This is a genomic window from Bacteroides galacturonicus (assembly GCF_003096855.1).
Lineage (GTDB): Bacteria > Bacillota > Clostridia > Lachnospirales > Lachnospiraceae > Lachnospira > Lachnospira rogosae.
This window is the reverse complement of record NZ_QEOA01000005.1, coordinates 288,358-344,515: the sequence shown is the minus strand read 5'-3', so window position 1 is coordinate 344,515 and position 56,158 is coordinate 288,358. Positions and strand designations below refer to the sequence as shown.

Here is a 56,158-nt window from a genome sequence, read left to right as displayed (position 1 = left end):
TTATCTGTTCAATAATTATATTATTCAGATGAATTAATATATGTGATTAAATCTGTGAAAAATGTTAAAAAAGCTAATTATTTAGTTGGCTAAATATATTAAATATGTTAAAATAAACTATAAAAAAAGTAGCAATGAATGGAGGTCGTTTTGTTATGTTTGGAAAAAATAGAACAGCACAAGACACATTAGGCAATGACAGAGAATTATTATTGCAGGCTATGGATAAGATTATAGCCGGCGATTTCAGTGAGGTCTCTGCTGAAGGTTTTAGAGATCCTATATATGCAGAAAAGCTTAACCAGATGATTGGCGCATATAAGAAAGCTAATAATAATTATATTATGAGACTTAATGAGGCAATGCAGTCTATAGGAGATAATTCATATGTTAAGAATATGCTTGATCAGGTGTATACACAACAGCAGTCTATAACAGATATGAATTCTTCAAGCCAGATACTTAAGGAGTCAATTGGTAATATTTCAGACGCAATGGGTGAGATTCGTGATAATACCCACGATATGTTACAGGTGTCACAGAGTAGTGCTGCTAATATGAACGACAGTATAACAGTCGTTAATGAATCATCACAGAAGATAGCAGATATTAATAACCAGGTTAATGCATTCCACGAGAAGATTAATAAGATCGGCGAGATTGTTGATATCGTTAAGAAGGTAGCAAGCCAGAGTAATCTTCTTGCACTTAATGCTTCAATTGAGGCTGCAAGAGCAGGTGAAGCAGGAAAGGGCTTTGCAGTAGTTGCTGATCAGGTAAGACAACTTTCAAGCAATACATCTGAGTCGGCAGAAGATATTGTTAAATATGTCAATGAACTTAAGCAGGATATTGAAGTGCTTGCTAATTCAATGAATGAGACAACGGTCAAGTTATCAGAAGGTAATGAAAAGGTAGAGATATCATTAAGAGATATTGAGCGAATGAATGAACAGATGGTAGCAATCAATGCTTCTGTAGAAAGCATTTTCAATGACATTGACAGACAGTCAGAGACAACAACAGAATTTACTAATCAGGTACAGACAATAGCAGATTCTTACGGAATGCTGACTAAGGAATGTACAGAGACTGGTACCCATATATTCAAGATAGGAAGATACATAGATACCTGCCGAAGCGATATGTTCAGGGAAGCTGGTAAAGTAACAACTCAGGATATGTTAAAAATATTCGAGATTGACCACTTTATTGTTATGTGGAGAGTGTATAACAATGTCGCAGATTTCGAGAGATTAAAGATAACACAGCTTAACAATCAAGACAGTTGTAAGCTTGGTAAGTGGATGCATGCACAGACAGATCCTAAGATTACAGGAAGTCAGGAATTCAAGAAGCTTGATTCTGCACACAGACTTGTTCACAAGTATGCTTGTGATTCTTGGATGGCTAAGGATAAGGGAGATGCTGCTGCAGCTATTGCGGCATTTGAAAAGTGCCGTGAAGCTTATGGAGAATTCAAGAAGGCTATCGGTGAGATGAGGAGCTATATGAGAACAATTGGATATACAGATGAGACTAAGATAGTTATCTTCAGGAATTAGTTAAATATAATCACAGATTATAAGATAAGCTGGAATTTACATAGCTGTCTTTAATGCAGGATATGCCTTAAGGATATAAGCTTGTAGAATTCCAGCTTTTTTTATTTATAAAATTTAATTATTTATATACTATTTATATATGGGATTTAATTAACAAAATTTAACCACATATATAATGGATTTTAATAATAAAACTCAATCATCTATATACTGGACTTTTTAATAATAAGAGTTCATAATATAAGTTATGAATAAATAATGATATATTCGTGATTACTATGACAAGCAGGTATGCATTAAGACTGCCTGTTGTCCCTTCGCAATACAGCAATGTTGTATTAAATTGCGTAAGAATGGAGATTGTTATGAGAGAGGTATATGTAATAGGACATAAGAACCCGGATACAGATTCGGTGTGCTCAGCAATATGCTATTCCAGACTGAAAAATCTGATTACTGGAAGTGAGGATTATATTCCTAAAAGAGCAGGACATCTTAACGAAGAAACTCAGTATGTTCTTGAAAAATGTGGTGTAAAACCTCCTGCATATATTAAAGATGTTAGACCTCAGGTAAGAGATATTGATGTCAGGAAGATAAGTGGAATATCGGAAGATCTTTCAGTAAGAAATGCGTGGAAATTAATGAAAGAAAGAGGTGTTGAGACACTTCCTATCATTGAAGATGATAAGCTGAAAGGACTTGTTACAATCAGTGATGTTGCTAAGTCATATTTTGAAATGTATGACAGTGATATATTATCTGTTTCAGGCACAAGTCTCAGTAATATCGTGGATACCCTTAAGGGCGAAGTTATAACTGGTGATATAGATAAGCATTTTAATAAGGGGAAGATGATTATTGCTGCCGCCAATCCTGATATGATGGAAAATATGATTGAAGAGGGTGATTTTGTAATTCTTGGCAATAGATATGAGTCACAATTATGTGCTATTGAGATGGAGGCGGGATGTCTTATAATATGTGAGGGTGCAAAGGTATCAAGCACAATAACCAAGATAGCTGCACAGCATAATTGTGTTATAATATCGACAGCGTATGATACATATACAGTTGCAAGACTTATTAATCAGGCCATTCCTGTAAGTTTCTTTATGAAGCAGGAAGCACTTATTAAGTTCAAGCTAAACGATTTTATTGAAGATATACAGGATATAATGGCTAAGAAGCGTTACAGGGATTTCCCAATTGAGGACGATACAGGCAGATATGTCGGTATGATTTCAAGAAGAAATATTATTAAGACCGATAAGAAGAAGATAATTCTTGTAGACCATAATGAAAAAAATCAGGCTGTATTTGGTATTGAGGATACTGATATATTAGAGATAATAGATCATCACAGACTTGGCTGCATACAGACGATAACACCTGTATTTTTCAGAAATCAGCCGCTTGGCTGTACTGCAACAATAATATATCAGATGTACTGTGAGCATAATATAGATATTGATAAGACGACAGCCGCACTGTTATGTTCGGCAATAATATCAGATACGCTTATATTAAAATCACCAACCTGCACACACTATGATGTTGATGCCTGTCAGGTATTAGCTGATATAGCTGGTATTGATATAGAAGAATACGGCAGGGAAATGTTCAGGGCAGGAAGTAATCTTTCCGACAAATCAGAAGAAGAGATATTCTATAGGGATTACAAGAAGTTCTCAATTGGAGAGATAACTGTAGGTGTTGGACAAGTAAATTGTATGAGTCAGGAAGAGATAGAGGGGCTTATTAAGAAAGAAGCTTCTTATATCACAAGTGTTACGGATAAGTCAGATGAGATAAATATTGCATATCTTCTTCTGACAGATGTAATGAAAGAGACATCTTATGTTATGTTATCAGGTAAGAATGCTGAACAGGTGCTTATGCAGGCATTTAACCTTGATGAGATAACCAACAATTATGTAATACTTCCTGGTGTTGTTTCGCGTAAAAAGCAGTTCCTGCCAGCTATAGTTGAGGTATTACAGCAATAATGTGAAGGTGAGGATATATAGCAGTAATTAGTAATTTGCAGGTATAGTTGATGTAGATATATAGTGGTAATGCACAGGTATAGCTGATGTAAATATATAGCAGTAATTAGTAATTTGCAGGTATAGCTGATGCAGATATAATGTGGTATTGCATATGTATAACAGTATTATAAATTGGTATTGTATATATAGTAATATTACAGATTATAAAGTGTATATATGCACAGAAATGAGGAGTAACAACAATGAAGAAGTTAATGAGAAATGACCCTTGCTGGTGTGGCAGTAAAAAGCCTTATTGTGAATGCCATATGGATTTTGATAAGAAAATTGAAATGTACAGAAAGAAATTCCACAAAGTTCCGCCAAGAAGCATTATAAAGAATGAAGAACAGCTTCAGGGTATGAGAGAGAGCAGTAAGATTAATATTGCTGTACTTGATTATGTAGCTGAGAACATTAAAGTGGGTATGACAACACAGGAAATTGATGAGATGGTGTATGAAAAGACAACAGCTATGGGTGGAATTCCGGCACCTCTTAATTATGAAGGATTTCCAAAGAGTGTGTGTACATCTATTAACAATGAAGTATGTCACGGTATTCCATCATCTAATATAGTATTAGCAGATGGTGATATCGTAAATGTTGACTGCTCAACAATTCTTAATGGCTATTTTTCAGATTCTTCAAGAATGTTCTGTTTAGGAAATGTTGCACCAGAGCATAAGAAGCTTGTAGATGTTGCAAAGGAATGTGTGGAGCTTGGACTTGCACAGGTTAAGCCATGGGGACATCTGGGGGATGTTGCAGATGCAATAAGCAAGCACGCCAAGGAAAATGGATATTCAGTGGTTCGTGAAGTGGGCGGACACGGAATTGGTCTTGAATTCCACGAAACACCATTTGTCAGTTATGTTATTAAGAAGGGAACAGGTATGGTAATGGCACCCGGTATGGTATTCACTATTGAGCCAATGATTAATGCCGGTTACCCGGATGTATATGTTGATGATGACAATGGCTGGACAATATACACAGAAGATGATTCATATTCAGCACAGTGGGAAATAATGGTTCACGTTACTGATGATGGATATGAGGTTATGACATACTAATTAAGAATATATAATTATTATTTGATACAAATTATTATTGGATATAGAAGCTATCTGATGTGGAAGAATTCGTATGGTTCACACGCAGCTTGTATAGACAGGAAATATAAGGAAGATACAGGAGAGCGTACACCTGCCAGACAGCTTTATATATTAATAAAGGGGCTGCCGCACTAAGAAATGTATATATTATATAGATTGATAGTTAAGTCGGTATATCTATATAGTTATATTTTCTTATTGCGACAGCCCAATTTTATGCTATAGACTATGATTTCATATTGGCATAATTATTTCTTGATACAGTTGCAGTTTTTATCAAATTCAGGATTGTATAGATAGTAATTATTACAGTCAAGCTTGCTCTGTATTATAGATAAGGCTTCACCAAAACGTTGGAAGTGGACGATTTCACGCTCTCTTAAGAATTTAAGCGGGTCGAGAACATCGGGGTCATCTTTGGCAAGCCTTATAAGGTTATCGTAAGTTGTTCGTGCCTTTTGTTCTGCTGCAATCATATAAGAACAACATTTTAGGTTGATTGGTTCGTTTCAGTCCCATTTCAGGACAGTTATCAGAAATTCCAGTGAATTTCGATGGGAACATCCTTTGTTCCAGGAATCCTCTTGCCTATCACGATGTAGTCAATCAGGATTTCAACGATCTCCCGTGTCAGGTGTTCCAGATTGGTGTACTGTTCGATCAGTTCACGACGATTATCACCAACAGCAATCCGTTCTTCGATTTCTGCAAGCTGCTTCTGGCCGTCGATCATCACACGCTCTAAGCGTTCTTTTTCCGTGGTAAAGTCCTTCGACAATTCCACAAAATCGCTCTCGGATATGAGGCCCTTGACTTTATCCATATACAGCTCACGGATTCCTTTGCTGTACTCGGCAATCTTCTTTTCATAGGCCGACATATCGGCAAGCAGCCGCTTTTTCTGTCCCTGTAAGTTGTCGCAAAACTCAATATTCTGTTCCAGCTCGTCTTTGTCCAGATACTCCGCAGCCAGCCGATTCAGTTCGGCAATCACCATCTGTTCCAATTTATCCACGGAGATAAAGGAGCCAATGCAGGCGTCCTTGGCTACATGGCGGTTGGAACATTGAAGATAATGTTTGCCCCGGTTTTTGGAGGAACGCATTGTATAGCCGCAGTTGGCACAGCGGGCTTTTCTGGCAAACAGGCCAATGGTGCCGGTATCAAAGGGTTTCGCACGTTCTGCAATCATGGCCTGCACCTTATCCCAAAGCTCCCGATCAATAATCGGCTCATGGGTTCCCTCGACGACATACCATTCGCTTTTCGGGCGTGGTTTGTTCTGCTTCGTCTTATAAGAAACGCTGCCGTATTTGCCTTGCACCATGTTTCCGATATAGATTTCATTTATCAGCATATCGGAGATAGCAAAGTATTTCCAGAGCGTGCTGTTCTTCCTCTTGGGCTGCTGGTAACGCAGACCGTGAAGCCTTTTGTACTCCGTGGGATTTGGGATGCCTCTGTCGTTCAGCATCCGCGCAATAGCGGTTTTGCCATAGCCCTGCGAAAAGAGGGTGAACACTTCCCGGACGATAGCAGCGGCTTCTTCATCAATGATAAGATGCCCTTTTTGTTCAGGGTCTTTCTTGTACCCATAAAGAGCAAAAGCACCGATGTGAAAACCGTTCTGTCGGCGGTTGGTGAGAACACTTCGGATATTATCAGACATATCCTCTAAGTACCACTCGTTCACAAGGCCGTTAATCTGACGGGACTTTTTGTTTCCCTTATTGGCAGTATCGGCATTGTCTACGATGCTGACAAATCGGATGCCCCAAATCGGGAAAAGGCCGTGTATGTATTTTTCAACCAGTTCCAATTCACGGGTAAAACGGGATTGCGTTTTGCAGAGGACAATGTTAAATCGGCGGGCCTCCGCGTCTGCTAACAGACGGTTAAATTCCGGCCGTCTGCGGTCGGAACCTGTGTAATCATCGTCACTGTAAATGTTATATACTTCCCACCCCTGTTCCATAGCATATTGCAGCAGCATGGCTTTCTGGTTCTGGATGCTGTTGCTGTCGTCGGTTTCAAATTGCTTGTTCCGATCTTCTTCGGATAAGCGGCAATAAATAGCTACTTTCATATTCACATCTCCGTAGAGATAGAAACAAGCTATTCACATACATGAATTATACCATGTAAGTCAATAGCTTGTCATTACCGATTTTCGGCGGCTATCCTTTTATTTTTTTCAAGCTGGTTAATCAGTTCAATCCACTTGCGCGTGAATTGATTTTTGGTCGTTGTGCTTTCGCCGCTTTTGAAAACACTTTGACACGTCTGCTGAACCGGTTGTGTAGAATTCTGTTCTTGCATCGACATCGCCCCTTTCAAAACAGCGTATGCGATACTGCTTGTTCAATATTATTACAGAATAGGGGAGATGGGCATAAAACGGACGGCTGATGGCATCAGCTCCACAGGAATTTCACCTCGGCCCATGCTTGTGGGTGCGCCGCGCAATGCTGTGTGGGCGTTCAACGCGGGAGTATCGTTAGCGTATGTGCCGCTGCTTACGAGCTGCCAACTCTCGGTGTAGATGGTTCTCGCTCACTCAAAGGATATGAGATCATGGCGCATCCACCGACGCGGAACATACAGAATGTGTCCGTTGCCCTATACTGCGCCGTTGGCCTCCCAACGGGCTTTCTTTTTCAAGGTGCTGCCAGTGGCCCGCCGCAGAGGGAAGAAACAGGGAAAGGGTTAAGCTGTTTCAGCCTCCGGGGGGCCGGTTCGTCACGGTATCGTGACGATGGAAGAAATGAGCTTGATTTCCAGACGGCGCTTCATGTACTCGTCCACGCACACATGAGGCTGGCCGTATTCGTCGTAAAGCGTCCGGGTACACAACTTGTTGATGTAACCCTCGTAGTACCGCAATACTCGTTCCACGGCCTCGGCATCACCGGCGCGGGCGGCCTCGATCACCGAAAGGGGCAAAAGCTCAATGCCTTTGTAGTTGGGATTTTTCATCCGCGTCTAACCTCCCTCCGGCATCAACGCCATCAATTTTGTTCGCAGCTCTTTCAGCGTTTTAGTCCTGTGCCGCTGGACGGCACTTCTGGACATTCCCATGAGTGCGCCGATCTCGCCGTCTGCCAGTTCCAGAACACAGTGCAAAACCAAAATGCTCTGCGCCTGCTGGGGCAGTTCGGCAAATGCGGCGGCTACAAGCTCGTTGTCGATATGTAAATCATAGCCGTGGGACGAAAACACAAAGTCGTCGCTGGGGTAATGATCTACGGTGTAGAGCTTGTCCAATTCTGCCTGCGGGAGAACGCTGAACGACGTTTCACGGTCGCGCTGGCGTTTCATATCCCGGTGGTAGTTTCGGGCCTCATTTCGCAGTACGGTTTTGCAGAAAGCATCAAACCGGCACTGAGCGCCATAGTCGCGGGGGATAGCTTCCATCTTCTCACCCCCTTTCTGTGGGGGATGTGGTGGTTCTGTCCCTTTCCGCCAACATGACACCAGACAGGCCCTTTGCTACCCGCTAAACGTCTCCTTTTTGATAATTCTTGAAAATATTTTTTCGGGCATGGCCGGGTTACAATACTCGACAAAAATCGCCCGGCAGGTCGTAAACCTACTGGGCGAAGAAATGATATATTTAAATAATCGCTTACATAGTATAGTTCATATTTGCCACCGTACTTATCCTGCGGAGGGGCAATGCTTTTTTTAGCTGATGAAGCTCATGGGAATTATGCAAAAATAATATTGACACGGCGGCATCCTCCTATGGGCCGCCGTGCCTCTGAACGTCTGGATGCAGACGAAGCGGCGGCCTTGATTTCTCAAAAGCCGCCGCTTCATGAGCGCGTGAAAATGCTTCTGCTGTACGACGGCTTTTTTTCTTTTGCCGTCGTCCGGCAGATAATTTCAATATTCGGTTGGAGTATCGTTATTCGGCGTTAAGTTCTACTAATACAACCTCTGGCCGATTATTAAAGCGGAATGGAATAATACTATTTCCAAGGCCACGGCTAACAACCATATTTGTTATTCCGTCTGTATAAAGACCAGAGTCGTATTTAGGAAACAGTCCTTGATCGGGCGCAATCAGGCCACCGATAAACGGCAGACGAAATTGCCCACCATGGGCATGGCCACTTAATACCAAATCAACACCACAGGCTACATACGTTTCAAACAACTCCGGCCTATGTGATAGCAGAACAGAATACACAGTATCGTATTCGAGCATACTCTTTAGTTTCGTATTGACCATTGCCGGGACTTCATCGAACAAATCCCCTTTGATGGTGAAATTCGGATCATCTATTCCGAGAAGCGCTATGACTTCTCCGTCTTGCTCTAAATATACAATTTCGTCCTCTAATAGGGTAACTCCCGTATCTTTAAGTTCTGTTTTCAAAGTGTCATATTGAGAACTGCTTGCCTCATGATTGCCGGTCACATAGTAGGTCGGTGCAATTTGGACGGCTTTTTGTGCGAAGCAAATTGCGACTTCTACATCCGTGTGCTGGGCGTCTATAAGATCGCCGGTTATAACAATAATATCCGGCTGACACTCGGACAGCATTTGCAATAAGGTGGCATTTTCCTCTCCAAACTGTGTATTGTGTAAATCGGATATATGAGCAATGCGATAGCCGGAAAAGGAAGATGGTAAATTGTCACTGGAAATTGAAATCTCACTCACCATCAGCGCCTTATTACTCCAAATAGTCCAGATAGCAAGGAAAATACCAATAAGTCCAATACACAGCAGAATAATATATTTTCTCTTGTGTCTGCTCATTTTCATAGACAAAATCCTCCAAGCGCTTTCTGTGTGTTTAAGTACATTCTATCTATTGTAACTTACAATCAGGTGAATTTAACCTTACGATTCTGTAAGGTCAAAAACAGGCAGGCGGTTTCAAAATCGAAACCGCCTGCCCCAAATTTATTGTGCGCTGAGCGTATCAACAATGGACATATTGCGTATTCTCTTGATTGGCCCATGCACAGCCAGAATAACAGAGATTACAACGATCAACAGAATAATGGCTAATTCCGAAAATGGAATAGTCCAAGTATCCCCCCATTTATAGCCGATCAGCATTTCAAACAACAGCTTATTACAAAGCATCCCCAACACCGTGCCAACTACACCGCCGATTATGGTATAGGTGAAGGCTTCTGCAACGATTATTTTACTTAGCTGTCCCACACTTACTCCAATGGCACGGAAAGCGCCATATTGTTTTAGCCTTGCGGACACACTCATGGCAATACTGTTGATTATATTAAAAACTGTAATCAATGCAATTAGGACGAGGAACCCATAGATGAACAGCCAGAAACAATAGTAGGTTCCCATGGTACTGCTGTTGCCCATACGTTCATCTGCGAAAGTAAATGAGGAATCTACCGTTTGACGGATCTCATAAACATCTTCGTCTGTTGCGCCTTTGGCTAACTGTACATCAATAATCGTATATTTTGATTCGCCAGTAATTTGTTCAAACGTATCCTCTGAACAGATAATGGTTCCAACACCGGCAGCACTGTAAAACGGACAGTCGGACAACATTCCCACGATTTGGATTTCTTTACTTCGTCCGTTTATATTCAGCGATACAGTATCGCCTATTTGTATTGTGTTCTGCGGATCATAAACGATTAAGCCTGTCCATACATCAGTTTGCACAGATTTAAGAGAACCCTCTAACAAATAGTGCTTTGCCCAATCAAATTGATACTGCTCATAAGAGATCAAATCCATCTTTTTTTCAATGCCGTTTGTGACAGAAGAAACCTCGTATGCAAACTTTCTTCCATACGCTAAATCCACAACAGGATTTTCCTTTAGATCATCAAGTAATGCTTTGTCAATAGCGCAGGAGTTATCAGGGCTTATGATAGATAGATCTGCTGTCCATGGTTGAAGCGGTGTTAAGGTATGCTGCATGAACTCAACTGTCACAGAGAATGAAAGGAAAAGGATAATACTAAGAGCAAATGAGCTTGTCATCAAAATCAGATTTTTTCGATTTGCTTTTGCGTAATAAATCCCAAGTGCTGTATCAATCTTAAACAGTCGAGTATTAGCGGCATTTCTTGTAGGTTCTAAGGCGTTTGCATTACCGGAAACTGCTGCCAACGGAGATACTTTTGCTGCCTTTTTTGCCGGAGAGTAGGCAGCAAACAAAACTGTCACTAAGCCCACAACGATTCCAGAAAAAATACTTGGTAGGCTAAATCCAAATGCAGGCATCGCCTCGAAATATTCTGGACTTAGGAAACGTAAAACCGCACATAAGGCCCAAATAACAATTACACCGATGGAAATACCCACAGGGATCGCCAAACGGCACCAACTAAGTGCCTCTTTCCGTACCAAGCGCATAACCTGTTTTGGCGTTGCACCGATACAGCGCATAAGGCCGAAAAATTCTGTCCGCTGGGCTACATTGCTATTCAGGCTGCTTGCAATCATCATAATACCAGCTAACATTACCAGTATAAACAATACAGCCGCAGCTAGGTAAACCTGTAACAAAAATGGAACGCGGCTTTGTCCAAGTAAGCCAAGCAGATTATTGTTGGAAGATATTTGTTCATCCGATAATTTGCATTGCTCTTTTAAATCTGCAATTTTCCCCTGTATATTTCTTGTGTTTGCAAATTGAGCAAAAAACAGGAGGCCGTAATCATTCGGTTCTCCATCGGGTACGTTCGGATAAATTGTGCAGTAATCTTCTGTGCTTAAAATAATGCCGTAAGAATCACCACTCATTATCGAGGCTGAATTTTTCATAAATCCAGATATGGTAAAAATCAGATTATCGCCATCTGAAGTTTCGACGGTGATGGAATCACCAACCGTAACTCCCATTATCTGCTTTACATTTTCAGTCACCAACGCTTCATTACTTGCCTGTGGAAAAACACCTTCTTCAAGTTGACCAGCCCAAATTTCGGTTATATAGCTTTCATCACATCCACATATCGCTACATTTTTTCCTCCTAAAGTGTAGCCTAAATCTCCACGATAATTGAGTACACCATACGGCGAAAATGCTTCAATATCAGGACGTGAAGCGATAATTGCCGCTTCTTCATTGCTGATATTTTCGATGGCGATATGCCAGTTTCCATATTCCTGCTGGGCCTGCAAAATCTGGCTGCGGACGAACATATCTGCCATGCCAAAAATGGTTGTTACCAAAAATACTGCCAGAACGATACAGAAAATGGACATCCGGTTTTGTTTCCTGTGGACTTTTGCGGATATGGGAACAAGGTCAAGATAACGCTTCATTTGTTTTTCCTCCCAAATCCGCCAAAACACCATCTGATACCCGGAACACCCGATCAACGGATGCCGTCAAATTTTTGTTGTGGGTAATCATCAGGATCGTTTGTTGATAACGGCGGGATGCCTGTGTAAGCAGAGCAATGACATCTTGACTGTTCTTGCTGTCCAGATTGCCAGTGGGTTCATCCGCCAGAATCAACTTAGGCTTAGTGATTAACGCCCGGCCAATAGCAACGCGCTGCTGCTGTCCGCCGGATAGCTGGTTCGGCAGATGGTGACGTCGTTCTGTAAGGCCCAAGAGTTCCAAAATTTCTTCTACCGCTGCCGGGTCGGGCTTACGATAGTCCAAAAGAAGAGGAAACATGATATTCTGCTCCACATTCAGCTCGGAAACCAACTGAAAGGATTGGAAAATAAAGCCGATATTACGACGGCGAAAAATCGTGCGCTGTTCCTCTTTCATGGAAAACAGGTCTTGCCCGTCAACCCAAATATCGCCGGAAGATGGAGCATCCAAAGCGCCGATGCAGTTCAACAGAGTACTCTTGCCAGACCCAGATTCCCCCACGACAGCGGCAAACTCTCCTTTGTCCAGCGAAAAGGATACTTTTTTCAGGGCGTCTACCTTTGCTTCGCCCTTACCATAAGTTTTGCATAAGTTGTGTACTTTCAAAATTTCCATAGTGTCAATGCCTCCTTTCTCAAAAGGATAGCAAAAGCAGCTTACAAACAGATGAATTTGACCTTACAATTCCGTAAGGAAAGAGAGCGTAAAGTTTGTTCCTGCGCCTAATTCACTTTGCACAGAGATAACGCCGTTTTGTCCTTCGATAATAGATTTAGCAAGTGAAAGCCCCAGCCCAATCCCCTGTGTGTCAAGAGAATGTTTGCTGCGATAAAAGCGTTTGAAGATATGGTGAATATCCTCCGGGGCTATGCCGCTTCCATTATCAGAAATAAAAATCTGAAACATAGCAGGAGTGCGATCCCATGTAATACGGACAACGCCGCCAGCTTGTGTGTGATCCAGCGCATTTTTTACGATGTTTCCAATCGCTTCACCTGTCCATTCCATATCACAAATAAGCTGCTGCTCACCATCGCCATCGATCTGAATTTGTTTATTTTCGTTTTTAGCCCGTGTAGTTAATTCATTGACCGAATGTGTAATCAGCTCGGACAAACGGCAGCTTTTTTTCTCAAAAACAATGCTCCCCGTATCCAGTCGGGTTATTTTCAGCATGGATAAGATTAGCTGCTCCATACGCTTTAGAGAAATCCCCATCTTAGCTGCAAATTGCTTTACCGTTTCCGCATTTTCCGGCTCACTCTCAATAATCTCCTGATACATGGCGAGGGCCGACAGAGGTGTTTTAAGCTGGTGGGATATGTCGGATATGGTGTCTTTCAAAAACTCCTTTGCTTTATGTTCTGTTTCATTTTTTGATTGGAGCATGGTTGCAAGCTGCTCTATCGAGGAAAATATTTGGAAAATGGCTCCCTCATAATTCTGCGGTAAATGACAAGAGTAATCCCCGTTGATGTAATTCGTCAATACTTTGTCCGCCTGTTGGTATAATCGCTTCCTTTTCCAGAAAAAAACGAACATTCCTATGGAAAGCACAAGGAGCAAAAACATCACGGCACAGAGCGTAATGCAGAAAGTAGATTGCTGAAATTGATTTAGAAAGGGCCGTATATTGATTCCTGTCTGTTTTCCCAAACCCGCAGCCGCTAATAATGACCTGCCATCTTCACTAATTTCTGTGTTCGTTAGGGCGGTTACAATCGCTTCTTTGGAAACACCCTGTTCCAAAAGCGAGGATACAACCGCTTCATCGTGAGTGAGCCACAGAACTTCCACATCGTTCACCTGATAGATGGCTAAGACGGTTTCTGTACCTACAAGCAGTAAGGCAAAGGAGATCAAAAATAGCAAGAAGCCTTTAATCTGTTTATCGCGGCATAGGTTCATACAGACACCTCTTTCCATTGGTAGCCAAATCCACGGATTGTTATAAGGTGTTCGGGGCGCGACGGATCAGATTCCACTTTCTCACGAAGCCGCCGCACATAGACCGACAGGGTGTTATCATCAACAAAATTTCCTGTATCATCCCACAGCTCATTTAGAATGATGTCCCTTGTCACAACACGATTGGCGTTTCTTACCAGCAGACAAAGCAAACGATATTCGGCACTTGTCAAATCCAATGCTTTTCCCTTTAAGGCTGCACGGCTACCTAATAGGTCAATGGAAATGTCGCCACATTCAATAGAAGTGGTCTTTTCGCTTTGGGAAACCCCAGCCCGGCGCAGCAGCGCCCGGATACGGGAACACAATTCCCCCAGCTTGAAAGGCTTGGTGATATAATCGTCCCCGCCGCTATCCAATCCACGGATTACGCTGACTTCTTCATCCGATGCGGTCAGGAATATAATCGGTATCTGATGATTTTCTTTTCTTACTTTTTCGCATACGTTAAATCCTGTTCCATCAGGCAGGGTGACATCCAAAATCAACAAATCGTATCTGTCGAGTGCGGACAAGTATTGTTTTGCCTCACACACAGTACGGGCAACGTCAACATCAAATTCATTCTTTTTCAAAGAGTAGACCAAGCCATCTACCAGACTTACATCATCCTCCAATAGCAATATTCTATTCATGTTTTAATTCCTTTCCTTGTTTTGTCCTCATATCCACAGGCTTCTGTGCGTTTTTGGGAATTAGCCACACTGTTCCCATCTTCACAGCGCCGGGGATGCGGCCCGCAGCACAGTAATAATTTATCCAGCGCGGCGTCACGCCCCATTTTTCACTTGCTTCTTTCAACGTCATGTAGTTCATATACATTCCCTCCACTGCTATATTATAATTCGTTTTCTCGAAGAATACAACAAACAAAGTATGAATTATAAAGTTTAAGCTATCCGCATATAGCAACATTCCATGAGCAGACTATGAAATATAGAATGTAAATGGGTGATGCAATATGGCAAAAATTGAAGATTGCCCCGGTTTTGAAACTTTCGGCGCAGACGTAAAGGCGGCGCGGAAAGCAAAGCATCTCACACGAAAAGACTTAGCGGAAAAGGTAAACATCGAATCCCGGTATCTTGCCAATATCGAGAATGAGGGGACAATCCCCAGTCTGCCCGTCGTGATACAGCTTATCAAAATTTGCGGCTTGCCCGTGGAACACTACTTCAATCCAGAAGTCATGCGGGAGGAAAGCGAAGATCGGAAACGTGTCAACCACAAGCTGAAACTTTGCCCAGAGCAGTATCTACCAATCGTGGAGGGTGCCATTGACGGGGCCTTGAAAATCAAACAGCCAAACGAAGAAACGGAGGGTGAGTAAACACATCCTCTGTTTTCTTTTTATGGGGACGCGCAAGCGCCCTCTATTTTTTTCACTTTTTTCTTTCCAAGGGGCTATTTTGCGGGTAGTTTTGGGGTTTGGGAACGTCTTGTTAGCGGAGAAACAGTAACGTAGCAAGCATAGGGAGTGTAGCCACACTCCCGAACAAAACGGCCCGTCCCGTCCCTGCCGGGCCTCGTCCGTTTTGCTTGTTGGGGAAGTCCCCAAACCCCTTGAATGGAAAGGACGGTGAAGCATGGTAAACAGAACCAGAAAGATTGTGCTGCGCGTTCCCGTGACGCCGGAGGAACGAAAACTGATTGAACAGAAAATGTCACTGCTGCATACGAAAAACTTTTCAGCTTATGCCCGGAAGATGCTCATTGACGGCTATATCGTCAACATGGATACTACCGACATCCGGGCGCAGACCGCCGAGATACAGAAAATCGGCGTCAACGTCAATCAGATTGCAAAGCGGCTGAACAGCATGGGGCCGGTGTACGCACAGGACATCGAAGATATAAAGGGGGCGTTGGCGCAGATATGGCAGTTACAAAGATACATCCTATCAAGTCAACGCTGAAAAAAGCCCTGGACTACATCGAAAACCCTGACAAGACCGACGACAAGCTGCTGGTGTCTTCCTTTGCCTGTTCCTATGAAACAGCAGACATTGAATTTGAAATGCTGCTGGCGCAGGCGTACCAAAAGGGCAACAATCTGGCCCACCATCTGATACAGTCCTTTGCTCCCGGCGAGGCCACAGCGGAACAGGCCCATGAGATCGGGAAGCAGCTTGCCGATGAAGTGCTGCAAGGAAAATACCCCTATGTGCTGACAACCCATATTGATAAGGGCCACGTCCACAATCACATCCTGTTTTGTGCCGTGGATATGGTCAATCAGCTCAAGTACGTTTCCAACAAACAGAGCTATGCCTACATCCGGCGCACCAGCGACCGGCTGTGTAAAGAACACGGATTGTCCGTGGTGAAGCCCGGCCAGAGTAAGGGCAAGAGCTACGCCGAGTGGGACGCCCAGCGGAAAGGGACAAGCTGGAAAGCAAAGCTCAAAGTTGCTATTGATGCTGCCATCCCGCAGGCCAAAGACTTTGACGATTTTCTGCGGCTCATGCAGGCGCAGGGTTATGAGATCAAACCGGGCAAATTCATTTCATTCCGCGCTCCCGGCCAGGAACGCTTCACCCGCTGCAAGACGCTGGGGGAAGCCTACACCGAAGAAGCGATCAAAGAGCGTATCAAAAGCCGCGTCATCGCAAGGAGGCCAAAAGAACGCAAGGGAATTTCCTTGCGGATTGATCTGGAAAACAGCATCAAGGCACAACAGTCGGCGGGTTATGAGAAGTGGGCGAAGCTCCACAACTTGAAGCAGGCCGCAATGACACTGAACTTCCTGACAGAACATGGGATAGACACTTACCCGGATTTGGAAATCAAAGTAGCCGAGATCACCGCCGCCAACGACGAGGCCGCCGCTGCCCTGAAAGCCGCGGAACATCGGCTTGCAGATATGGCGGTGCTGATAAAGAACGTCACCACCTACAAGCAGCTCCGGCCCGTGGCGCTGGAATATCGCAAGGCAGCGGACAAGGCTAAATTTCGACGTGAGCATGAAAACACCTTGATTTTGTATGAAGCTGCGGCAAAGGCCCTAAAGGAACAGGGCATGAAAAAGCTCCCTGATCTGTATGCCCTGAAAGCCGAGTACAAGCGGCTGGCCGAGGAAAAAGAGCGGCTGTATGAACAGTACGGCGAAGCAAAAAAGCAGATGCAGGAATACGGTATCATCAAGCAGAATGTGGACGGCATTTTGCGGGTGACACCGGGAAAGGAATGGTCGCAAGAGTTATGAGCTTACCGAGAATGAATTACCCGCAATATCGCAAGGCCCGGAAGCTGGTGCGGGAGTGCTGCAATTACTGTGACGGGAACTGTCTGCTGCTGGACGATGGCAAAGAATGTGTTTGTATTCAAAGCATTTCCTATTCGCTGCTATGCCGGTGGTTCCGAGCTGCTGTCCTCCCGCTGGATGCGGCCCTGTGTGCCGAGATCACCAAAGACCGGGATGAGGTGAAACGCTGCTCCGAGTGTGACGCTGTATTTATGCCAAAGTCCAACCGGGCCAAATACTGCCCAGCCTGCGCCAAACGGATGCGCCGCCGCAAAGAGGCAGAACGACAGCGGAAAAGATACTGGCAATCTACGCATTTAGGGCCTTAAAAAGCCCGCTATTCCGGGACTTTTCCGGCATGGTTACATGTGTGGTGGAATGATTTATCCGATCCCCGCCGAAACGCTGTTCTAAATGCGTAGAAATGGGTAAAAAAAGAAAGCCACCAGACACAACAAACGTTTTGGTATTTGTGTCTGGTGGCTTCATAATAGACTTTACACTTTATTTCTGCTATAATTTAAGCGAATAAATACAATGTTTAGCGTGGGAGGTACAGTCATGGAGAAGAACAATTTTTCTTTGCTCCGATCTAAAGAAATTATAGCCATTTTAGATGGTGATAAAGACTTCGGTGAACTGACCTTTGAAGATAAATATGGAAACCAAACAAAAATAAAAATAGCGATGCCGTATTTAAGCGGGCCAGCTATTTGCGAGCTTTCGTCTTTCTTTGGGTTGCCAGCAACCTACTCATGGTCTGGCGGAGCGTTGAGCCGCTGGCAATACTTTGACAATATTATGGCTTTTTGCATTAAGCAAAATCGGATGTCTGATTTTCTTTCTTATCTTTTTTCAAAAGATAAATTTGTAGATGTGCTAAGAGATTTATCTGTAAAGGACATACAGAGCGCACACGAAGCTATTTTACAAAAAGTTTTGGAACAGATTAACAGCATTTTATACTTTGGCGGTCACGAATTACGCGTTATAGGCAAGGTATATCAGGTTTGTAATGTGGGGGAGGTTGTCGCTGTTGCTGCGCCAGCAGTAAAAATCATTGACCGCGCCTATATAAAAGATTTGGCTGGCAGAGCCAATAAGGACATTGATGAGGGAAATTTCGATAGCGCCATTACCAAGGCCCGCACCATACTCGAAGAAACCTTTTGCTATGTTATTGAGAAAAAAGGAGAAGTTCCCTCGGACAGCGGTGATATTGGCAAACTTTACGGTCAGGTCAAGACTTTATATAATATGCACGCAGACAAGAATTTGGACAAGCGCATAAACACGCTTCTCTCAGGTTTGGAAAAGATAATCTCTGCAATCGCTGAAATGAGAAATAAGGAAAGTGATTCTCACGGCGTTGGTAGTAAGCGCATTGGCATAGCTGATTATCATACCCGTCTCTTTGTTAATTCCGCAATCGCTATGGCAGACTTCATATTATCGGTGTATCAAAATGCAGATCGAGAGGCAAAACATGGGACAAACTTATAGAATTGATCGACTGAACCTTATCACACGCAAGCGTCGGCCTCAAAAAGTTGTTAATGAGGCACGTTGCCGTTACTTGGCCAAAAGTCAATTAGTCAAGTGTAATGCCCAAAATAAGCATTTTGATTATTTGAATTTTCGCGGTTCTCACTTCAAAAAAGTTGATTTTTCTTTTGCAAAAATTTCTGGATGTGATTTTTGGGGTACGAGTTTCAACAAATGTAATTTTTCCAATGCCTATATCACTGACTGTGTGTTTATGGGATGCAAATTCATCGACTGCAAATTTGATACTGCCCATATAGAATATACTACCATCGTCAATACGAATATATCTGGATGCAGGAACATTGTTTTGGGTAAATTTGTAGAGGTCTTATCCCAATATCCAGATTTCCAACACGCATCCGATTTAGAAGAAGTGCTGGAAGCATTGAAAGACAATACTAATATTCGCAAATACAAACTACTGCATCTTCCGGGAAACAAGTATAACAGATTAAATATTTATTTGTTACAGAAGAAGTTTTCACCAGAAGAATTACCTAAACTTTTGTGGCGCATCAGTGGAAAGTCGAACAAAAACTTAACCACATACAAAAAATTAGAACTGGAGTTGAAAGCTGAAAAAAGAGTGGTATAATATATATGTCCCGCCCCACACAATCGAGAGGTTGTGTTGCTAATGAGGCTTGGTAACAAGAGATCGGGGACTGTAACATGATAGCTAACATTCGAGGAGGGATGTCTATGATTTCTAATATGAGTACTATCGTCGGATTTCTTTGTCTGGTTGTTGGAAAAATGTTAAATCTTGTAGCCCCTCTCGATTGTTTGGGGTAAATAAGAAAATATGCGCCGGACGCAAGCAGCCACATGGCCGCCGCGCCCGGCGTTTGCTGTTATTTATTCGTTCTCGTATGTGAAATTGAACTTCTGGTTGTCATAGTCGGCATCCGTCATGCGTTCCAGCTTGGAAAGGGTTTGCTGGGCCAGTGCCCGCATATCCCCGTCCATATCTGGCAGGGCGGCGGTAATCTTGCCCATCGTCCTGCGCCGGTCTGCATTGTGATACATACAGATCAAGTTTTCTTCCTCCACAGTAAAGTGCATTTGGTTATACCTCCAATTCGTTTTTCTTGGTTCTGGCTGCCGCCTTTTTCGGGCTGGCGGCCTGTCTGCTGTCGGTGAGCTGCTTGCGGATAGAGGGCCGGGGCCTGCGTATTGACACATCCCGGCGCTCGTCCTTGCCAATCATGGCATACACGCCGTGCCGGTCTTTTATGCCGGTAAAGCATAGAGATTTATAGGGCAGCATGGCAAAGAGCCGGTCATTGTCTTTGGTGGAGGCCAGCGCGTCAAAGTGCGGTGAGATCTCCACCATGAAATGCGTCTTGTTGGGGCTGTTGGGTGCAGACAGATATTTCAGCTTATCCACGATGCGCTGGGCCTCGGTTTCAATCCGGCTGTCATGCAAAGCGGTGATGTGGGCTTTGAAATCTCCCGGTCTTGCCTGCTTCCGTCCGTGCTGCTCCTGCTGTAACGCCTCCTGCAGCACAGCCGGGTCGCGGGGCTGGGCCTCATACCGCAGGAAATCTCCCAGCACACGGTCTGGGCTTCCGTCAAAAAATTGTTCCGCCGGAGTGTCACGGCTTCCATGCTCATAAAAGAGCCGGTTCACACTCACCGGCAAGGCAGCATCAATGACGTGCTGAAAATACTGCTGGTAGTCCAGCTCATAGAGATTGCCCCGGATAATATCATCCTTGGTGCCGGTCAGCTCCACAGCGTAGGCCAGTATCTTGTCGCGGGTCTGCTCCCCGTAGAAACGCCATATATTGTGCTGCCGGGTATCTTTCAGGAACACATCACGTTCCCGGAAGCAGTACGTCCCGGAGGGCCGGGACATCCACAGCAGGGTCTTATCCACGGCCTGATCGCTGGCGGCGGCCCGCTTTATGATTTCTTTGTCAATGTCAAAGTCATTCCGATAAAACGCGGTGTTCTGCCGCATGATCTCGCCCAGCGCGGCCAGAACGTCCACATTTTCAAACTTCTGCATCCCTTACACCTCCAATTCCTGTGATTTTTCCCGTGCCGGTTTCTTTTTTGCCTGTTCCTCCTGTGCGGCTTTGAGCTGCGCCCGAATGGATGGCTTTTTCTGCTGGGTCTTGCGGGACTGTTTGGCCTTGGGCTTCTTGGACTCAGCTTTGGCAGCATCGGCAAGATCGGTAAGGGAAATCTGTTCCCCGGCTTTTACCTTGGCCTCCAACTCGCCCATGGACGGGGTGTTATTGATAACGCCGTCAATCATGTTTTCGTTCTGTTCCGTGGACAGCTCGGCGGTACGCAAGGGATTTTCCCGTAAAAACTCCGGCACCTGCTGAAAACCAAAGCTGTCACAGTAATGGGCCGTATCTTTGCCTCCCTGATGCAGCACCACCACGTCGGACACAGAAAGGGAATGTCCCTTGAAATTTGCCGGATGGTCGATGTTGAATGTGCGGTAGATGTCCTCCAACGTGGTCTTGCCATCCAGCGGCGCGGTGTAAACAAGGTCATAGTTGGCCCTGTCCACAGAGCGGCCCGTGGCTTGCAAGCGATCATAGGGTTCAAACCGATAGTCCCGCGTTTCATCACCACTCTTGATCTGATAGATAGAAAAGCTGTCCTGCTCTGGCGATTCATAGCCAGCCGCCGCATATTCCTCCACGGTCATACCGGCTGCGGCGGCCTCCTGTGCAATCTCGACCTGCACCTGTTCCTTATAGTCCTGCAAGGTCTGGTCAAAGTCGGACAGCTTAGGCGGCTCCGGCAACTGATACTGGCCCTGATTGAGAAGCGGGCGGCACTCCTGCACATATTCAAGAACGGCATGGAAATAGGCTTCCTGCTCCGGCGTCAATTCCTCCCCGGAAAGCAGGGGCCGTCTGGCTTCCTGTTCCATGTGGGAGAGATTACAATGCAGCTTCATATAAGGAACAAACTCACCCAGCAGCATATCCCGTTCCGCTTTGTCCTGCTCCCAGCCCTCTAAGCCGGTTTCCACAATCACATGATTTTTCCAGCTTTCATCCTGGGCGTAGTATTCATGATAGCTCTGGATGTGCTGTATCAGGGAACCGTCCCCATCGCCAAAATCCTGCCGCCCCTCGTAATTGTCCGGCTGTCCCCGGAAAGTAAAGTCAATGCGGAACTTGGTCTTGTCATAGCCCATGCCTGCCGGATATTCTGCATCCAGCTTGGCAAACAGGGCGTCGGCCTCATGCAGCGGCATGGTCTGGCCCTCTTTCAGATGTGGGCTTTCACTCCAAAGCACCGTAACAACCGGCTCCGCTGTCGGGTCAAGGGACGGAGCCTCGGTCTGGTCTGGCGTTTGCTGTTCCTGCGGCTGTTCGGCCTCCTGTTTTGCCTCGCGCTCCTGCTGAATCTGGGTCAGATGGTCGTCAATATCGGTTATCAGCTCATTGGCTGCTTTACGGATGGTTTCAAGGGAGGCTTTCAGCTCGGACAGCTCCCGCCCGGAACTCCAACCGGCCACATAGCCAAAGGAATAGTCCGACGTGTCCAGCCCGTAGTGCTGGCAGACAGCATACGCCACGCTTTCAGCCTGCACCTCACGGGTGCGGCGGTCAAGCCGGTCAGCCTGCTCGGTGGCTGGGGCGTCCTTGTCGATGGCGTGGAGCTTGGCATGGGCGATCTCATGGATGGCCGTTTTCAGGGTTTGCAATTCACTCATGCCCTCGTTAATGGCAATCCGCTTTTCTTCCAGATGGTAGTAGCCGTGTGCGCCGCCCTCGATGTTCTCAAAGGCAATCGGCACCGGCGACGCCTTTTCCAGCGCGGTGAAAAAATCCTGATACTGTTCCACGCTGCCGGTCAGCTCGGACACGGCAATGTCCGGGATTTCCTTGCCCTCGGTCTGGCTCACGTCAAAGACTGTGACGACGCGAAAGGCTGGGATTTCAATTTCCCGTTCCTCGGTGACGGGCTTGCCGTCTGCGCCGATTACCGGCTTTTGAGTAACCGGGTCAATTTTCTCCATCTGCTTTTTCACTTTGTAGGGGGACGGGGCCAGTATCTTGATGCCTTTTTCGCCTTTTTTTACATGGCGCTCAAAGTCGTCCCGCCACTTGCCAAAACCGGCAACCAGAGAGGCGTCCGGCTTCTGCATGGCAATCAGCAGCGTATTGTTGAAGCTGTAATTATGGAACTTGGACATCGCCGTGAGATAGGCTTTGTACTGTTCACTTTCAAAAAGGGCCTGTATTCCAGCTTCCAGACGGTCAGTGATCTCTTTCATGCGTTCGGCATTGTTCTTTCCGTTCAAGTCGATGGGGATAACCGGCTGGGGCTGCGGGGCCTCGGCACTCATTACCGCTGACTGCCGGGTCTTGATCTCATCCCGCATAACCTCCGGCCGGGGAAAGGCCATTACCCGGTATTCCTCCGGCACCGGATGCCCCTCATGGATGCGCTGCCACTTGTCGCCGCTTTTTACGATATAGCCGTACTCGGTAAAAGCTCCCTGTTCCTGCTGGGAAATGTGACGGCCAAACTGCGTCGTATCAATCCCGGCTTTCCATTCCTGCGGCATATCCACCATGCCGGAACGGTTCAGATAGTAATCGCCCAATGCGGCGGCGGTATGCACATCCGGCAGATGCACATAGTAGTCCACGTTTTCGGTAAAGTCGATGATCTGGCCGATACTCTCAAAACCACCCTTGGGATTTTGCAGGGCGGCGTTCAGCTCTGCGATCTCGGAGGCGTCAAGCTGGCCCAGCCGGACGGCAAGGAAATTCAGCTCGTCCACGTCGGCGGCCAGCACCATATCGTAAGGCAGCGCAAGACGCTGGCCCTCCGGGTAGGAATACCCGTTGATAAAAAAGTCCTGCGGATTGTCGGCGGAAATGCCGATCTGCCGCAGGGCTGCTTGTAGTTGTTCCGTTGTAGTAGGCATATCCAGCCAGACACCATCCTTGCCCTGTTCGTAGAGCTGGCGGTTATGGAGCTGGATAGAAAAAACTTCGTTCACGCGCTCACTCCTTTCTTTGTCCTGTTCCATTAGACGCTGCATCAGCTCGTAGTCCTCAATGCTCATGTTGCCGTCATATACATACGGGTCGATGTCCTCGCCATTATAGGGGCGCTCATAAAAAGGCATCCCCGCTTCATGGGCCTTGGCCTGCGCTTCCTCCAATACCTCCGGGGGCAGCACATCGTCGTGGGCCACCATAAACGGGGCGATATTACTTAGGCCGTTTTCGTAGTGGTGGCGCACTCCGGCGGCCAGCTCGTCCACGCTCATTTCCTCGCCTAGATAGCCGGAATAATAACCATTCACCACAACGGCCTTGGGGTCTGTGGCCTGTATCTCGGCAAGCCGCATTTTGTCCTCCGGGTACAAATAGTCGCTCATATCCAGATGAAACGCTTCCCCGTGCCATGAACGGCCCTCCCGCCAGAACGCCAGCCATGCAATGCCGCTTCGTAAATCGTCCTGATATTCTCTTACGGTGTCCTGTAAACTTGCCATCGGCAGCCTCCTTTCTCTGAAATATAAGGGTTTGGGAAACTCCCAACAAGCAAAATCCCCGGCCCGGTCAGGTGCGCCGGGTCAGGGATTTACCGGGAGTGTAGCCACACTCCCTATGCTTGCTCTGTTAGTGTCTTAGCTCCTGTGTTCCACACGGTAATTGACGTATTTCCCGCCGGTATCGGCCAAAAGCACCGTCCCGTCATAGGTTTTGCCGGTTTTCATGGAATAGAGGCCCTTTACCTTTGCTTTTCCGTCTTTGAGCAGCGCGGCGGCGATCTTCGGGGTGAACGCTTTCCTGCGTTCCTCAAAAAATCGGTCATTCTTCCACATGACAAACTGGCAGGCCCGGTTTCCGCAGTAGTAGTTTTTCCTACCCTCGTAGACGGCCTCGCCGCAGCGGGGACACGTCCCGATTGCCACACGCTCGGCCTGAAACAATTTCTGCTTATCTTCGCTGATGCAGGAATAGGTCTTAACCAGCTCCCGCGTCATGGCCTCAATACCGGCCATAAACTCGTCCGGGTCAGCCTGCCCTTTGGCGATCTCGGTTAGACGGCTTTCCCATTCAGCGGTAAGCTGGGGAGAGGTCAAAGCCTCCGGCAGAACCACGGCCAGATTGATGCCGTCCTTGGTGGGAATGAGCTGCTTACCCTTTCTCTGGACAAAGCCCATCTGAACCAGCTTTTCCAAAATAGCGGCGCGGGTGGCCGGGGTTCCCAACCCCTTGCGCTCGGCGTCCTCCGGCATATCCTCGGCCCCGGCCCGTTCCATAGCAGACAGCAGCGTATCTTCGGTGAAGTGCTTGGGCGGCGTGGTGAAATGCTCCGTGACGGATGCAGCCACGTCCGTAAAGGTCTGGCCCTCGGTCAGCTCCGGCAGCTCCCGCACGGCCTCGGCGTCCTCGTCAGAATCGGTTTTCAGGGAGGAACGGAAACGGCGGTCAATCTCTTTCCAGCCGGGGGAAAGAACGGTCTTGCCCTTGGCGGTAAACTCTTTCCCGGCACAGGTGAATGTGGCGGTGACAGCCTCATATACATAAGGCCCGGCCACGGCGCACAGCACCTTGCAGCAGATCAGGGACAGCAGCTTTCGCTCACTCTCGGCCAGTCCGTCAAAGCCCTGCTTCACAAATTCAGCGGTGGGGATGATAGCGTGGTGGTCGGTCACCTTTTTGCTGTTCAGGATGCGGTCATACTGCGGGGAAATGTTCAGCCCGGAAGCGAAAGGCACCAGCTCCCAAAGGCCGGACACAAGGTTTTCCGCCACAGGCAGCATATCGTCGGTGAGATATTGGCTGTCCGTTCTCGGATAGGTCAGCAGCTTCTTTTCGTACAGTGTTTGTGCGTAATCAAGGGTCTGTTTGGCGGTAAAGCCAAAGAGCCGGTTGGACTCCCGCTGCAAGGTGGTCAGATCATAGAGCTTGGGCGGCTGCTCCGTCTTTTTCTCCCGCGTCACGGAAGCACAAACGGCCTGCGCTCCGTCACAGGCCACCTTGGCAGTGTTTGCTTCGCCAGCGTCAGAAAAGCGGCTGCTTACTGCGTCCGCGCCATCTACACCGATATGGACGATGTGATATTTCTCTTTCTTGAAATTCGCGATCTTGGCGTCGCGTTCTACCAGCAGATTCAGGGTAGGGGTCTGGACGCGGCCCACGGTCAGGGTCTTGTGGTATAGCACAGAGAAAAGCCGGGTGGCGTTGATGCCCACCAGCCAATCTGCCTTGGCACGGCACAGGGCCGATTGATACAGCGGGTCATAGTCCGTTCCCGGTTTCAGGTGAGTAAAGCCGTCCCGGATGGCGCTGTCCTCCATGCTGGAAATCCAGAGGCGCTTGAACGGCTTTTTACAGCCTGCCATCTGATAGACAAAACGGAAAATGAGTTCTCCCTCGCGCCCGGCATCAGTGGCGCACACAAGGCCGGTCACGTCGGGGCGCTCCATCAGGGAGCGCAGAATGTCAAACTGCTGCTTTTTCTCGTCTGGGATGATGTACTGCCACGTTTCCGGGAGAATGGGCAAATCCTCATAGCGCCATTTCTTGAAACGCTCGTCATACCGGCCAGCATCGGCAAAGGACACCAGATGCCCGATGCACCAGCTCACCAGATAGCCGTTTCCCTGCAAATATCCGTCGTGCTTCTCCGTGGCTCCGATCATACCCGCAATGCTGCGGGCGACACTCGGTTTTTCTGCAATTACCAACTGATAACTCATTCCTCGTCCTCCTGTTCATTTTCGGTTTCCGGCGCTTCATCCTCCAAATCCTCGTCGTCGCCAAAATCATACTCGTCTAAGTCGTCGCTGCCCTTGGTGTCTGCCCTGGGCTTTTTGAACTTGAAGTAATACAGGGCTGCGCCGCCGCCAGCCATTGCTACCACAAGGAACACGATCAGGCCGCCAGCGCCGGAACCGCTGTTTTTCGGTTCCTCCTGCGGGGCATCGGTTTCCTGAGGCTGGGTTTCCTGCGGTTCCGGCCCGGTACATTCGCTCATGTTATTTTTACAAACCGGGCAATTCGTATTGACGGCCCCGGCCTTACATTTGGTGGTACAGGTGCAGACAGAAGCGGTGCTTCCTTTCTGGCCGTCCTCCATCAGCGCCAGCAGGTCGGCTTCATCCACCTGATTTAAGAAATGGACGGTTTCTTTTCCCTCGTCGTCCCGGTCAATAATCAGGTAAAAGATGTTGCCATTCTTGGTTTCCACGGTGATAAACTGCTTGCCGCTTTGGGTGGTGCTGCCGATGTCGTCAATCAGCGTCAGGTTCCCGTCCGGGGTCAGGGCAGCGCTACCGCCGGTCTGGCTGCCAGTGAACAACCCCAGCAGGGCGGCAAGTTCTTCTTCATCAAGGGAGAGGGAGAAGCTACCCTCGGCGGTGTTTTCTTTCTTGGTGTCGCTGACGGTCAGATAGTCGGAATGGACATAGCCGACACGCTCCGGCAGAAGAATTTTCACCCAGTCGCCGTCTGTGCCGATCACTTCCACCTGCGTTCCGTTGGGAAGTTGGGTGAACGCGGTCTTATCAAGCCCCGCGCCGGTGCGGACGTTCAGTTTTCCACCGTTTGTAGTCACGGTGCCGGTCTGGGTAGTTTCCTCCGTGCCGCTGGTGGTGATCTGGATGCCATCGTCCGTAGCGGTGATGCTTACCTTGGAGCCGAACAGAGAGGAAAGCAGGTCGGCGGCCTCCTTGCCGGTCAAGCTCTTGGTTTTATTGTCCTCCGTTTTGCCTGCGGCTGCGGTATTCGTCTTGTCGGGCTTCTCCGCGTCAGGCTCAACGCCGCCGGTTGCCTCGGCGGCAGCTTCCGGCAAAGGCTCCGGGGCCGGGTCGGCGCCGCCCGCAAAAGCGGTAACAGGAAAGACCGTGAAGCAGAGCATCACGGCCAGAATTGCGGGCAGAATACGGGAAATTCGTCTGGTTTTATTCTTCATGGGCATTGTCCTCCTGTTCATGGTATGCTGTGACAGCAGGGGCGGCCTGCATTGCGCCGGAACGCAGGAACGCGGCAAATTCCTCCGGCTTCATGTTCATGCCGCGCACAAGCTGGACGATCTGCAAATTCTCCTGTTCGGTTTTCTGCGCTTCCAGCTCCCGAAGCAGCTTCTGATACTCCACGATCTTGGACTTGGTTTTCTGGATGTCCTTCTCAATGCGGTCAAGTTTACTTGCCATAGTCAAAACTCCTTTCTGGCGTCAGGGCAGACGCCCGAAACTGTAAAAATGGGATTGCCAATAATTTGAATTGAGATTTGTGTAGGAAATGGGGTCGCCGCAATGCAGCATCACCGAATTGCCCACATACAGGCCGACGTGGGATACGCCGGGGGTATCATAAGTGCCAACAAAAAACACAAGGTCGCCGGGCTTGGCCTGCGAACTGGAAACAGGGGTGCAGATGTTGTATAGGCCCTGCGCTCCCAGCCGTCCCACGTTCCAGCCGGAATGATTGATGACCCATGAGATAAAGCCACTGCAATCAAAGCTGGTGCTGGGAGAGCTGCCGCCCCACACATAGGGATAGCCGATGTACTTTTCGGCTTCTTTCAGCATGGCGGCAAACTGTTCATCCTCCAAAGCCTCCGGGGGAACGTCATAATAGGTCGGTTCTTTCAGGGTGGAGGCGTGGGGGTACTGGCTGCCGGAAAACAGGTCGGGCCGGTTGCCCAGCGTGGACATATACAGGGAATAGGCACTTAGCGTTTCCTCGTCCATGATGTAGACCGGCACATGGGACAGGTTGAAATTTTCCAGCGTCACAGTGCAGATGTAATAGTCATACGGTACTTCTACTTCATACTCGTATTCCTCAGTTGAGATTTCGCCGGTGTCCGGGTCTGTGACCGTCCGTGTCCCTGTCCGGGTTTCCGTGCGGTAGCGCACTTCTTTCACAACGTTTTCCGTCAGGATGTATTGCTTGTCGAACAGCATTTGCAGGTCGCTTCGCACCTCTCCAATGGTAAACTGCCCGTCATGGAGCGCCGACAGAATGGAGATCATCACATAGGGGTCATGCTCGATGCTGTCAAGGTCAAAGTGGTATTCGTCATAGTCATGGGTAGCCTCGTAATTGTCCAGATACGCTTGCAGCTCGGCTTCCAGTGCAACGTAGGCGTCCTCGGCGGCCAGCATATCGCTGTCCTCGGAAAAGTAGGAGGACGCCGCAATGCCGCTTCCGGCGCTGCCAAACATGGCGGTGCAGGATTGCAGGCCGGTCAGAACCATCAGCAGCAAAAGCCCCAGCACCAGAACGGCCAGTGAACCTTTCCAGTGACGGGCCAAAAAAGAGGCGGCCTGTTTGCTTTCCTCGGCGGCTGCCTTGGCCGCTCTGGTGGAGGATGCGGCTGTCTTAGCTGCGCCCTGTGCCGCCGTCCCTGCGGTCTGGCCCGCTGTCCGGGCGGCTTTGGCATACTGGCGCTTGATCTGCTGCTTTTGCCAGAACCGGGAAACGGGATTGGTGGCCGCCTGCGCGATCTCCGGGTTATCCCGCAAGGACTTCTGGTAAAAATACTCCGCGTTTGCGGCAAGGGCCTGACGCTCGGCTTTTTCTGCGTCCCGGTAAGGTTTCAGCTTGTGGTGCCGGATGCTGCTGCGGATGGCCCGGCCAGCCTGACGCTCGGCAAGTTCTTCTCCCTTATGGCCGCCCTCCACCCCCACGTTTTCATGCTCAACTTCGTGGATTTTCCCGTGGGCGAACAATAATACCTCCGAAACGGGGCGACCTGCCGGGTTGGGCTTTAACTTGGGAGGCCCTTTGTCCTGCTGTTCAAAGCGCAGGGCGCTCTTGGCCTTGCCGGTGGCCTCGTCATAGACCGTTTCTTTCACAAAAACACGCTTTTTCGGGATAGCGTCACGGGCTGCATCCAGCCTGTCAGCTTTCTTATCTGCTTTGCGGATATAGGGCTGTAAGTCCGGGTCGGCCCGTTCTTCCTCGGTCAGTTGGAGCCGGGAGGATGGCCGGTGCAGGGCGGCGTCCCCATCGGCAGCGGTGGCCGCTGCCTGCTTTGCGGACTTTTTGGCCTTATGCCGGTCATGGGCATCATCGGCCCGTCCCAGCAGCTTTTCCGCTGTACCGCCAGCCTCCGGGGTATAGTCCTGTTCGGCCTCCCGGCTGGAAATGTTCTCAACCTCGCCGGTGGCCTGATTTTCCAGCGTCAGGCCGTCGCGGGTCATGGCCTGTGTCACCTTGGGTTTTGCTTTCAGCTCTTTCAATGGCCGTCACCTCCTTTGCTGTGTTTGGGGGTCATTGACTTATCACCTCGCTTAACCGGGTCGTCATAATCTTGTAAAGCTGGGTGTTGTGGGGGATCGGATTGGTAAAGGGCAGCACCACGTTTTCAAAGATCAAAAGGCCCTCGCCGGGTTCGGAATTGTCGATGTACTTCTGCTGGTCTGCCGACAGGTTGAGCCGTTCCGCAAGGATTTTTCTGTCCCCGGATGCCTGATTGAGCAGCGTGATAAAATCGCTGTTTTCCAGAATATTTTCAATCTCCGGGGAGGAAAGCAGATCTTTCACGTTCTGCGTCGCGCCGGTGGGGATACCGCCCCATTTCCTGAACCGTTTCCAGATTTCAGCGGAATAGGCCGCCGTCTGTTCCTCTTTCAGAAGCAAGTGGAACTCGTCGGCAAAGTACCATGTGGCCTTGCCCTGGCTGCGGTTGGCGGTGACGCGGCCCCAAATCTGGTCTTGGACAATGAGCATCCCCAGCTTTTTGAGCTGTTTGCCCAGCTCCTTGATGTCAAAGGCCACAAGCCGGTTGCCAATGTCCACGTTGGTACGGTGGTTAAAGACGTTCAGGGAGCCGGACACATACAGGTCAAGAGCCTGCGCCACACGGTCAGCCTCCGGGACATGCTGATCTAACAGGGCTTTGTGGAGGTCGGACAGAATCGGCATATTTTCCGGGCGGGGGTCTGCCAGATAGGGCCGGTAGATCACCCGCACGGCCCGGTCAATGACCGTCTTTTCAATGGGTTCCAGCCCGTTCTTGCCGCCCATGACCAGCTCGCAGAACGACAGCACAAAGTCGGATTTCAGGGCCAGCGGGTTATCGTCCTCGGAATAGTTCAGGTTGATGTCCAGCGGGTTCACATAGTCCCGGCTGGTGGGCGACAGCCGAATCACCTGACCGTGGAGCCGCTTCACCAGCGGATAGTATTCAGCCTCCGGGTCGGAAATAAAAATATCGTCAGGCGTCGTTAAGAACACACTGACGATCTCGGATTTACAGCTCATGGATTTGCCGCTGCCGGGGGTGCCTAATTTCAGACCGTTGGGACACCGGGCCTGTTTTCTGTCCAGCATAATCATGTTGTGGGACTTGGCGTTGACGCCGTAATACATGGCTGCGCCGCCCTGAAAAAGCTCCTGCGTCACAAAGGGGACGAACACGGCCACGCTGGAAGTGGTAAGGCCCCGCTGGATTTTGATCTGGTTGACGCCCAGCGGCAGGCTGCTCACAAGGCCCTGTTCCTGCTGGTAGTCCAGACGGACAAGGGAACAGTTGTATTTCTGCGCCACACCGGCGGCCTGAAACACATCGTTGCTCAACTTCTGTTTGGTATCGGCCACGTTCAGCACAAGAAACGTCAGCATGAAAAGGCGCTCATTTCTGGTTTGCAGCTTGGTCAGCAGCTTCTTGGCGTCCTCCCCGTAGGTGGCAAGGTCGGAGGGAAGTATGTCCATATCATAGCCGCTGCGGACGGCCTTTTTCTGCTCCTGTATCTTCATGGCGTCAAGGTCGGTGATCTTGCGCTTGATGGTCTTAATGGCCTCGGTCTGGTCGATGGCCTGCACATGGAGGTTCACTAAAATACTGCTGTCTGTATTGAGAAAATCGGCCAGCATTTCATCCGAAAGCTCCGGGGCGAGGATTTGCAGGAAGCTCACCGCGCCGTATTTGCCGCCCATGCCAAAGGTCTTTGCAGTGCCGAAGCACAGGGAGAATGGAGCGATAAAGTCCTTGGTGGAAAGGCCGGAGGGGGTCATCCACTTCCAGTCAAAATTGAACAGCTCCCCGTCCGGGTGGAACACGCCATGTAGCACCGCAAGCCGTTCTTTGCCGTTCATCACATGGGCCACAGCTCCCATCGACTTGAAGTAACCTAAGAGGTCAAGGCCGATGCGGTTCAGTCTGGCCCTTGCAGATTTCGGGCTGTCGGCCTCAATGGTGAACGTCAGGTACTTGGTCTTGACAATGCCGTTGTTGCCGTTTGCAAGCTGCTTTTGGAGGATGCCGGTGTACTCGGCCCGGATGTCGTCGAAGTCGTCCCCCTGCGGCACGATTTCAAAGCTCTTGGCGTACTGCACCGGGTCAACCCTGCGGTTCAGGAACGAAAACTGAACGTGAATAGAGGCGTCCACATAGTTGTAGAGGTCGCACAGGTGTTCAAAGATGGCCGTCTTGGTGTCCGGCTGGGCGAGCTGATAGCTGATGTCCTCAAAGGCAATGCACTTGGAAAAGGTATTTTTCGTCAGGCGGCACACACCGTCCGGGTACATGGCCTCATAGGGGATGGTGGCCTGCGCCGTATGGGGCTTGCCGTCGCCCTTGTACTTGCGGATTACCGCGTCAATTTCTTTTCGCTGGGCGCGGGTCAGCTTTGTTTTTTCGGGTTCTCTTGGGATTTCTTTTTTGGACAATGGCCTTTACCTCCTGTTCCATTTGATGCTGCCGCATAAGGGCGGCATAGGCGTTGTTGGTCTGGTAGGGGCGCTCCTTGGGGCGGAGGAAGCAGCACTGAATCATCTGCATTACCACCACTTCAAGGGGCTGGCCGTGACGCTCATACATGGCAAGCAAAAAGCCCGGCAGCATGATAAATACCATGAGCAGGGCCGCCGCACTGGTGGAGAGATAGTCACGGGTGAGAAAGTATAACGGGACGCCTACCAGCAGCGCACCGCCAAAACAGATCAGTTGCCGTTTGGTAAGGCCAAACACAACCTTGGATTTCACATGGGTTAAGTCCTTGGGGACAGTTACATAAGCCATCTGGCACCTCCTTTTACGATGGGTTCATGGTAAGATCACATTCCACTTCGTTGCCCCATGCATCCCAGCCGGGGCATTTCTGTCTGGCAAACAGCTCCACGCGGGGCAAGTCGCCCGCCAGCTCCACGATCTTGTCACGGGTCACATCCGGCTTTTTGCTGTGCTGTTCAATCGGGCTGATAATGAACTGGTGGACAGCGGCAGAATGACGTTTCGGTTTGCCGCGCTTTGCCAGCAGGCAGATTTCCGCGTTCCCCCTTGTCCAGTAACCCAGCCCGTAAAACCATGTAGGGCTTTTGCGGTTCTGTTTCAGCCAGACAAAGGCCACCGTCTTGAACGTAAAGCCCCATGCCCGGATAAGCTGCAACGCCTCCGGCAGCATGGGAAATGTGGCCCACAAAAACAGCAGACAGTCCTTGGCAGCCAGTGTTTCCACCGGCAGGGCGCACAGCTTGTCTATGCTCATGGTGGGATAGTGATTTTCCGCTGCACCCGATTTGTTTTTGCACTCATACCGCCACGGCGGATCGGCGTAAATGATGTTGTATGTTGAAATAAATGATTTCCTCCTGTGTGTAGTTGATTTTTAATGCGCCGAGAATACGGATTTACTGATGCTGCCGGTCTTGAACAGGCAGAAGCACAGAAGCACCGTATAGCCCATGCAGCCCCAGATTGCGCCGGATATGTCAGAAGCGGAAGCAATGTTCTGTATCAGCACCGCATAGATACCGACAACAACCATGATTAAAAAGGCTTGGAAGCCCAGCGCCAGCAGGGATTTCAAGTAGTTCTGGCCCATGCCGCGCCATTCGCTGTTTCCCATTGTGGCAAGGGGGATAGGCCCTAACGAGGTTACGACGTAAATTTCAATCATGCGCCCGTAGGTCACAAGGAAAATACAGATGGCGAGAATGTTCATGGTAAGGCCCACCACAAGGGTCTGGAACCACAGGCCCAAAAGCCCGCCCACGCTCATAGCCTCCAACTGGCTTTCAAGGTCAGGTATCAGGCTGTTAAAATCCACGGACGTTTCCCCGATAATCACACCGGCGCTTTGGTTGACGACGCTCTGGGTGGCGTCAAAGATGCCCATGACGATGTTCCATGTGTTGCTGACAATTAGAATGGCAAACGCAGACTTGAAAATCCAGCGGAAGAACATGGAACTGTCAAAGTCGTGCATATTGTTTTTCTCTGTTATCATCTGTATCAGCTCCATGCACATGACACAGGCAAGGATGGCCGCTGCGATAGGCAACACCACCGTTTCAGACAGGTTTTGCAGCATATTGAAAATGCCGCTGTTCCACGCCTGCGGGGTGGCCCCTACATCGGCGGCGATTTCTCCGACTTTGGCATTTACATTGTCAAACAGCCCGGACAGGTTGCCTGTGATGCCGTCGATTAGAATACCTTTTATCCATTCTTCAATGATTTCACTAATCACGGGTAAACACCTCCTTTCCCGCGCCCTCCCGGTCAGGCCGGGAGAGCGCGGAGGGGATTAGTGCGGATGGTTACGGACAAACGCCGGGCTTATCCCAGCAGACCGGACAGCAGGGGAATGAGGGTCACACCGATCAGGGCCACACCGCCGCCAGCGACAAGCTGCTTTACGCCCTGGCTCTTTACTGATGTGCGATAAAGAAGTAATAGAAGTGTAAAAAATTTTGCCGTTCCTATCCGGCACTTGCGCATTGTGTCGGATAGGTCGGGCGGTTATTCGGGCAAGTCCACCTTGCCAACAAAAGAATAATAAATCTCAATGTCCTGTCTGCGGGTCTTGTTCTCGTCATAGCTGCACTCATGCACAACGATTTTCTCTACAAACTCCCGCAGCAGAGTAGGGGTAAGTTCTTCAAAGCTGGTATGCCGCCGGACAACATTCATAAACTTTTCTGCGTTCACGGTGGCTTCCTGTGCTTTGGAAAGCTCCGCTTGAATAGCAGCGGCTCTTTCTTTCAGCTCCCGTTGCTCTGCTTCATAGTCTGCCGACAGCTCTGTGAAACGCTCGTCTGATATGCGCCCGGTCACGCTGTCCTCATACAGCCGCTTGAAGATAGCGGATAACTCGGCTATGCGTTTCTCGGAGGCTTCCAGTTCCTTTTTCTTGGCGGCGTTCCTGCGTTTGCCCCCGTCCTCGTTCTGCTCAATCAAGAGTTTCATAAACCGGGCTTCATGCTTTGCCGCATAGCTGGTCACTTTCCGCAGATTGGAGAGTACACCAGCGGTCAAGAGGTCGGTGCGGATAAAGTGCGCCGTACAGTCATGGGTGCGTTTCTTGTAGTTGCCGCAGATATAACAGTCCTGCTTGCGCTTGTCCGTCTGGTATCGCTGCTGATACATCACGCTGCCGCAGTCCGCACAGAACAGTATGCCGGAGAACAAACCCACTTCATCATAGCGGTTTGGGCGTTTGCGCTGTTTGCGAAGCTCCTGCACCCGTTCCCATGTTTGGGTGTCTATGATAGGCTCGTGGTGGTTCTCGAAAATCACTTGCTTTTCCGGGGGATTTTCTACACTGTGCTTGACTTTGTAAGAAAGTTTTTCTGTCTTGAAATTTACCAGACAGCCTGTGTATTCCCGGTTTTCAAGGATATGCACTACGGTATTGGTCGCCCACTTGCACTCATAGCCGGGGTGGTAGCGGCGGGTGCTGCCCGTCCTGCGGTATTCAAGCGTTCCCGGCGTGGGGATTTGCTGCTCTGTGAGCATACGGGCTATCTTGGTCGGACCATTCCCGGCAAGACAGAGGTTGTATATCTGCTTGACTACGGGTGCAGCTTCCTCGTCAATAATGAAATTTTCATCCTCGTCCATGAGGTAGCCTTACACAGGCTTGCTTGTGATGGGCTTGCCATTCATGCCTTTTGAGCGTTTTACTGCTTTGATTTTCTTGCTCGTATCTCTCACCAGCCATTCGTTAAAGATATTCCGCAGCGGGGCAAAGTCATTGTCGCCCTGTGCGCTGTCCACTCCATCATTGATAGCGATGAAGCGGACACCTTTCTGTGGGAAAATCATTTCCGTGTACATTCCCACTTGCAGGTAGTTTCGCCCTAACCTCGACATATCCTTTACGATAACTGTCCCGACTTTTCCGGCTTCAATGTCCGCAAGCATGGCTTGAAAACCGGGTCTTTGAAAGTTCGCACCAGAATAACCGTCGTCCGTGTACCAGCGCAGATTGGAAAAGCCGTTCTGCTTTGCATAGGTTTCAAGGATACGCTTCTGATTGGAAATGGAATTGCTTTCGCCTTGCAGCTCGTCCTCATGGGATAGTCTTGGGTAAAGGGCGGTAATTGGTTGTTGGTTGGTCTGTCTTAACATAAAATCCTCCGTTTCCGACAGCCAGCCCCACTATTCCGTACCTTGATTGTACCACATGGGGCGGCTGTCTGTATAGCGGCAAAAGCGTCAAATCTGCTTCTTTATGGTCGGTCAAATCGCCGTTTTTTGTGTAGCAGCTTCCGCTTCCAGCACTTTCATCATCTTGTCGGCTGCGGTGTCGGTTGCGCCCTGCTTGAAGAAGCCGGAAACGGTAAGGACGGAGTTGCCCATGCGGATTTCCGTCACACAGTCCGGGCGGCGGTCTGTTTTGGTGGTGCTTGTCTGTTTCGTTTCTGTCATAGGCTCTCCTTTCGCTGCTTCATCAGTTGCTTTAAGCGTTCCAGCTTTTCCTGTGCGGTTTCCTTTCGGAAGTTGCTGCCCGTGAAGCGGACGGGGGCGCACATGGAAGTCAGCCTGTCATAGATACGGGCGTGGGGCGTGTCCTGCGGGTGCTGCAATTCCTCCAGCGTGAGGTTGGTCGTGGCGATCAGCGGCTTGCCGCTTCGGTAACGGCTGTCAATCACGCTGTAAACCTGTTCCAGCCCGTATTCTGTCCCTCGCTCCATACCAAAATCATCAAGTATCAGCAGGGGGTAGCTGCAAAGGCGGGAAATATATTCGTTCCTGCCCTCAAAGCTGGCGGCAAGGTCACCCAGTATCGTTGCAAAGTTTGTCATGCACACCGGGACTTCCTGCTCCATAAGGGCGTTGGCGATACAGGCGGCAAGGTAGCTTTTTCCCGTCCCCACGCCTCCCCAAAACAGGTAGCCGATATTTTCAGCCTGCATGGTTTCCCAGCTCTCCACATAAAAGCGGGCGGTTTCGGTCTGTGGGTTTCTGCCGTTGTCATGCTCAAATGTCCAGTTCCGCATAGCAGGGTCAGTAAAGCCCCGGCGTTTCAAGTCCTCCACTTTTTCAAGGTGCTTCTGTCGGCTTTCGGCGGCTTGCTGCTTTTCACGGGCTGCCCGCTGGCAGTCGCAGTCTGTTGGGTGGCGGTCACGCCCGAAACAAGTCTTTCCCTCTGCAAAATAGGCTTCTTTGGGCGTATGGCACTTACCGCAGTATAAAAGCCCGTCCTCGCCTGTGTAATCCTCCGCTTCGGTGGTAGTGGTTGTAATGTCCGTAATCATAGCTTCAATCTCGTTTTTCATAAGCTCTCGCCCTCCTTGCATGAATAATCGGGTATGCCCTGTTTCGGGGCAGCCTTGCCTTTGGCAGCGTCCTCCTGCGCCCACTTGTAAATGGTGGCTGCATGGCTATGGTACTGCTTCCCGGTGGAAGCGATATGGCAGGAAAGCCGGTCAAGGTAATACTCCCACTTGTCGGGCAGCTCTGTTTTCAGCCCGGAAAGCTCTGTATCGGTCAGTATCACATTGTTGTATCTGCCATAAGCAGCGGGGGCGGGGTGTCCCGTTTCTCCCTCTCTCTCTTTTTCTATCTCTATCTCTTTCTCTAACTCTATCTCTATCTCTGGTGGACGAATGTCGGACAAATGTCCGCCTTTTGTCCGGGGCGGTAAAAGTGCCTTGTTTTCCAGCCTTGCAGCCCGTTTCCTCTCGGCTTCGGTAGAGGACTGTCCTATCATCAGCTCAATATCGGTCATATAAAAAGCCCCGCTGTCAAGCTGCTCCACAAGCCCCAACTGCCGGAAAATCTCTAAAGCCCTCTCAACCGTCCCTATCTGGTGGCGGGTCAGTGTCGCTATCATCTGCGCTGTGTAGGGGATATGCTCGTCAAGCTGTAATTTCCCGCCGTTTTTCAGCGATTTTAAGTACAGCTTCAAGAGGATATTGGAGTATAAAATCCCGTCTTTCATATCTTCCAGCAGCACAATGGAGTCGCTGTCAAAAAAGTTCTCTTTCAGCTTGAGGTAGTAATACTTGCGGTTATCTGCCATTGTCCCTGTCCTCCTTTTTCCGGCGTTTGGAGTAGTAGTGGGGGCAGAGTATGATAACCGCCCGGAAGCTCTGCTTGCAGCTATGGGTACAGCCCCGGCAGAGGTCGTTGTATGTGATACGGTCGCAGGTGGTATTCCCGACTTTTACTTGCCGCAGGAAAAAAGACCATTCCAGCCGCCGTTTCTTGCTCATTCTTGGCATGGGTGCGCTCCTTTCTGCCGTTTCCGCTGGTGTGGCGGTATCGGCGGTAATTCTGTATCATCTCGGTATCATTTTCGGGGTTTTTCTGCCCTGTAAGCCCGTTAAAAAATCCTTTGGTATTGCGGATAGGGTGCGGGGCAGCCCCCTTGTTCTGTATGGGTTCGGGTACATTTTGGGGCGGTTTTTATCGCTCCTGTTCCTGCCTTTTCACAGGCTTGCGTTCCCGGCGTAAAATCTGGTCGATATTGCCCTTGACAGTCTGTAAGCGGCGGTATTCCTCCCGTTTTGCCCGGTAATCGTTGTAGCCGCTGTTTTTCTCTTTGATAAGGCTTTCAATCTCTGCTTGCAGGGCTTTATAGCTCGGCAGCTTGGAAATGCCGTTCTCCCTGAAATAGCGGGCGGCTGCGTCTGCTATGATAAAGTCGCTTTCATGCTTCTGTCGGTAGGCTGCTTTTGCCTTGGCGTTTTTCTGCTGTTTCAGCCCGCCCCGGACAGGGCGGGTCTTGGAATAGGCAAGCACCTGCCGTTGCAGCTCCTTTTTCCCGTTCAGTGTCTTTTCCACCTGCTTCAGCTCTGTAAGGCTTTCCTGCATGGCGGCATAGGCGGCAGAACAGGCTTCGTCCAGTTCCTCCGGGGAAGAAAAGCCGTACTGCTGGTAGGCGGTAACGGTAGCTGCCATTTGCTTTAGATTGTGCTTTGACGCCCAGCGGTCATAGCCCACGCCCTTGCCCTCGGCTCGCTTGGCTTCCCGGTCAACCATGCGCTGCAAGGTGTTGTCTGCCGGGGTGGTTTTTGTGGTTTTTTCCCCTTGTAACGGCTTTTTAACTGCGGCAGGATATTCGGGTATGGCTTTGGTCTGTTCGGCGGCTCTGTGGGCGTTCTGCGTGAGCAGGGCAAGGACAGCAGCCTTGTCAAAATCGTCCCCCAGCTTCCGGGCTGTGATAGGCTTTGTCCTGTCCGGTGTGAGGTAGGAAAGCCGCCCCCGGCTCTCCTTGACGGTCACACCCTCCCGCAGCAAAAGGGAAGAAAACTCGTCAAAGCTGGTAGCTTGGGAAAGTGCCTGCCGTATCGTCCGGCGCAGCTTCGCCTTGTCCGTTTCAAACTTGGTGGGCTTGGTCGGCTGTCCTGCGGCTTCTCTGGCGGCGTTCTCTTTATCAAGGGCAAGCTGCCCTTTCTTTGCCGCCCAGTATTCCCGTTCGGTTATCCGTTCCTTGCTGCCGTTCAAGAGGTCGATTTGGTAAAGTCCCTCCCGGTGGCACATCTCCATGACTTCACTCTTGAAATATTCCATAGCGGCGTTGGTGCAGCGGTGCTTGCAGCCCTCCCGTGTGTCGGCTGGTCTGTCCATGTAGGGCAGAAGCGGGACTTCATAAATCCGCAGGGAGTTGATGACGATATGCACATGGATATTGCCGCTGTGGTTATGCCCGTCCGGGTGGGTGCAGACTAAGGCTTGGTGTCCGGGGAAATGCTCTTTACAGAACTGCTCGCCCAGCTCCTGCGCCCGGTCTACGGTCAAGCCGTTGTCTGTCCCGTCCCGTGGGTCAAAGCTGATGATATAGTGGTGGCTTTTCACATCTTCCCGTTTTTGGTTTTTCTCATAGCGGAGATTAGCCCGCATACAGGCAACAGCGAAATCCTCGCCCCCACAGTTGAGGGAAGAAATGCGGTAATCCTCCCTCGGTATCAGCCGCCCGTTTTCATCAAGGGTGGGCTTCATGGTAAACTCGTCATGCTCAAATGTGAGATAGGCTTCCGCTGCGCCATAGTCCGCATTTTTAGAGCTGATATGTTTGAATGTTGCCAACAGCGTCACCCACTTTCTGCAAGACTTCAAACTTTAGGGCAGCAAGGTCGGAAACCGCCGCCCGTACCTCCCCGGCAAGCTGCGGGTAGGGGCTGTGCCACTCGTTCAGCGTCCGGGCTATCTGGTTTAAGTTGCCGCCGATCCGACCGTATTCGGCGGTCAGCTTCCCGACAGCGGCAAGCAACTCGTCATTGACGGGGGAAACGGTTATGATGGGGCGTATGGCTGCCCCGGTTATGGCTTGCCGGATAAACTCGGCTTGGCTCATGTTGTAAGCAGAAAGCCTTTCCGCAAACTCGGCGTATTCTTCCTCGGTCATGCGTGTCTTGACTACCCGGCTGCGGTGCGGCGTGTTATATCGTTTTCGCATGGTAAAACCTCCTTTCGGCTGTGCGTGGTGTCCTCTCACTAATAGGAGAAAAACAGGGTGTAAAGCGGAACTGTTTTTGAAAAATCCGAAAAATTATTTTGAGGGATTTTTCAGCGGCGCAAGCCGCATAAGCAGGGTTTGGGGAAGGCACTCCCCAACAAGATTCCCGCAGGGGCAAAATGAGCGAAAAGCGAATTTTGGTACTGCGGTAGAATCTTGCTCTAAAAAACTACCGCTTTCCTCGGCGGCTCTGGTTTGCGGATATACTGGCTTGCTCCACCAATATAGCGATTGCGGCGGCGTGTTCTGCCCGCTGTTCACCACTACAACGGTGAAAAGGGGGCGTTTTGGCAAACGCAGCGGAAATTTTTTTGTTTTACCTGTCTGCTCCCTACAACAATCCGGCGGTGTGGTTTGCCAAAGATTTTTGAAAATGGGCGCAAAAAAAGCAGTAAACCTTTTCAAGATTTACTGCTTATCTGCCGCTGTGATGGGCGGCGGTATTAAATTGTCAGCCGTTTTTCAAATGGAATTTATCTGCAATCGCTTTCTTTCTGCTTTCCAATTCCTTTTCTGTAATCTTCCATAATCCTAACGCAATGATCTGCTATCTTTTGCATTCCGAGTTTTTCAAAAAAGGCAATTTGTATTTTCATCATTTCTTCACAAACAGTCAACTTCTGCTCATCCATATTGCTAATAGCAAGCCATGGGAACGCTTTATATTTCTTAGTGTCCCCAATGAGAAAATTGTACCCTATCAACTCATTTTCACGGAAAACGAAATAGAATTGTGGGCCTGAACCTGGAACTGACTTTTCCATAATTTGCTGCATTGTTTTCACGCCGCCGTATGCCGGAAAAAAACCTATTCGCTCAAGAGCATTTAATATGTCAATCCTTTTATCTGTGGGTATGTCTCTATAATTGATAATCTGTTCCATTTGCTCTACCCTCATTGAAGTTTAATTTGTTAGGCTCTAATTATACAACTTTTCTGTTTAGCGGTCAAAGTGGAACTTCAACAGGCTTTCTATCAGTTGCCTGACGATATGCTCCTGCATATCCGTGTTAATCTGTCCGTCCATTTTCGCACAAGAGCGGATATATCCCGCATAATGGGATAGGACGGCGGCAACAGCTTCCGGGTCGCCCTCGCTTGCCTTAACGATTGTCTCATAGGGAAGTAGCTGGCTCATAGGACAAACCCTCCAACTCTGCCCGTAGCCGCCGTAAAATCATCTGAATACGCCGCCCGGTTGTGTTGCCAGCCCGTCCATATCTCCGTCCAATCTCCCTATGCGTCAATCGTTGGAAGTAGTACAAGAAAATGATTTCCTGTTCCATCTGTGATAGTGCGGACAGGGCTGCGGCAAGCTCTGGGCTTTCCAAAAGCACCATCTGACCACAGACGAAAAGCGGATAGCTGGTCATGCCGGATTGCTCCGCAAAGTATTTATCTGTGGTACTGAATGGATAGTGTTTTTCTTCTATCAGATATTCAAGCGAGATTTCCCGCTTGCGGCGGCTCCGTATGCTCCGGGCTGCGTCTATGGCAGCGTGGCGAATAACAGTCTTGCAAAAGGCATCGTGTGTATGCCGGATATGTTCTTGATACTTTTCGTGTTCGGTCATGGAAAATCCCCCTTTCTGAATAATGGCAGAGGGCGGCAACATCTTGTGCTGTCGCCCTCTTGATTACCGAACAGCAAAGACGGGCGGGGCTGTCAACAGCGGCGCATTTCCGCCGTTCATCTTGACCGTTGACAGGCTCGGCTGGGTTTGCTATCTGCTCACGGCAATTCACTCTCATTGATAGGAATTGCTTCAAGTTCCGTATTCAAATTGTTCCAATAAGAGCCGATATCCGCACTTGTGAAATACTTAAAACCGCCTGCTGCTGACTTCAATTCGCCGTTTTTAACTCCATAGCAGGCGTAAATCAAATCGTAGCTTGTTCCATCTGAGAGGTTAAATCTAAAGCTGGTCACAGCTGCTCCGGCAGTTTCCTCAGTTGTTTTGTCTTTTAAGGATAAGCCCTTGAACTTATCATACAGGGTCTTTATATCATTTTCAGCAACAACTACTTTCTTTTCTGCTGATGCAGGCACTTCGTCATAGTGGTACATTTCAACGCTTTCGACATCTTCAACCTCAAATGGGAAGTCGATTTTGACAGGCTCATAAGCAATGTTTATAGGTAACAGAAAGAGAGCTGCAAAAATTGCAATGATACAAAGAGCGATGGAAACGAGAACAGCAATCGTTATCTTTTTTTTGCCTCTCTGCTTTTCTTTTGCCTCATGGCGCATAATAACGCTTTCGCTTTCTTCGTGAAGAACATCTTCGTTCGTGTGAGAAAGCAATTTCTGATAAATTGCGTTACAGTCAGCACAGGCGTTCAAATGCTCTTTTACCATCTCTGCGCTTGCTTCGCTGCAAGCACCGTCAACATACAGCGGAAGAATATCTCGAACAATATCGCATTGTTTACTCATGCTTTTCATCCATCCTTTCTTGAATTTTTAGCTTTGCACGATGATAAGTAACTCTCGCCCATGATTCTGTTTTTCCAAAAATTGCAGCGATTTGTGAAAAAGATAGTTCCCCGAATACGCGAAGCTGAAAGACTTCTTTGTATGGTTCTTCCAAACGGTGAAGAACGAGGTGTATGCGGAACGCCATGTCAGAATCTGCAACTGAGTTCTCAACATTTTCATTTGATGGCAAGTCATTGATTTCACTCACATCAGCTACTCGCTGACGGCTTCGCATTTCATCATGGTAAAGATTTTTTGCTATGGAGCAGAGCCATGTCAATTCATCTGACTTACCTTTGAATTGTGATGTTGTAGAAACAGCCTTATAGAATGTGTTCTGCGTGATTTCCTCTGCTATCTCACGATTTTTGGCAAGAGAAATAGTATACGAGTATACCTGTAAATAGTAGGCTTTATAGAGCTTTTCATAGTCCATACTTGTCATCACCTCCTTCAGCTTCATAGGTTAGACGGAGAAATCGGAATTTCGTTACAAAGAAGTTTGAAATTTTTATACCTTTACGATACTCTTGCTTTCTGCGGACTATTGGTAGACGCGCATTAACGGCAAGCAAAGAGATTGCTGTGTCAGCTTGATATGTTCAAATGCTAATTAAGTATAGCACACAGCTATGAATTTTTCTATTGCGTTCCCCTGACTTCGGAATAGTGGCAGGGCTGGCTGTCTTTGTTTTGCTTTGTGCTTCTCTACCGTACATGAGCATTAGCGCCGGGGTTGTCCTGGCCGTAGCCCTCCAGAAGATTAACGCCGCCCCAGACGCACAGGCCGCCGCCCAGTCCGATCACGATAGTCTGCAAAGTGTTCACTGCGCTGTTGAAAAATTCCATAAATGGCCTCACTTTCTGCCGCGTTTTGCGGCTCACAAAATTGTTTGATTTGGTTTTGGGTATGAAAATAGCCGCTGCTTATTCAGCGGCGGCATCCTCGTCCGACAGATCAATTTCGTACAGGTCGAAAACCTCGTCCTGCGTCACCACTTGCTGCCGTTTCCGGCGCGTAGCAGTCAAAAACCTGTCCACATCAAAGGTGTTTTTCTTGCCGGCGTCAGCAAGATACTTGTAGCGGGGGTGCTTGGTAATATCGAATTTCTCCGACAAAAACGGACGCACACCCCGTAGCTGCAAGATGCACTTGCCGCCGTCCATCACAGCGATTTCGTCTTGGCTCATCAGCTCCTTTCCTAACTTTTGGTAGTTCAGTCCGTGGGATGTCTGGCTTCCCCGATTCTCGCTGGTGTTGAAACTGTCAATGGTTTCCTTGCCCAGCGCGTCGGAGATTTCCTTGGCATTTTTGCCGCGCCCACTCAGGAAAAGCACAGAATCACAGTTGTCCGATATGATTTCGGCAGCGTCCTTGTAGATGGCCTTTAACTGCGACTGGCTCTGCAAAATAATAGAAGCCGAGATTTCCCGGCTTCGGATGGTGGCGATCAATTTATCAAAGTTTGGTATCTGACCGATGTTGGCAAACTCGTCTAAGATCAGCCGCACATGGACAGGCAGCCGTCCGCCGTACTTATCATCGGCCCGGTCACAAAGTAAGTTGATAAGCTGGCTTTGGAGCATAGCCAGAATGAAATTGAAAGTGGTGTCCGTGTCGCTCATAATGAGAAACAGCACCGTCTTTTCGTCCCCGATGGTGTCCAGCTCCATTTCGTCGTCCTCCATCAGCTCGCGCACTTCCCGGATGTCAAAGGGGGCCAAACGTGCGCCGCAGCTTATCAGGATAGAGGAACGGGTTTTACCAGCGGACAGCAGGAATTTCTTATACTGCCGCACGGCAAAATGGTCAGGGTCTTTCTGCTCCAATCGTTCAAACATCAGGTCTACGGGGCTTTGAAACTCCGGGTCGTCCTCGCGGGCTTCACTGGCATTTATCATTTCCAGCAGCGTTGTGAAGTTCATTTCCTCTGCCGGGGCCTCATACCAGATGTAACCGATCAGGGCCGTGTAAAACAGCCGTTCCGACTTCACCCAAAAATCCTCTGCTGATTTTTCACCCTCGCCCTTGGTGTTGGCAATCAGGGTATTTACCAGCTTTAGCACGTCCTTTTCCGAGTGGATGTAGACGAAAGGATTGTATTTCATGGATTTCGAAAAGTTGATGGTGTTCAGAATTTTTATGCGGTAGCCCGCCTGCTGAAACATCTTTCCCGTTTCGAGAACAAGGGTGCCTTTGGGGTCAGTCACCACGAATGAGGTCGGGTAGTCCGTGGTCGGAAAGCATTGCATCAGGTTGGGCTTCACGAAAAAGCGGGTCTTACCCGAACCGCTGCCGCCGATCACCAGCACGTTTTTGTTCCGCGCTGTTTTGGGGTCTTTGGGCCTCCCGGTCATAGTCAGCCGTTCCGTTTGGGTCAGCAGGATATTGTTTTCAAACTTGGGGTCGATATAGGGGGCAATATCCTTGGCCGTCCCCCAACGGGCGCTGCCGTACTCCACACCCTTGCGGTACTTCTTGGCGTTCTTGCCCTTGCAGTACACCACCAGCCGCACGATCAAAGCACCGGCGACGCCGACGCAGAAATCAAACAGTTGCAGGCTGGGGAGGGGATTTGCAAAGGCCGCCGTGAAACCGTCCGCAAGATGCAGGAGCTTTCCCGACAGGTCGGCACCGGCGGCCAGCCGATACGCCTGCCCGCATTTTCCGAACAGGTACACAAAAAACAGATACGGGAGGTTGAGGATCACCAGCTTTTTCACATCAGGCTTCACCGTTCCAGCCCCCTTTCTCTGATTTTCTCCTTGGCCCTCTGCTTGGTCTGCTCCGCCGTTTTTTGCTTCATGGCAGACAGCACCTTGCGGATGGAGGGGCGTTGCTCCTTGGAGAGTGTCTTTGCCGTAAACTCCCGGAACGCCTGTTCCAGATTGTCCGCATCCTTGGATTTGAAGATCACGACGTAGTGGGGCGGCTGGGTGGTCTTATCCTTTCGCAAGGCAAAATCCACGCCGTATTTCTTGGCACAGGGCTTGAATGCGCCAATGTTGGCCTCGGTGATCTCAATGTTGGAGAGGGCCGCCCCATGCTTTTTGAGCTGCTTTAGGCTCTGCTGGCCGTGGTGCAGCGTGGTCTTGCCTTTGGCCCGGTGCTGCAAATACTTTTTCAGCGCCGCTTGCAGCACTTGGGCCGTGAGCTTGCCCGTTTTCATGGACAGGGCAATGGTTTTCTGATCGACTTCTTCCTGCAATAAGCATCCCTCCTTGTCAAAAAGTCAAAAATGGCGTCTAAGGTGGAACCACCAGAGGCCGCAGGTAACAACGGTTCAAAGCGCCTCCTTTTCCTCACAGGCTTTCATCCGGCGAACAGGAATAGTCCGGCAGGCCGGATTTTGGTTTGCCCCAATCCGGCTGCGCCATATCGTGCGCCACAAGGGACGTGTAGTAGTTACTAATGGTGCTGGGGGCATTGAACAGCATGGCCCGTAAATACTGCTTGATGTTGCGGACTTTCGTGGTGTTCTCCCGCAGGCAGTCAAAGACAAAGCGGATATGTTCACTGTTCAGCTTCATAAACTTGGACTTCACCAGCTCGGCGGGGTAATCATCCCCGGCAATACGGATGGTCTTGCGGGAGGTACAGACGGTTTCCAGCATCAGATCAACGATCTCGTCAAGCTGCTCCCGGTCAATGGAACTGTCCTGAATGAGATAGTCATACTCGATATTCTCCAAAAGGATTTCCCGATAAATCTGTACTGCCGCATCCTTTCCTGTTCCTTTCCGTTCCGGCTGTGCAGCCGCCGCTTCGTCCTCCACAGGGGCAGGGGTCAGGGATGGGAAAGGAATGGAATCGGTACTTTGTCCATCTGTATTTAATTTTTCTTTTCTTGGTAAGTTAGTTCTTTGTATCTCTTTATTTAATTGCGTTGGATTTCCCGACGCCGGATTATCCGATGTCGGGTTATCCGATGTTGGATTTTCCAACACCGGGTTTTCCAATACCGGCTTAGCCAACACTGGCTGCTCGTAAATGGTATAGACCATATCGGCCATTTTGCCCTTTGCGTCACGGCCCTGCTCCCGCCTGATATATCCGGCACGTTCCAGCTCCCACACCGCCGTCCTGATGGCGTCAATGCTTTCCCGGTTGATAAGGGACAGGCCCTTTAGGGTGTAGTCCCAATCCTCCGGCAAGGACAGCATTTGTGACAGCAGGCCCTTGGCTTTCAGGGACAGGGCTTTGTTCCGCAGGTGGTGGTTGGACATCACCGTATAGCCTTTGTTCTTCTCCACGCGGAATACTGCCATATCGTTGTCAGCTCCTTTCACTGTGAATTTGACCGCAGCAAAAGCGGTCAGCTTGCCCGGCTGATAGGGACACTTTGCATACACGCAGTATTGATATTTCCAATCCGGGCGATAGAAGCGGCAACTGCCGCAATCCTCCGGCGCGTTCGCCCCGCCGCCGTCGTAGTGATCGAAACCGGGCTTTTCCTGCATCAGCCGTTCAAAGGCCCGGTCTTGGCCGGAAGTAAAGTACATAGCGTCGCCTCCTTTCTGAATTTGAGCATAAAAAATGGGCGTCCATTTCTGAACGCCCATAGGTACGATATGGAATTTTGGTATGTGAAATAGCTTGTCCTATCTGTAATTTAGGTAGGTTGTCCTTTTACAAACGTAGCATGAAAAAACTCGTGCAACAAAAAATCCTGTATTTTCAAGGGTTTTCAGCCACGTTGTTCTTGCACAGTCGTACCATCTGCTGCCATATCTTCAACGATATCTGTTATAGAATCACCTTTTGACTGGAATTCGCACGCATTAAATGGAATACCACCTGCCGCCTGAGGCCACACTGCTGATGTATGGTCTACATAGTAGGCTTCAAAAGGAGTTCCTTTAATCTGTTCTATTGTAAGGTTTCTTGTGAGCTGGTGAACCATTGTGCTAATCATTTCAAAATGCCCCAGCTCCTCAGTGCCGATATCTGTAAGCAGCCCGGCAACTTCCCTGTATGGCATAGAATATCTTTGCGAGATGTAACGCATAGAAGCACCAAGCTCGCCGTCCGGGCCACCATACTTCAATAAGGTATACTGCTGAAAAGCCAGCATATATGCGGGTTTGACAACTTGGTAAAAATATAGTAAGTAAAATGTTTGCTATTTATTTTTGCAGGAAGAAGTACACTTCCAATTTATCATTTTCTTTATCATATACCATATGGTCAACAACACTTCTTATAGCATTAGCCCTTGTAAGAGTATCATTAGAGGTATCTTTTATAATGTCATATACAGTTGAGATGTTCTTAAGCATATCTGCATTAGAATCATCAGATGCCAAGCTGAAGGCTTCCAACTGTTTTTCAAGTGCTTTACGTTCGTCATTAAGCAGTTGTTTATTTTCTTTATATTCTTCTATTGTATCAATTCCATCCCGGTATGCTTGCTTTATTCTAGCTTCTTTATCATCAAGTTTAGATAGTTTACTAAGAAGTATATCTCTGTCATTTGTATTAGCTTCGTTTGAAGCCTTTTTTAGTTCGTAATGCAATTCGGTAGTTCCATCAAAAACTCGTTCAAATGCGTTATATACAGCCTGTTCAAGGGCAGCAGTTTTTATAAAATGGCTGCGCAGGCATTTGCCTTTGTTGTAATTGCCACATTGGTAACGTGTAGCATTAAGCCCAGCCATAAGAGAAGCTCCGCAGTCAGAGCATTTTACAATTCCGCCAAGCCAATGCTTCATATGTCCAGCGGCTCGTGCTTTGTATGGTTTGCTTCTTAAAGCCATAAGATGTTGTACCAAATCCCAAGTTTCTTTATCAATTATTGCTGGGTGTTTACCCATAACAATAATCCATTCACTAATGTCCTTTATTGTATGATTGTCGTGATTTTGTCTATTCCAGCGGACGGCTCCATAATAAAATGGATTACTTAATATATATTCAACAGTACGTCCCTCAAATGTAGCCCCACGCTTAGTTTTATATCCAATGGCATTAAGTTCCCTGGCAATTTCCAAGTAGCTGTGGCCGGCAATGTAGTCATTGTATATTTTTCTTACAATAACAGCTTCTTCTTCGTATATGTAAGGTATGCCAGTCTCTTTATTCATTCGGTAACCAAGAGGGAGAGAAGACTGGTAACCACCTCGTAAGGCTTTCTCAGTCATACCTCTTAGAACTTCGCCAGACAGACGAATAGAATAGTATTCATCCATCCACTCTATTATACGTTCTATTAAGGTACCAAAAGGACCATCAATAAGTGGCTCGGATACACTCACAACATCAACACGGTTCTTTTTAAGTAAAGATTTGTAGACAATCGATTCTTCCTGATTACGCGCAAATCGGCTGAATTTCCATACAAGAATAACATCGAATGGGTGTTCTTTGCTTTTTGCCATTCCTATCATTTTCATAAATTCTGGGCGTTTGTCTGCTTTCTTGCCGGAAATACCATTATCAATGTAAATGTTTTCTGCCAAAAGAGACATATTATTCTTTTTTGCAAAGTCAATCAAAAGCCGCTTCTGTGCATCTGGCGAAAGTTCTTCTTGTTTATCCGTGGACACACGTATGTAGGCACAAGCAGATTTCATATTAAGTATATCCTTAGCCATAATAATCATCCTCTCTGTAAAATATATGCAAGTTGCACCGGTGCAACTCAGTAAAAATGGGTATAAAAAATAACACCTACTTGCATAAGCGGTGTTAGAAATGATATAATATGGCTTGTCTAAGGCGGTATTATATCATAAGCAGTGCTTATGTAAGTATCGTGGTAAAAGCTCTTGTGTTGGTAGCACAGGGGCTTTTATTTAGTTAATTCTTGTTGTTTTTAACTTCCAAGGATGGTGGGTCAGAAGCATTTAATGGTGATATGACACTATGACCAAGTTTTGCCTCAAGTTCTTTGCGTGCAGTTTTTGCAACATTTCCACCTTCTGATGCAATTTGTTTGCTTTCAGAAATATCAGCAGGATTCTTAGCTTTAGATATAGCTGTAGCTGAAACTTCTGCTAACTGATTAAGAGTTAATTCAATGTTAGTCATGTTATCCCTGAGATTTTCTTTATGTATGTTTTTAAATTGCTTATACTTTTGAACTGTTTTTCCGGACCAGGCAGCAGTAAGTATATTTGTAAGAACAGCGTAATCTTTAGAATCCTTGATTCCTACACGTTTCCATTCATCTGTTAATTCATCACGTATAGTTTTAGATTGTAATCGTTGTTTAATCCACTCGTCAGAATATCCCTTTTCTCGATAGTAAGATAATCCTCTATCAAGTGCTTTTTCAGGATCTGCCATTTCGTCAAGTCGTTCTTTCCCAACTTTAGCAAGCCACATTTTAAATGGTTCAGCTTTTTTTGAAGGAATCGATTGAATGATACGAAATAGTTGCTCGGTATTAGCACAGTCTGTTAGTCGCATTTTTCCATCGGCTGCTTTCATTTTCAACTGGTGACATTTTGTCACCAGTTCACTTCCCTCGGCTGATAATCGCTGCTTTAACTTGTTCCAATATTTTCTACCATCAGAACTATCAGTAAGCAATTGACATACATCAACTATTGAGAAATACCATTCCTCGTCTTGCACGATCCATATCTTACGCACTTTATTATTAAAAAATTCAAACTCCTCTGGGCTAATGCCCTGTTCATCAATATGGTACGGAGTAGTTATACCAGTATCTTCATCGAACTCAAAGAAAAAGAAAATGTTCACCTTCTTTCGTGTTGGTAGCACAGGGGCTTTTATTTTATGATGTTATGTATTGCTTTGAGATAAAGCTTCTTCAAGTGGCATATTATATATATTATCTATCAGATTCTTTACGCGCATAAGAACATCATTTGGTAAATTGAAAATTTCATAAATATTTTTATTATTAAAAAGATGTTGCTCATAAGGTGCAAAGAGTGATGTTAAGTCAGATAATAAATTGGCACATAAATATTTATCGTTTAGCAGGATAACAAGTAAAAGCAATATAGAAAGCAAATCGCACTGAGCTAATCCATTATTGTATTCTTCAGAGGATACAGCGTAATGAGATAATTCTAATAATTGATTTTTTGGAAGCACAGGTAAGCCGGATATATTAAATGTTCGGTTTCCGTGTGCAATTTTATTTCTATATTCACGAGCTAATAATAATGCCTGGCGTAAAAATTCTTTTCTTTCGTCCATAGAGAGTGTTTCGGAAGAAATAAAAGCACTACATACATAGCTTTTTTCTGCATTTTTTAATATAGAATACCATTCAATCGTTAATCCAAATGGAATATTATAGGTTAATATCCATGGAGGAATATGATTCTTAGTGTTTATATAATGTTCAATAATATTATTATGATGGTTTTCAATTATACAATTCTTCAATTTTTTAACTATATCAATTCTTTTTCCAGTCGAAGAACTGTAATTTTTATAATATAAATAATCATTAGAATCTGTGCAAGATATATCATTTTTATCTGTATAAACACCAAATGATTGAGATACTATGTAAGATACTTTAGATTTTAATGATCGTTCTAAATATAGAATATATTTAAAAATTATATTATTAAGGCTAACATCAAGCTGATTAATAGTATAAAGTTCTTCGAATTTTGTACCTTCGATAAAGTCATCGGTTCCTTTTACCTGTAAAAATGTGTTTTTATATCCGTTAATTAAACTGTAATAAGATAAATTAGATAAAGCATTTTTAGCAAACTCTTTATCATTGATGATAATATTTCTTTTTTCCATCAAAGAAAGCATTTCATCATATGTTTTAAATGGTTTATCATATTCTGTATTCATAAAAGAAAAAATCCCCCTTTCCATACAAATGGTAAGAGGGATTTTCGCCAGTCATTTAACAACGACCATTTCTGTTTGAAGATATCTTACCATTTGGCATATAAATTGTCAAGAACTAAAATGTTTTTACAATGTCACCTATACGAATTGCATTATCTTCAGTTTTGATTTTATTTATAATGCTAGGATCTATATTGAGCTTTTTTCTTTTAGTTGAAGATTCTAAAAGAGGTGATAGAGCTAAATGATTATAAAGTGCAGTATATTTATCAGTTACAGATGGGAGTGCTTCACATACTGAAAAATTATTATATACTTCAGTAACACAAAGTTTTCCTTTACATATATCGTATCTGCCAATAATATTACCTTTTAAATCTTTTACAGCGTTGTTTTTTTCATATATATAGACCATATCATTTTTATTAACAATATTATTGCCTAAATCAATGATAACGCTATACTCATCAATTATTTTAATAATATGTCCAATTTGTTCTTTTTCACTCATAGTAATACCTCCTAATCATAGTGTTAATCTGTAGCCTGCATATATTCTTCTATAATGTATAAAGTAGGTATAAAGCCAATAAAATAATTATCTAATTTAGCATACACCCCATACTTTGAGCGGTAGTACTCAATGGCTTCTAGCAGAAATTCTTCCGTTACATCAAGATATTCAGCCATTTCGTGAATAGATTTACAATTGGCTTTATAGCAATCAATTAGACCTCTTAAGCCTATTTGTTTGTTATAAGCCCATAGGCGGGCTCTTAATTCCTGCTTTCTGTTAGAAGTATTTGACATATCTAATATGTTGCCAGTGGAAGTGTAGAAGTGTCCAAGTTCCTCAGCAAGGACACAGGCTTTTTCTTTCTGTGTAGGTAAGTCATTTTTGATAGCAATACGATTTCCTTTAATTCTTCCTGCGTTAGCGAGCAGAGGTTTTTCTTTTGTAATCAAATTATTGCTATCAGCTTCAATAAGTAATTCCTCGTAATTCAAATTTATCCCCTCTTTTATTTAGAAATTCTCATCATTCATAATATCGTCATCGTTAGCATTCTCTTCGCTGGTTGCGTTTTTAAGAGAATGAGCTGCATCTAATAAATTAGTATCCTGATTATATAAAGGAATATATGTTAGTTCTTCAACACGTTTAGTTGCTTCCTTTTTGCCAAGGTCATTGAGTACGTTATAATATTGAAGTATTGCAGGCGTTTCATCATCTTGCTTTTTTTCCTCAATTAGGTCTGATTTGTTAATATGGAAATAATCAGCTAAAGCTTGGACTTTTCCCATTCTAGGAATGGCAATTCCTTTGCACCAAGTATTAAAAGTTTGCGGTGATACACCGATACTTTTTGCTATTTCTAATTGTGTCTTACCTCGTTGTTCAATATACGAGTTTAAATTTTTTGTGAAAATTTTTTTTTGAACGTCATCACTCATTTAATCGCCTCCTAGTCTCTTATAAATACATAATATAATTAAATTTTATAATAGTCAACTGAAAAACAAAAAAAATTTGATTTAAGTATTGACATCAAATTAAATTTGATATACAATACAATCATCAAAGGAAAGGAGAAAAACGAAATGTCTAAGAAAAAGAAAGCAAAGAAAAAGCTGTCTACTAAAGACATAATTGAATTAATCATAAAAGCCGTTATCGCCATAGCTGCTTTAATTCAAGCAATTAAGTCTTAATAAGTAGACAGCAGAGGGGAGGGGTGAAAGCCCCAAACCCTTTGCATAATCTTAGCATAGCGTTTTAAATAAAGCAATGAAAAATATAAACAATGTAACAATTATGCTTGTACTTCTTCTTATAATGGCTCAGCTTGGAAACTGGGAAATTGCTTGGAAAATTATAGTTGGAACTTGTGCGGCATATGATTTGATATTGATTATATTGAAATTGTATAGTCATAACAAATAATGGACATAGCTGACCTAACGGCTATACGGGGAAGAAAGGAGTATATAAAAGCAAATGGAAAAATTACAAATTAGTCTGGCAGCAGCTAGGGTTAATGCTGGTCTAACACAAGATGATGTATCTAAGAATATGAAAATTTCAAAAAATACATTGGTTAATTGGGAAAAAGGTCTGTCAGAGCCAACAATAACACAGGGTAGGAGACTATCAGAATTATACAAGATACCATTAGATAATATTTTTTTACCTAATAAATCAAATTAAATTTGATAAGACATAACAAGGAGGTAAGAGATTGAGTGTATTGATACCACTAGTGATTTTATATGTATTAGCGGGTATATGTATTTTCATAATGAAAAAAATACAGCACGATAACAAAGTGTATTTCTTATATGTTGTATGGACTGTATTGGTGTGTATAGCAATTACAATTTTTGTAGTTACTTACGGATATTGTAAATAGGGAGGTGCATAGAGATGACTTTGTTACTTATGGCTACAACACTAATATGTGCAATAGGTTGGATAAAGAACAGAATAGATAAACTGATATTATCGAATTACTTGATAAGAAAAAACATTCACCCAACTAACAAAGAGTTAGATGAATGTTCAAGATTTGTTATTAACAAGATATTTCATATTAAGTAATAGAACAGGGAGGTAAGAGTGTGAAGACACAATCAATAACGGAGCTTCCAGATAAATTAGAAAGTTTGTATGTAGATGCACAGAATAAGATATTTCTACTTAATGGAAAGCCAATAGGAGCAGGAATAGAGTTTATACAGATTAATTTTGATGGAACTAAGTGGGGAGTAACTATGGAATGTGCGGCAAAAGTGATGAAAGAAATCGGCACATATAGCAAGGATGGAGAAAAACTCAGCTAGTATCAAAAGATACTAGCTGAATAAATTAAATGATATTTGAAGTTATGTTTGCTAAAAAATTAATAACCTCACTTAAATTGGATTTGAAGCGATTTTCCATAGTATATATAAAAGTTGGTTCAAGCGTTATATTGCCTAAGATATCTTCAGTTATATACTTATGATTTTTCATTTCTTCAATACAATAGCTAATATCATCATCAGAAAAATCAGGAAAATTAGAGGATGATAGGTTATTAAATTCAACAGCGATTGTTCTAGGAATATCTGATTTGATACGTTGTAAGTAATTTTTATAAAGAACAACAGCAAATTTAGTGGTTATTTTTGTAAGTTCCATAAAAAACTCTCCCTTCTTAAAACTAGGTGCTGCAACACCAGTAATTAAAGTATAGGAGTTAAGAAAGGATTAGGCAAGTAGCAATAGGTAGGAGGTGTAAGAGTGAAATATGTTTCAGAAAGAATAGTAAACATAAGAGATTTAAAAGACATAGTTCAGAAATCCAGATTAGATACATTAGGGATTTTAGAGGAATGTAAAAAGAAAGAGCCTTCCATAAAGGATATAGAAGGCTACGCAAAACAATTGGAAGCTAGACTTTATATGGCTGAAAATTTTGATTTTTTGATAGAAAGAGCAACAACAGTAGATAAAAGTTAAGAAGAGAATTTTTGAGGAGGTGAGACAGTGTTCTTAGATTACAAAGAAATAAAAGAATTTATAGAACACAAAGGTTATAAACAGTCAGTAATTGCCAAAAAGATTGGAATGTCAAGTGTAAAGCTGAACCAGATACTAAGCGGTAATCGCAAATGTGAAGCTGGGGAATATGCTGGAATATGTAAAGCATTAGATGTTCCATATGAAAAATTTATAAAAGAAGGCTGATTTGTATTTAATTCAAATCAGCCCAGCACCTGGATTAAAGGGATTTTTCTAAGTGATAAGTGAAGCCACTAGGATTGTTTGGAAAAAAAGATAGGGCAACAATCTTATAACCTAATTTAATCCATTTATCAGCAAGGTGCTTAGAGTAAGCAAGTCTTTTCAAGATAACACCGCCTTTCGCTTTGTTATAGATAGACAAGTTACATATCTATGATAAATGGTGTTATATCGAAAAGTAATATAAATATTATTAAAAACGATATTTAAGGAAGTGATATAAGATGCACAAAACTAGCTATTCACATAATTTTAACCATTTTACAGGAAAGAAATCGAAAATAAGAAAATGGAAAAAGGACAAGAGCAAAGTTAAACATAAGCACATTAATAAATACTTGGAGGTAAAGAAATGAATATAACAGCAATAGCAATAACAACTATTATCTGCATTGCATTGACGTCTATATGCAATGATGGAAAGAGAAAATAAGAAAAGGCAGGGACAACATTAATAACAGGCTGTCCACATTGTAGTTGATCATTCTGCGATTAAAAAGTAATTAAGACAATCAGTGTTGGCATATAAGAAAGTAACCAAACAAGAGGTGAAGCGTATGAACATAGTAATAAAGATTATGGAAGGCGACAAGATAATAGAACATAAGTCA

63 protein-coding genes (1 of these 63 cut by a window edge) are annotated in these 56,158 nt (G+C 46.6%); 17 read left to right on the top strand and 46 right to left on the bottom strand.

Annotation, left to right across the window (positions count from 1 at the left end; translation table 11 throughout):
• The first annotated feature begins 155 nt into the window (after positions 1-155).
• The 3 genes from C7390_RS08470 (at position 156) to C7390_RS08460 (ending at position 4,692) form a co-directional block, all read left to right on the top strand.
• Positions 156-1,565: a methyl-accepting chemotaxis protein gene (locus C7390_RS08470; protein WP_022501483.1), complete on the top strand. Its 1,410-nt coding sequence runs from the start codon at positions 156-158 to the stop codon at positions 1,563-1,565.
• A gap of 365 nt (positions 1,566-1,930) precedes the next feature.
• The gene (locus tag C7390_RS08465) at positions 1,931-3,574 is read left to right on the top strand and encodes a putative manganese-dependent inorganic diphosphatase (protein WP_022501482.1); all 1,644 of its coding nucleotides are present in this window, start codon (positions 1,931-1,933) and stop codon (positions 3,572-3,574) included.
• Between the two features lie 257 nt (positions 3,575-3,831).
• Positions 3,832-4,692, top strand: coding sequence for a methionyl aminopeptidase (locus C7390_RS08460; RefSeq protein WP_318295637.1), 861 nt, complete (start codon positions 3,832-3,834; stop codon positions 4,690-4,692).
• Between the two features lie 290 nt (positions 4,693-4,982).
• Here the strand turns inward: C7390_RS08460 and C7390_RS08455 are convergent, their stop codons facing one another.
• The 4 genes from C7390_RS08455 to C7390_RS08440 form a co-directional block, all read right to left on the bottom strand.
• A complete protein-coding gene (locus C7390_RS08455) occupies positions 4,983-5,210 on the bottom strand; it encodes a manganese catalase family protein (RefSeq protein ID WP_116443992.1) in 228 nt (75 codons plus the stop codon).
• A 56-nt stretch (positions 5,211-5,266) separates the two neighbouring features.
• Complete coding sequence (locus C7390_RS08450) at positions 5,267-6,820, bottom strand: recombinase family protein (protein WP_116443991.1); 1,554 nt, start codon at positions 6,818-6,820, stop codon at positions 5,267-5,269.
• Between the two features lie 653 nt (positions 6,821-7,473).
• Positions 7,474-7,710 carry a helix-turn-helix domain-containing protein gene (locus C7390_RS08445; protein WP_116443990.1) on the bottom strand — a complete coding sequence of 79 codons (237 nt, stop codon included), beginning with the start codon at positions 7,708-7,710 and terminating at the stop codon, positions 7,474-7,476.
• A 6-nt stretch (positions 7,711-7,716) separates the two neighbouring features.
• A complete protein-coding gene (locus tag C7390_RS08440) occupies positions 7,717-8,148 on the bottom strand; it encodes a sigma-70 family RNA polymerase sigma factor (protein WP_116443989.1) in 432 nt (143 codons plus the stop codon).
• 261 nt (positions 8,149-8,409) lie between these two features.
• Here C7390_RS08440 and C7390_RS13720 point away from each other — a divergent pair, with 261 nt between their 5' ends.
• A complete protein-coding gene (locus tag C7390_RS13720; RefSeq protein ID WP_318295626.1) occupies positions 8,410-8,655 on the top strand; it encodes a hypothetical protein in 246 nt (81 codons plus the stop codon).
• Here C7390_RS13720 and C7390_RS08435 read toward each other — a convergent pair.
• From C7390_RS08435 to C7390_RS08410, 6 genes are all read right to left on the bottom strand, one after another.
• Positions 8,642-9,508, bottom strand: a complete 867-nt coding sequence (locus tag C7390_RS08435; RefSeq protein ID WP_318295625.1) for a metallophosphoesterase — start codon at positions 9,506-9,508, stop codon at positions 8,642-8,644. The genes C7390_RS13720 and C7390_RS08435 overlap by 14 nt on opposite strands.
• 141 nt (positions 9,509-9,649) lie before the next feature.
• Complete coding sequence (locus C7390_RS08430; RefSeq protein WP_116443988.1) at positions 9,650-12,010, bottom strand: ABC transporter permease; 2,361 nt, start codon at positions 12,008-12,010, stop codon at positions 9,650-9,652.
• Positions 11,994-12,689, bottom strand: coding sequence for an ABC transporter ATP-binding protein (locus C7390_RS08425; protein WP_116443987.1), 696 nt, complete (start codon positions 12,687-12,689; stop codon positions 11,994-11,996). Before C7390_RS08425 ends, C7390_RS08430 begins: the two co-directional genes overlap by 17 nt.
• Positions 12,690-12,752: 63 nt before the next feature.
• Positions 12,753-13,982, bottom strand: coding sequence for a sensor histidine kinase (locus C7390_RS08420; RefSeq protein ID WP_116443986.1), 1,230 nt, complete (start codon positions 13,980-13,982; stop codon positions 12,753-12,755).
• Positions 13,979-14,677 carry a response regulator transcription factor gene (locus C7390_RS08415; RefSeq protein ID WP_116443985.1) on the bottom strand — a complete coding sequence of 233 codons (699 nt, stop codon included), beginning with the start codon at positions 14,675-14,677 and terminating at the stop codon, positions 13,979-13,981. Before C7390_RS08415 ends, C7390_RS08420 begins: the two co-directional genes overlap by 4 nt.
• On the bottom strand, positions 14,670-14,858 hold the full coding sequence (locus C7390_RS08410) for a helix-turn-helix domain-containing protein (RefSeq protein ID WP_116443984.1): 189 nt from the start codon (positions 14,856-14,858) through the stop codon (positions 14,670-14,672). The genes C7390_RS08415 and C7390_RS08410 overlap by 8 nt, the downstream gene beginning before the upstream one ends.
• A gap of 145 nt (positions 14,859-15,003) precedes the next feature.
• Between C7390_RS08410 and C7390_RS08405 the strand changes: the two genes are divergently transcribed.
• The 6 genes from C7390_RS08405 to C7390_RS08380 all read left to right on the top strand — a co-directional run bounded on the left by C7390_RS08405 (position 15,004) and on the right by C7390_RS08380 (position 19,429).
• Positions 15,004-15,372 (top strand): helix-turn-helix transcriptional regulator, encoded by a 369-nt coding sequence (locus C7390_RS08405; RefSeq protein ID WP_116443983.1) that lies wholly within the window; start codon positions 15,004-15,006, stop codon positions 15,370-15,372.
• Positions 15,373-15,628: 256 nt separating this feature from the next.
• Positions 15,629-15,958, top strand: coding sequence for a plasmid mobilization protein (locus tag C7390_RS08400; RefSeq protein WP_116443982.1), 330 nt, complete (start codon positions 15,629-15,631; stop codon positions 15,956-15,958).
• Positions 15,919-17,247 (top strand): relaxase/mobilization nuclease domain-containing protein, encoded by a 1,329-nt coding sequence (locus C7390_RS08395; protein ID WP_116443981.1) that lies wholly within the window; start codon positions 15,919-15,921, stop codon positions 17,245-17,247. The genes C7390_RS08400 and C7390_RS08395 overlap by 40 nt, the downstream gene beginning before the upstream one ends.
• Positions 17,229-17,615 carry a cysteine-rich VLP domain-containing protein gene (locus C7390_RS08390; protein ID WP_456362881.1) on the top strand — a complete coding sequence of 129 codons (387 nt, stop codon included), beginning with the start codon at positions 17,229-17,231 and terminating at the stop codon, positions 17,613-17,615. The genes C7390_RS08395 and C7390_RS08390 overlap by 19 nt, the downstream gene beginning before the upstream one ends.
• A gap of 232 nt (positions 17,616-17,847) precedes the next feature.
• The gene (locus C7390_RS08385) at positions 17,848-18,789 is read left to right on the top strand and encodes an abortive infection family protein (protein ID WP_116443980.1); all 942 of its coding nucleotides are present in this window, start codon (positions 17,848-17,850) and stop codon (positions 18,787-18,789) included.
• On the top strand, positions 18,773-19,429 hold the full coding sequence (locus C7390_RS08380; protein ID WP_318295624.1) for a pentapeptide repeat-containing protein: 657 nt from the start codon (positions 18,773-18,775) through the stop codon (positions 19,427-19,429). The genes C7390_RS08385 and C7390_RS08380 overlap by 17 nt, the downstream gene beginning before the upstream one ends.
• A 263-nt stretch (positions 19,430-19,692) precedes the next feature.
• Here C7390_RS08380 and C7390_RS08375 read toward each other — a convergent pair whose 3' ends face one another.
• The 19 genes from C7390_RS08375 to C7390_RS08280 form a co-directional block, all read right to left on the bottom strand.
• Entirely contained in the window at positions 19,693-19,899 is a 207-nt protein-coding gene (locus tag C7390_RS08375) for a transposon-transfer assisting family protein (protein ID WP_116443978.1), read from the bottom strand.
• A 4-nt stretch (positions 19,900-19,903) separates the two neighbouring features.
• Positions 19,904-20,848, bottom strand: a complete 945-nt coding sequence (locus C7390_RS08370) for a hypothetical protein (RefSeq protein WP_116443977.1) — start codon at positions 20,846-20,848, stop codon at positions 19,904-19,906.
• A gap of 3 nt (positions 20,849-20,851) precedes the next feature.
• A complete protein-coding gene (locus tag C7390_RS08365) occupies positions 20,852-24,325 on the bottom strand; it encodes a YodL domain-containing protein (protein ID WP_318295623.1) in 3,474 nt (1,157 codons plus the stop codon).
• A gap of 135 nt (positions 24,326-24,460) precedes the next feature.
• A complete protein-coding gene (locus C7390_RS08360) occupies positions 24,461-26,542 on the bottom strand; it encodes a DNA topoisomerase 3 (RefSeq protein ID WP_116443976.1) in 2,082 nt (693 codons plus the stop codon).
• The gene (locus C7390_RS08355) at positions 26,539-27,756 is read right to left on the bottom strand and encodes a CD1107 family mobile element protein (RefSeq protein ID WP_116443975.1); all 1,218 of its coding nucleotides are present in this window, start codon (positions 27,754-27,756) and stop codon (positions 26,539-26,541) included. Before C7390_RS08355 ends, C7390_RS08360 begins: the two co-directional genes overlap by 4 nt.
• Positions 27,746-27,997, bottom strand: a complete 252-nt coding sequence (locus tag C7390_RS08350; RefSeq protein ID WP_116443974.1) for a DUF4315 family protein — start codon at positions 27,995-27,997, stop codon at positions 27,746-27,748. The genes C7390_RS08355 and C7390_RS08350 overlap by 11 nt, the downstream gene beginning before the upstream one ends.
• Before the next feature lie 21 nt (positions 27,998-28,018).
• Positions 28,019-30,034 (bottom strand): C40 family peptidase, encoded by a 2,016-nt coding sequence (locus tag C7390_RS08345; protein ID WP_116443973.1) that lies wholly within the window; start codon positions 30,032-30,034, stop codon positions 28,019-28,021.
• Positions 30,035-30,065: 31 nt separating this feature from the next.
• The gene (locus tag C7390_RS08340; RefSeq protein WP_116443972.1) at positions 30,066-32,465 is read right to left on the bottom strand and encodes a VirB4-like conjugal transfer ATPase, CD1110 family; all 2,400 of its coding nucleotides are present in this window, start codon (positions 32,463-32,465) and stop codon (positions 30,066-30,068) included.
• Positions 32,395-32,817 (bottom strand): PrgI family protein, encoded by a 423-nt coding sequence (locus C7390_RS08335; RefSeq protein WP_116444025.1) that lies wholly within the window; start codon positions 32,815-32,817, stop codon positions 32,395-32,397. The genes C7390_RS08340 and C7390_RS08335 overlap by 71 nt, the downstream gene beginning before the upstream one ends.
• A 13-nt stretch (positions 32,818-32,830) precedes the next feature.
• Positions 32,831-33,355 carry an MT-A70 family methyltransferase gene (locus tag C7390_RS08330; RefSeq protein ID WP_318295636.1) on the bottom strand — a complete coding sequence of 175 codons (525 nt, stop codon included), beginning with the start codon at positions 33,353-33,355 and terminating at the stop codon, positions 32,831-32,833.
• Positions 33,356-33,403: 48 nt separating this feature from the next.
• Entirely contained in the window at positions 33,404-34,267 is an 864-nt protein-coding gene (locus C7390_RS08325; RefSeq protein ID WP_116443970.1) for a VirB6/TrbL-like conjugal transfer protein, CD1112 family, read from the bottom strand.
• Positions 34,268-34,356: 89 nt separating this feature from the next.
• Positions 34,357-34,518: a Maff2 family mobile element protein gene (locus C7390_RS13910; RefSeq protein ID WP_116443969.1), complete on the bottom strand. Its 162-nt coding sequence runs from the start codon at positions 34,516-34,518 to the stop codon at positions 34,357-34,359.
• A 21-nt stretch (positions 34,519-34,539) separates the two neighbouring features.
• A complete protein-coding gene (locus C7390_RS08315) occupies positions 34,540-35,640 on the bottom strand; it encodes a recombinase family protein (RefSeq protein ID WP_456362880.1) in 1,101 nt (366 codons plus the stop codon).
• 9 nt (positions 35,641-35,649) lie between these two features.
• Complete coding sequence (locus C7390_RS13905) at positions 35,650-36,150, bottom strand: recombinase family protein (protein WP_456362879.1); 501 nt, start codon at positions 36,148-36,150, stop codon at positions 35,650-35,652.
• Positions 36,151-36,261: 111 nt separating this feature from the next.
• Entirely contained in the window at positions 36,262-36,450 is a 189-nt protein-coding gene (locus C7390_RS08310) for a transposon-encoded TnpW family protein (RefSeq protein WP_002569233.1), read from the bottom strand.
• The gene (locus tag C7390_RS08305) at positions 36,447-37,301 is read right to left on the bottom strand and encodes an ATP-binding protein (protein WP_009255551.1); all 855 of its coding nucleotides are present in this window, start codon (positions 37,299-37,301) and stop codon (positions 36,447-36,449) included. Before C7390_RS08305 ends, C7390_RS08310 begins: the two co-directional genes overlap by 4 nt.
• The gene (locus C7390_RS08300; protein ID WP_006555734.1) at positions 37,298-38,047 is read right to left on the bottom strand and encodes a phage replisome organizer N-terminal domain-containing protein; all 750 of its coding nucleotides are present in this window, start codon (positions 38,045-38,047) and stop codon (positions 37,298-37,300) included. The genes C7390_RS08305 and C7390_RS08300 overlap by 4 nt, the downstream gene beginning before the upstream one ends.
• Positions 38,048-38,433: 386 nt before the next feature.
• A complete protein-coding gene (locus C7390_RS08285; protein WP_116443968.1) occupies positions 38,434-40,056 on the bottom strand; it encodes a relaxase/mobilization nuclease domain-containing protein in 1,623 nt (540 codons plus the stop codon).
• The gene (locus tag C7390_RS08280; protein WP_002569238.1) at positions 40,028-40,426 is read right to left on the bottom strand and encodes a plasmid mobilization protein; all 399 of its coding nucleotides are present in this window, start codon (positions 40,424-40,426) and stop codon (positions 40,028-40,030) included. Before C7390_RS08280 ends, C7390_RS08285 begins: the two co-directional genes overlap by 29 nt.
• 76 nt (positions 40,427-40,502) lie before the next feature.
• Here C7390_RS08280 and C7390_RS13710 point away from each other — a divergent pair, with 76 nt between their 5' ends.
• Positions 40,503-41,015 carry a hypothetical protein gene (locus C7390_RS13710; RefSeq protein ID WP_318295622.1) on the top strand — a complete coding sequence of 171 codons (513 nt, stop codon included), beginning with the start codon at positions 40,503-40,505 and terminating at the stop codon, positions 41,013-41,015.
• On the opposite strand, the gene C7390_RS08270 is transcribed toward C7390_RS13710, so the two are convergent.
• The 16 genes from C7390_RS08270 to C7390_RS08190 all read right to left on the bottom strand — a co-directional run bounded on the left by C7390_RS08270 (position 40,960) and on the right by C7390_RS08190 (position 53,215).
• Positions 40,960-41,370, bottom strand: coding sequence for a hypothetical protein (locus C7390_RS08270; protein WP_318295621.1), 411 nt, complete (start codon positions 41,368-41,370; stop codon positions 40,960-40,962). The genes C7390_RS13710 and C7390_RS08270 overlap by 56 nt on opposite strands.
• Positions 41,371-41,427: 57 nt before the next feature.
• Positions 41,428-41,625 carry a helix-turn-helix domain-containing protein gene (locus tag C7390_RS08265; RefSeq protein WP_008982227.1) on the bottom strand — a complete coding sequence of 66 codons (198 nt, stop codon included), beginning with the start codon at positions 41,623-41,625 and terminating at the stop codon, positions 41,428-41,430.
• Positions 41,603-42,061 carry an RNA polymerase sigma factor gene (locus C7390_RS08260; protein WP_023921375.1) on the bottom strand — a complete coding sequence of 153 codons (459 nt, stop codon included), beginning with the start codon at positions 42,059-42,061 and terminating at the stop codon, positions 41,603-41,605. The genes C7390_RS08265 and C7390_RS08260 overlap by 23 nt, the downstream gene beginning before the upstream one ends.
• Before the next feature lie 158 nt (positions 42,062-42,219).
• Positions 42,220-42,924: a zf-HC2 domain-containing protein gene (locus C7390_RS08255; protein WP_006573567.1), complete on the bottom strand. Its 705-nt coding sequence runs from the start codon at positions 42,922-42,924 to the stop codon at positions 42,220-42,222.
• Positions 42,917-43,402, bottom strand: a complete 486-nt coding sequence (locus C7390_RS08250; protein ID WP_008818014.1) for an RNA polymerase sigma factor — start codon at positions 43,400-43,402, stop codon at positions 42,917-42,919. Before C7390_RS08250 ends, C7390_RS08255 begins: the two co-directional genes overlap by 8 nt.
• Before the next feature lie 272 nt (positions 43,403-43,674).
• Complete coding sequence (locus tag C7390_RS08245; RefSeq protein ID WP_116443967.1) at positions 43,675-43,815, bottom strand: Maff2 family mobile element protein; 141 nt, start codon at positions 43,813-43,815, stop codon at positions 43,675-43,677.
• Between the two features lie 78 nt (positions 43,816-43,893).
• Positions 43,894-45,702, bottom strand: a complete 1,809-nt coding sequence (locus C7390_RS08240) for a VirD4-like conjugal transfer protein, CD1115 family (protein ID WP_116443966.1) — start codon at positions 45,700-45,702, stop codon at positions 43,894-43,896.
• Complete coding sequence (locus C7390_RS08235; RefSeq protein WP_116443965.1) at positions 45,699-46,175, bottom strand: PcfB family protein; 477 nt, start codon at positions 46,173-46,175, stop codon at positions 45,699-45,701. Before C7390_RS08235 ends, C7390_RS08240 begins: the two co-directional genes overlap by 4 nt.
• A 94-nt stretch (positions 46,176-46,269) precedes the next feature.
• The gene (locus tag C7390_RS13705) at positions 46,270-47,469 is read right to left on the bottom strand and encodes a DUF6017 domain-containing protein (RefSeq protein WP_456362878.1); all 1,200 of its coding nucleotides are present in this window, start codon (positions 47,467-47,469) and stop codon (positions 46,270-46,272) included.
• Between the two features lie 185 nt (positions 47,470-47,654).
• Complete coding sequence (locus C7390_RS08220) at positions 47,655-48,014, bottom strand: manganese catalase family protein (RefSeq protein ID WP_318295620.1); 360 nt, start codon at positions 48,012-48,014, stop codon at positions 47,655-47,657.
• Between the two features lie 79 nt (positions 48,015-48,093).
• Positions 48,094-49,560 carry a recombinase family protein gene (locus C7390_RS08215; protein WP_116443961.1) on the bottom strand — a complete coding sequence of 489 codons (1,467 nt, stop codon included), beginning with the start codon at positions 49,558-49,560 and terminating at the stop codon, positions 48,094-48,096.
• A 205-nt stretch (positions 49,561-49,765) separates the two neighbouring features.
• The gene (locus C7390_RS08210) at positions 49,766-50,599 is read right to left on the bottom strand and encodes a Bro-N domain-containing protein (RefSeq protein WP_318295634.1); all 834 of its coding nucleotides are present in this window, start codon (positions 50,597-50,599) and stop codon (positions 49,766-49,768) included.
• A gap of 117 nt (positions 50,600-50,716) precedes the next feature.
• Positions 50,717-51,760: an Abi family protein gene (locus C7390_RS08205; protein ID WP_318295619.1), complete on the bottom strand. Its 1,044-nt coding sequence runs from the start codon at positions 51,758-51,760 to the stop codon at positions 50,717-50,719.
• A gap of 115 nt (positions 51,761-51,875) precedes the next feature.
• Positions 51,876-52,271 (bottom strand): hypothetical protein, encoded by a 396-nt coding sequence (locus C7390_RS08200; RefSeq protein ID WP_116443959.1) that lies wholly within the window; start codon positions 52,269-52,271, stop codon positions 51,876-51,878.
• 23 nt (positions 52,272-52,294) lie between these two features.
• Positions 52,295-52,768 (bottom strand): ImmA/IrrE family metallo-endopeptidase, encoded by a 474-nt coding sequence (locus C7390_RS08195; protein WP_116443958.1) that lies wholly within the window; start codon positions 52,766-52,768, stop codon positions 52,295-52,297.
• A gap of 18 nt (positions 52,769-52,786) precedes the next feature.
• Complete coding sequence (locus C7390_RS08190; RefSeq protein ID WP_116443957.1) at positions 52,787-53,215, bottom strand: helix-turn-helix transcriptional regulator; 429 nt, start codon at positions 53,213-53,215, stop codon at positions 52,787-52,789.
• Between the two features lie 544 nt (positions 53,216-53,759).
• Between C7390_RS08190 and C7390_RS08185 the strand changes: the two genes are divergently transcribed.
• From C7390_RS08185 to C7390_RS08180, 3 genes are all read left to right on the top strand, one after another.
• Positions 53,760-53,969 carry a helix-turn-helix transcriptional regulator gene (locus C7390_RS08185; protein WP_116443956.1) on the top strand — a complete coding sequence of 70 codons (210 nt, stop codon included), beginning with the start codon at positions 53,760-53,762 and terminating at the stop codon, positions 53,967-53,969.
• Positions 53,970-54,185: 216 nt separating this feature from the next.
• Positions 54,186-54,359 carry a hypothetical protein gene (locus C7390_RS13700; protein ID WP_318295618.1) on the top strand — a complete coding sequence of 58 codons (174 nt, stop codon included), beginning with the start codon at positions 54,186-54,188 and terminating at the stop codon, positions 54,357-54,359.
• Positions 54,360-54,379: 20 nt separating this feature from the next.
• Positions 54,380-54,601, top strand: coding sequence for a hypothetical protein (locus tag C7390_RS08180; RefSeq protein ID WP_116443955.1), 222 nt, complete (start codon positions 54,380-54,382; stop codon positions 54,599-54,601).
• A 25-nt stretch (positions 54,602-54,626) separates the two neighbouring features.
• Here the strand turns inward: C7390_RS08180 and C7390_RS08175 are convergent, their stop codons facing one another.
• Positions 54,627-54,941, bottom strand: coding sequence for a hypothetical protein (locus C7390_RS08175; RefSeq protein WP_116443954.1), 315 nt, complete (start codon positions 54,939-54,941; stop codon positions 54,627-54,629).
• A gap of 102 nt (positions 54,942-55,043) precedes the next feature.
• Here C7390_RS08175 and C7390_RS08170 point away from each other — a divergent pair, with 102 nt between their 5' ends.
• The 3 genes from C7390_RS08170 to C7390_RS13695 form a co-directional block, all read left to right on the top strand.
• Positions 55,044-55,262 carry a hypothetical protein gene (locus C7390_RS08170; RefSeq protein ID WP_116443953.1) on the top strand — a complete coding sequence of 73 codons (219 nt, stop codon included), beginning with the start codon at positions 55,044-55,046 and terminating at the stop codon, positions 55,260-55,262.
• Positions 55,263-55,289: 27 nt separating this feature from the next.
• Complete coding sequence (locus C7390_RS08165) at positions 55,290-55,490, top strand: helix-turn-helix domain-containing protein (protein WP_116443952.1); 201 nt, start codon at positions 55,290-55,292, stop codon at positions 55,488-55,490.
• Between the two features lie 614 nt (positions 55,491-56,104).
• Positions 56,105-56,158, top strand: the beginning of a protein-coding gene (locus C7390_RS13695; RefSeq protein ID WP_318295617.1) for a hypothetical protein. Its footprint extends 84 nt past the window's final position; only the first 54 of its 138 coding nucleotides appear in the window; its start codon is at positions 56,105-56,107; the stop codon falls past the right edge of the window.

What these genes read in the sequence shown, in the direction of transcription:
- C7390_RS08460 (WP_318295637.1), top strand. Translation starts at nt 3,832, where the DNA reads ATGAGAAATGACCCTTGCTGGTGTGGCAGTAAAAAGCCTTATTGTGAA.
- C7390_RS08250 (WP_008818014.1), bottom strand. Translation starts at nt 43,402, where the DNA reads ATGGACTATGAAAAGCTCTATAAAGCCTACTATTTACAGGTATACTCG.
- C7390_RS08270 (WP_318295621.1), bottom strand. Translation starts at nt 41,370, where the DNA reads ATGGAACAGATTATCAATTATAGAGACATACCCACAGATAAAAGGATT.
- C7390_RS08350 (WP_116443974.1), bottom strand. Translation starts at nt 27,997, where the DNA reads ATGGCAAGTAAACTTGACCGCATTGAGAAGGACATCCAGAAAACCAAG.
- C7390_RS08265 (WP_008982227.1), bottom strand. Translation starts at nt 41,625, where the DNA reads ATGAGCCAGCTACTTCCCTATGAGACAATCGTTAAGGCAAGCGAGGGC.
- C7390_RS08315 (WP_456362880.1), bottom strand. Translation starts at nt 35,640, where the DNA reads ATGGACGAGGATGAAAATTTCATTATTGACGAGGAAGCTGCACCCGTA.
- C7390_RS08380 (WP_318295624.1), top strand. Translation starts at nt 18,773, where the DNA reads ATGGGACAAACTTATAGAATTGATCGACTGAACCTTATCACACGCAAG.
- C7390_RS08385 (WP_116443980.1), top strand. Translation starts at nt 17,848, where the DNA reads ATGGAGAAGAACAATTTTTCTTTGCTCCGATCTAAAGAAATTATAGCC.
- C7390_RS13905 (WP_456362879.1), bottom strand. Translation starts at nt 36,150, where the DNA reads ATGTTAAGACAGACCAACCAACAACCAATTACCGCCCTTTACCCAAGA.
- C7390_RS08375 (WP_116443978.1), bottom strand. Translation starts at nt 19,899, where the DNA reads ATGCACTTTACTGTGGAGGAAGAAAACTTGATCTGTATGTATCACAAT.
- C7390_RS08300 (WP_006555734.1), bottom strand. Translation starts at nt 38,047, where the DNA reads ATGGCAGATAACCGCAAGTATTACTACCTCAAGCTGAAAGAGAACTTT.
- C7390_RS08445 (WP_116443990.1), bottom strand. Translation starts at nt 7,710, where the DNA reads ATGAAAAATCCCAACTACAAAGGCATTGAGCTTTTGCCCCTTTCGGTG.
- C7390_RS08410 (WP_116443984.1), bottom strand. Translation starts at nt 14,858, where the DNA reads ATGAACTACATGACGTTGAAAGAAGCAAGTGAAAAATGGGGCGTGACG.
- C7390_RS08305 (WP_009255551.1), bottom strand. Translation starts at nt 37,301, where the DNA reads ATGAAAAACGAGATTGAAGCTATGATTACGGACATTACAACCACTACC.
- C7390_RS08465 (WP_022501482.1), top strand. Translation starts at nt 1,931, where the DNA reads ATGAGAGAGGTATATGTAATAGGACATAAGAACCCGGATACAGATTCG.
- C7390_RS08405 (WP_116443983.1), top strand. Translation starts at nt 15,004, where the DNA reads ATGGCAAAAATTGAAGATTGCCCCGGTTTTGAAACTTTCGGCGCAGAC.
- C7390_RS08400 (WP_116443982.1), top strand. Translation starts at nt 15,629, where the DNA reads ATGGTAAACAGAACCAGAAAGATTGTGCTGCGCGTTCCCGTGACGCCG.
- C7390_RS08435 (WP_318295625.1), bottom strand. Translation starts at nt 9,508, where the DNA reads ATGAAAATGAGCAGACACAAGAGAAAATATATTATTCTGCTGTGTATT.
- C7390_RS08370 (WP_116443977.1), bottom strand. Translation starts at nt 20,848, where the DNA reads ATGCAGAAGTTTGAAAATGTGGACGTTCTGGCCGCGCTGGGCGAGATC.
- C7390_RS08440 (WP_116443989.1), bottom strand. Translation starts at nt 8,148, where the DNA reads ATGGAAGCTATCCCCCGCGACTATGGCGCTCAGTGCCGGTTTGATGCT.
- C7390_RS08260 (WP_023921375.1), bottom strand. Translation starts at nt 42,061, where the DNA reads ATGACCGAACACGAAAAGTATCAAGAACATATCCGGCATACACACGAT.
- C7390_RS08175 (WP_116443954.1), bottom strand. Translation starts at nt 54,941, where the DNA reads ATGGAACTTACAAAAATAACCACTAAATTTGCTGTTGTTCTTTATAAA.
- C7390_RS08335 (WP_116444025.1), bottom strand. Translation starts at nt 32,817, where the DNA reads ATGGCTTATGTAACTGTCCCCAAGGACTTAACCCATGTGAAATCCAAG.
- C7390_RS13705 (WP_456362878.1), bottom strand. Translation starts at nt 47,469, where the DNA reads ATGTACTTTACTTCCGGCCAAGACCGGGCCTTTGAACGGCTGATGCAG.
- C7390_RS13720 (WP_318295626.1), top strand. Translation starts at nt 8,410, where the DNA reads ATGCTTTTTTTAGCTGATGAAGCTCATGGGAATTATGCAAAAATAATA.
- C7390_RS08365 (WP_318295623.1), bottom strand. Translation starts at nt 24,325, where the DNA reads ATGGCAAGTTTACAGGACACCGTAAGAGAATATCAGGACGATTTACGA.
- C7390_RS08190 (WP_116443957.1), bottom strand. Translation starts at nt 53,215, where the DNA reads ATGAGTGATGACGTTCAAAAAAAAATTTTCACAAAAAATTTAAACTCG.
- C7390_RS08395 (WP_116443981.1), top strand. Translation starts at nt 15,919, where the DNA reads ATGGCAGTTACAAAGATACATCCTATCAAGTCAACGCTGAAAAAAGCC.
- C7390_RS08450 (WP_116443991.1), bottom strand. Translation starts at nt 6,820, where the DNA reads ATGAAAGTAGCTATTTATTGCCGCTTATCCGAAGAAGATCGGAACAAG.
- C7390_RS08255 (WP_006573567.1), bottom strand. Translation starts at nt 42,924, where the DNA reads ATGAGTAAACAATGCGATATTGTTCGAGATATTCTTCCGCTGTATGTT.
- C7390_RS08425 (WP_116443987.1), bottom strand. Translation starts at nt 12,689, where the DNA reads ATGGAAATTTTGAAAGTACACAACTTATGCAAAACTTATGGTAAGGGC.
- C7390_RS08215 (WP_116443961.1), bottom strand. Translation starts at nt 49,560, where the DNA reads ATGGCTAAGGATATACTTAATATGAAATCTGCTTGTGCCTACATACGT.
- C7390_RS08415 (WP_116443985.1), bottom strand. Translation starts at nt 14,677, where the DNA reads ATGAATAGAATATTGCTATTGGAGGATGATGTAAGTCTGGTAGATGGC.
- C7390_RS08360 (WP_116443976.1), bottom strand. Translation starts at nt 26,542, where the DNA reads ATGAGTTATCAGTTGGTAATTGCAGAAAAACCGAGTGTCGCCCGCAGC.
- C7390_RS13700 (WP_318295618.1), top strand. Translation starts at nt 54,186, where the DNA reads ATGACTTTGTTACTTATGGCTACAACACTAATATGTGCAATAGGTTGG.
- C7390_RS08355 (WP_116443975.1), bottom strand. Translation starts at nt 27,756, where the DNA reads ATGAAGAATAAAACCAGACGAATTTCCCGTATTCTGCCCGCAATTCTG.
- C7390_RS13910 (WP_116443969.1), bottom strand. Translation starts at nt 34,518, where the DNA reads ATGCGCAAGTGCCGGATAGGAACGGCAAAATTTTTTACACTTCTATTA.
- C7390_RS08430 (WP_116443988.1), bottom strand. Translation starts at nt 12,010, where the DNA reads ATGAAGCGTTATCTTGACCTTGTTCCCATATCCGCAAAAGTCCACAGG.
- C7390_RS08200 (WP_116443959.1), bottom strand. Translation starts at nt 52,271, where the DNA reads ATGAGTGAAAAAGAACAAATTGGACATATTATTAAAATAATTGATGAG.
- C7390_RS08245 (WP_116443967.1), bottom strand. Translation starts at nt 43,815, where the DNA reads ATGGAATTTTTCAACAGCGCAGTGAACACTTTGCAGACTATCGTGATC.
- C7390_RS08455 (WP_116443992.1), bottom strand. Translation starts at nt 5,210, where the DNA reads ATGATTGCAGCAGAACAAAAGGCACGAACAACTTACGATAACCTTATA.
- C7390_RS08470 (WP_022501483.1), top strand. Translation starts at nt 156, where the DNA reads ATGTTTGGAAAAAATAGAACAGCACAAGACACATTAGGCAATGACAGA.
- C7390_RS08185 (WP_116443956.1), top strand. Translation starts at nt 53,760, where the DNA reads ATGGAAAAATTACAAATTAGTCTGGCAGCAGCTAGGGTTAATGCTGGT.
- C7390_RS08280 (WP_002569238.1), bottom strand. Translation starts at nt 40,426, where the DNA reads ATGCGAAAACGATATAACACGCCGCACCGCAGCCGGGTAGTCAAGACA.
- C7390_RS08420 (WP_116443986.1), bottom strand. Translation starts at nt 13,982, where the DNA reads ATGAACCTATGCCGCGATAAACAGATTAAAGGCTTCTTGCTATTTTTG.
- C7390_RS08390 (WP_456362881.1), top strand. Translation starts at nt 17,229, where the DNA reads ATGGTCGCAAGAGTTATGAGCTTACCGAGAATGAATTACCCGCAATAT.
- C7390_RS08310 (WP_002569233.1), bottom strand. Translation starts at nt 36,450, where the DNA reads ATGACAGAAACGAAACAGACAAGCACCACCAAAACAGACCGCCGCCCG.
- C7390_RS08205 (WP_318295619.1), bottom strand. Translation starts at nt 51,760, where the DNA reads ATGAATACAGAATATGATAAACCATTTAAAACATATGATGAAATGCTT.